The 57,671-nt window shown below is 72.5% G+C and carries 47 protein-coding genes and 3 pseudogenes (2 of these 50 cut by a window edge); 13 read left to right on the forward strand and 37 right to left on the reverse strand.

The window, feature by feature from the left end; all coding sequences use genetic code 11:
• From era to ACSMXO_RS34915, 9 genes and pseudogenes are all read right to left on the reverse strand, one after another.
• On the reverse strand, positions 1 to 247 hold the start of the coding sequence (era, locus tag ACSMXO_RS34875) for a GTPase Era (RefSeq protein WP_346260603.1). Its footprint begins 731 nt before the window's first position; only the first 247 of its 978 coding nucleotides appear in the window; its start codon is at positions 245 to 247; its stop codon lies off the left edge, out of view.
• Positions 244 to 639, reverse strand: coding sequence for a cytidine deaminase (locus ACSMXO_RS34880; protein ID WP_346260602.1), 396 nt, complete (start codon positions 637 to 639; stop codon positions 244 to 246). The genes era and ACSMXO_RS34880 overlap by 4 nt, the downstream gene beginning before the upstream one ends.
• Positions 632 to 2,059 carry a hemolysin family protein gene (locus ACSMXO_RS34885; RefSeq protein WP_455415308.1) on the reverse strand — a complete coding sequence of 476 codons (1,428 nt, stop codon included), beginning with the start codon at positions 2,057 to 2,059 and terminating at the stop codon, positions 632 to 634. Before ACSMXO_RS34885 ends, ACSMXO_RS34880 begins: the two co-directional genes overlap by 8 nt.
• Positions 2,059 to 2,526, reverse strand: a complete 468-nt coding sequence (ybeY, locus tag ACSMXO_RS34890) for an rRNA maturation RNase YbeY (protein WP_101367540.1) — start codon at positions 2,524 to 2,526, stop codon at positions 2,059 to 2,061. The genes ACSMXO_RS34885 and ybeY overlap by 1 nt, the downstream gene beginning before the upstream one ends.
• Positions 2,527 to 2,579: 53 nt before the next feature.
• Positions 2,580 to 3,056, reverse strand: a complete 477-nt coding sequence (locus tag ACSMXO_RS34895; RefSeq protein ID WP_455419380.1) for a PhoH family protein — start codon at positions 3,054 to 3,056, stop codon at positions 2,580 to 2,582.
• A 153-nt stretch (positions 3,057 to 3,209) separates the two neighbouring features.
• Positions 3,210 to 3,758 (reverse strand): annotated as a pseudogene (locus ACSMXO_RS34900) (LAGLIDADG family homing endonuclease); the annotation flags it as partial.
• A gap of 207 nt (positions 3,759 to 3,965) precedes the next feature.
• Positions 3,966 to 4,712 (reverse strand): annotated as a pseudogene (locus ACSMXO_RS34905) (PhoH family protein); the annotation flags it as partial.
• A 236-nt stretch (positions 4,713 to 4,948) separates the two neighbouring features.
• Complete coding sequence (locus tag ACSMXO_RS34910) at positions 4,949 to 6,340, reverse strand: serine hydrolase domain-containing protein (protein ID WP_346260600.1); 1,392 nt, start codon at positions 6,338 to 6,340, stop codon at positions 4,949 to 4,951.
• A 152-nt stretch (positions 6,341 to 6,492) separates the two neighbouring features.
• On the reverse strand, positions 6,493 to 6,846 hold the full coding sequence (locus ACSMXO_RS34915; RefSeq protein ID WP_346260599.1) for a histidine triad nucleotide-binding protein: 354 nt from the start codon (positions 6,844 to 6,846) through the stop codon (positions 6,493 to 6,495).
• Positions 6,847 to 6,952: 106 nt separating this feature from the next.
• On the opposite strand from ACSMXO_RS34915, the gene ACSMXO_RS34920 reads away from it, so the two are divergent.
• Positions 6,953 to 7,714, forward strand: coding sequence for an SDR family NAD(P)-dependent oxidoreductase (locus tag ACSMXO_RS34920; protein WP_455415309.1), 762 nt, complete (start codon positions 6,953 to 6,955; stop codon positions 7,712 to 7,714).
• Positions 7,715 to 7,842: 128 nt separating this feature from the next.
• Positions 7,843 to 10,320 (forward strand): glycoside hydrolase family 3 protein, encoded by a 2,478-nt coding sequence (locus ACSMXO_RS34925; RefSeq protein WP_346260597.1) that lies wholly within the window; start codon positions 7,843 to 7,845, stop codon positions 10,318 to 10,320.
• 64 nt (positions 10,321 to 10,384) lie between these two features.
• Here the strand turns inward: ACSMXO_RS34925 and ACSMXO_RS34930 are convergent, their stop codons facing one another.
• The 3 genes from ACSMXO_RS34930 to hrcA all read right to left on the reverse strand — a co-directional run bounded on the left by ACSMXO_RS34930 (position 10,385) and on the right by hrcA (position 13,413).
• Positions 10,385 to 11,128 carry a 16S rRNA (uracil(1498)-N(3))-methyltransferase gene (locus ACSMXO_RS34930; RefSeq protein ID WP_455415310.1) on the reverse strand — a complete coding sequence of 248 codons (744 nt, stop codon included), beginning with the start codon at positions 11,126 to 11,128 and terminating at the stop codon, positions 10,385 to 10,387.
• Positions 11,129 to 11,187: 59 nt separating this feature from the next.
• The gene (gene dnaJ, locus ACSMXO_RS34935) at positions 11,188 to 12,324 is read right to left on the reverse strand and encodes a molecular chaperone DnaJ (RefSeq protein WP_318398586.1); all 1,137 of its coding nucleotides are present in this window, start codon (positions 12,322 to 12,324) and stop codon (positions 11,188 to 11,190) included.
• A gap of 66 nt (positions 12,325 to 12,390) precedes the next feature.
• On the reverse strand, positions 12,391 to 13,413 hold the full coding sequence (gene hrcA, locus ACSMXO_RS34940; RefSeq protein ID WP_346260595.1) for a heat-inducible transcriptional repressor HrcA: 1,023 nt from the start codon (positions 13,411 to 13,413) through the stop codon (positions 12,391 to 12,393).
• A 280-nt stretch (positions 13,414 to 13,693) separates the two neighbouring features.
• Here hrcA and ACSMXO_RS34945 point away from each other — a divergent pair, with 280 nt between their 5' ends.
• Positions 13,694 to 14,419, forward strand: a complete 726-nt coding sequence (locus tag ACSMXO_RS34945) for a DUF4870 domain-containing protein (RefSeq protein ID WP_455415311.1) — start codon at positions 13,694 to 13,696, stop codon at positions 14,417 to 14,419.
• 64 nt (positions 14,420 to 14,483) lie between these two features.
• Here the strand turns inward: ACSMXO_RS34945 and hemW are convergent, their stop codons facing one another.
• The gene (gene hemW / locus ACSMXO_RS34950) at positions 14,484 to 15,707 is read right to left on the reverse strand and encodes a radical SAM family heme chaperone HemW (protein ID WP_346260593.1); all 1,224 of its coding nucleotides are present in this window, start codon (positions 15,705 to 15,707) and stop codon (positions 14,484 to 14,486) included.
• 17 nt (positions 15,708 to 15,724) lie between these two features.
• Between hemW and ACSMXO_RS34955 the strand changes: the two genes are divergently transcribed.
• The 3 genes from ACSMXO_RS34955 to ACSMXO_RS34965 all read left to right on the forward strand — a co-directional run bounded on the left by ACSMXO_RS34955 (position 15,725) and on the right by ACSMXO_RS34965 (position 18,640).
• Entirely contained in the window at positions 15,725 to 16,510 is a 786-nt protein-coding gene (locus ACSMXO_RS34955) for an enoyl-CoA hydratase family protein (RefSeq protein ID WP_455415312.1), read from the forward strand.
• A gap of 87 nt (positions 16,511 to 16,597) precedes the next feature.
• Positions 16,598 to 17,458: a hypothetical protein gene (locus ACSMXO_RS34960; RefSeq protein ID WP_346260591.1), complete on the forward strand. Its 861-nt coding sequence runs from the start codon at positions 16,598 to 16,600 to the stop codon at positions 17,456 to 17,458.
• Between the two features lie 279 nt (positions 17,459 to 17,737).
• The gene (locus ACSMXO_RS34965) at positions 17,738 to 18,640 is read left to right on the forward strand and encodes a phytanoyl-CoA dioxygenase family protein (protein WP_346260590.1); all 903 of its coding nucleotides are present in this window, start codon (positions 17,738 to 17,740) and stop codon (positions 18,638 to 18,640) included.
• Positions 18,641 to 19,011: 371 nt separating this feature from the next.
• Here the strand turns inward: ACSMXO_RS34965 and ACSMXO_RS34970 are convergent, their stop codons facing one another.
• The 4 genes from ACSMXO_RS34970 to lepA form a co-directional block, all read right to left on the reverse strand.
• Positions 19,012 to 19,815: a hypothetical protein gene (locus ACSMXO_RS34970; RefSeq protein WP_455415313.1), complete on the reverse strand. Its 804-nt coding sequence runs from the start codon at positions 19,813 to 19,815 to the stop codon at positions 19,012 to 19,014.
• A gap of 288 nt (positions 19,816 to 20,103) precedes the next feature.
• A complete protein-coding gene (locus tag ACSMXO_RS34975; RefSeq protein ID WP_346260588.1) occupies positions 20,104 to 20,391 on the reverse strand; it encodes a GlsB/YeaQ/YmgE family stress response membrane protein in 288 nt (95 codons plus the stop codon).
• Positions 20,392 to 20,468: 77 nt separating this feature from the next.
• Positions 20,469 to 21,077: an NUDIX domain-containing protein gene (locus ACSMXO_RS34980; RefSeq protein WP_455415314.1), complete on the reverse strand. Its 609-nt coding sequence runs from the start codon at positions 21,075 to 21,077 to the stop codon at positions 20,469 to 20,471.
• A complete protein-coding gene (lepA, locus tag ACSMXO_RS34985) occupies positions 21,074 to 22,954 on the reverse strand; it encodes a translation elongation factor 4 (protein ID WP_346260586.1) in 1,881 nt (626 codons plus the stop codon). Before lepA ends, ACSMXO_RS34980 begins: the two co-directional genes overlap by 4 nt.
• Before the next feature lie 228 nt (positions 22,955 to 23,182).
• Here lepA and ACSMXO_RS34990 point away from each other — a divergent pair, with 228 nt between their 5' ends.
• Positions 23,183 to 24,166, forward strand: a complete 984-nt coding sequence (locus ACSMXO_RS34990) for a phosphotransferase family protein (protein WP_346260585.1) — start codon at positions 23,183 to 23,185, stop codon at positions 24,164 to 24,166.
• Positions 24,167 to 24,403: 237 nt separating this feature from the next.
• Entirely contained in the window at positions 24,404 to 24,670 is a 267-nt protein-coding gene (rpsT, locus tag ACSMXO_RS34995; protein ID WP_107269985.1) for a 30S ribosomal protein S20, read from the forward strand.
• Positions 24,671 to 25,208: 538 nt separating this feature from the next.
• Here the strand turns inward: rpsT and ACSMXO_RS35000 are convergent.
• The 10 genes and pseudogenes from ACSMXO_RS35000 to pepN form a co-directional block, all read right to left on the reverse strand.
• Positions 25,209 to 25,532, reverse strand: a pseudogene (locus ACSMXO_RS35000) (hypothetical protein); the annotation flags it as partial.
• Positions 25,529 to 26,503: a DNA polymerase III subunit delta gene (gene holA, locus ACSMXO_RS35005; protein ID WP_455415315.1), complete on the reverse strand. Its 975-nt coding sequence runs from the start codon at positions 26,501 to 26,503 to the stop codon at positions 25,529 to 25,531. The gene holA and the pseudogene ACSMXO_RS35000, both read right to left, overlap by 4 nt.
• A 217-nt stretch (positions 26,504 to 26,720) precedes the next feature.
• Positions 26,721 to 29,159, reverse strand: a complete 2,439-nt coding sequence (locus ACSMXO_RS35010; protein ID WP_455419381.1) for a ComEC/Rec2 family competence protein — start codon at positions 29,157 to 29,159, stop codon at positions 26,721 to 26,723.
• Positions 29,160 to 29,296: 137 nt separating this feature from the next.
• Positions 29,297 to 30,058: a helix-hairpin-helix domain-containing protein gene (locus ACSMXO_RS35015; RefSeq protein ID WP_455415316.1), complete on the reverse strand. Its 762-nt coding sequence runs from the start codon at positions 30,056 to 30,058 to the stop codon at positions 29,297 to 29,299.
• 167 nt (positions 30,059 to 30,225) lie between these two features.
• Positions 30,226 to 31,476 (reverse strand): alginate lyase family protein, encoded by a 1,251-nt coding sequence (locus ACSMXO_RS35020; protein ID WP_455415317.1) that lies wholly within the window; start codon positions 31,474 to 31,476, stop codon positions 30,226 to 30,228.
• Positions 31,477 to 31,661: 185 nt separating this feature from the next.
• Positions 31,662 to 32,507: a DegV family protein gene (locus ACSMXO_RS35025; RefSeq protein WP_455415318.1), complete on the reverse strand. Its 846-nt coding sequence runs from the start codon at positions 32,505 to 32,507 to the stop codon at positions 31,662 to 31,664.
• A gap of 179 nt (positions 32,508 to 32,686) precedes the next feature.
• The gene (locus ACSMXO_RS35030) at positions 32,687 to 33,316 is read right to left on the reverse strand and encodes a histidine phosphatase family protein (RefSeq protein ID WP_346260581.1); all 630 of its coding nucleotides are present in this window, start codon (positions 33,314 to 33,316) and stop codon (positions 32,687 to 32,689) included.
• Positions 33,313 to 33,711: a ribosome silencing factor gene (gene rsfS / locus ACSMXO_RS35035; protein WP_101371445.1), complete on the reverse strand. Its 399-nt coding sequence runs from the start codon at positions 33,709 to 33,711 to the stop codon at positions 33,313 to 33,315. The genes ACSMXO_RS35030 and rsfS overlap by 4 nt, the downstream gene beginning before the upstream one ends.
• Before the next feature lie 99 nt (positions 33,712 to 33,810).
• Positions 33,811 to 34,407: a nicotinate-nucleotide adenylyltransferase gene (gene nadD, locus ACSMXO_RS35040; protein ID WP_346260580.1), complete on the reverse strand. Its 597-nt coding sequence runs from the start codon at positions 34,405 to 34,407 to the stop codon at positions 33,811 to 33,813.
• 103 nt (positions 34,408 to 34,510) lie between these two features.
• Entirely contained in the window at positions 34,511 to 37,027 is a 2,517-nt protein-coding gene (gene pepN, locus ACSMXO_RS35045) for an aminopeptidase N (RefSeq protein ID WP_455415319.1), read from the reverse strand.
• 70 nt (positions 37,028 to 37,097) lie between these two features.
• On the opposite strand from pepN, the gene ACSMXO_RS35050 reads away from it, so the two are divergent.
• The 4 genes from ACSMXO_RS35050 (at position 37,098) to trpS (ending at position 43,417) form a co-directional block, all read left to right on the forward strand.
• Positions 37,098 to 37,316 carry a DUF397 domain-containing protein gene (locus ACSMXO_RS35050; protein ID WP_101371446.1) on the forward strand — a complete coding sequence of 73 codons (219 nt, stop codon included), beginning with the start codon at positions 37,098 to 37,100 and terminating at the stop codon, positions 37,314 to 37,316.
• Positions 37,317 to 37,531: 215 nt separating this feature from the next.
• The gene (locus ACSMXO_RS35055) at positions 37,532 to 39,067 is read left to right on the forward strand and encodes an RtcB family protein (protein WP_346260578.1); all 1,536 of its coding nucleotides are present in this window, start codon (positions 37,532 to 37,534) and stop codon (positions 39,065 to 39,067) included.
• 337 nt (positions 39,068 to 39,404) lie between these two features.
• Positions 39,405 to 42,128: a PQQ-dependent sugar dehydrogenase gene (locus ACSMXO_RS35060; RefSeq protein ID WP_455415320.1), complete on the forward strand. Its 2,724-nt coding sequence runs from the start codon at positions 39,405 to 39,407 to the stop codon at positions 42,126 to 42,128.
• A 254-nt stretch (positions 42,129 to 42,382) separates the two neighbouring features.
• Positions 42,383 to 43,417, forward strand: a complete 1,035-nt coding sequence (gene trpS / locus ACSMXO_RS35065; protein ID WP_346260576.1) for a tryptophan--tRNA ligase — start codon at positions 42,383 to 42,385, stop codon at positions 43,415 to 43,417.
• Positions 43,418 to 43,539: 122 nt separating this feature from the next.
• Here the strand turns inward: trpS and ACSMXO_RS35070 are convergent, their stop codons facing one another.
• The 8 genes from ACSMXO_RS35070 to ACSMXO_RS35105 form a co-directional block, all read right to left on the reverse strand.
• Positions 43,540 to 44,049: a GNAT family N-acetyltransferase gene (locus ACSMXO_RS35070; RefSeq protein WP_346260575.1), complete on the reverse strand. Its 510-nt coding sequence runs from the start codon at positions 44,047 to 44,049 to the stop codon at positions 43,540 to 43,542.
• A 71-nt stretch (positions 44,050 to 44,120) separates the two neighbouring features.
• Entirely contained in the window at positions 44,121 to 45,602 is a 1,482-nt protein-coding gene (gene obgE, locus ACSMXO_RS35075; RefSeq protein WP_455415321.1) for a GTPase ObgE, read from the reverse strand.
• 156 nt (positions 45,603 to 45,758) lie between these two features.
• Positions 45,759 to 46,016, reverse strand: a complete 258-nt coding sequence (rpmA, locus tag ACSMXO_RS35080) for a 50S ribosomal protein L27 (RefSeq protein ID WP_101367567.1) — start codon at positions 46,014 to 46,016, stop codon at positions 45,759 to 45,761.
• A gap of 29 nt (positions 46,017 to 46,045) precedes the next feature.
• Positions 46,046 to 46,360, reverse strand: coding sequence for a 50S ribosomal protein L21 (gene rplU, locus ACSMXO_RS35085; protein WP_346260573.1), 315 nt, complete (start codon positions 46,358 to 46,360; stop codon positions 46,046 to 46,048).
• Positions 46,361 to 46,628: 268 nt separating this feature from the next.
• The gene (locus ACSMXO_RS35090) at positions 46,629 to 47,150 is read right to left on the reverse strand and encodes a hypothetical protein (protein ID WP_455415322.1); all 522 of its coding nucleotides are present in this window, start codon (positions 47,148 to 47,150) and stop codon (positions 46,629 to 46,631) included.
• 142 nt (positions 47,151 to 47,292) lie between these two features.
• Entirely contained in the window at positions 47,293 to 50,346 is a 3,054-nt protein-coding gene (locus ACSMXO_RS35095) for an Rne/Rng family ribonuclease (RefSeq protein WP_455415323.1), read from the reverse strand.
• Between the two features lie 109 nt (positions 50,347 to 50,455).
• Positions 50,456 to 51,202 carry a TIGR03936 family radical SAM-associated protein gene (locus ACSMXO_RS35100; protein ID WP_346260670.1) on the reverse strand — a complete coding sequence of 249 codons (747 nt, stop codon included), beginning with the start codon at positions 51,200 to 51,202 and terminating at the stop codon, positions 50,456 to 50,458.
• Positions 51,203 to 51,337: 135 nt separating this feature from the next.
• Entirely contained in the window at positions 51,338 to 53,326 is a 1,989-nt protein-coding gene (locus ACSMXO_RS35105; protein ID WP_455415324.1) for a TIGR03960 family B12-binding radical SAM protein, read from the reverse strand.
• Positions 53,327 to 53,561: 235 nt separating this feature from the next.
• On the opposite strand from ACSMXO_RS35105, the gene ACSMXO_RS35110 reads away from it, so the two are divergent.
• Complete coding sequence (locus tag ACSMXO_RS35110; protein WP_455415325.1) at positions 53,562 to 55,412, forward strand: hypothetical protein; 1,851 nt, start codon at positions 53,562 to 53,564, stop codon at positions 55,410 to 55,412.
• 51 nt (positions 55,413 to 55,463) lie between these two features.
• Here ACSMXO_RS35110 and ACSMXO_RS35115 read toward each other — a convergent pair whose 3' ends face one another.
• Positions 55,464 to 56,150: a 1-acyl-sn-glycerol-3-phosphate acyltransferase gene (locus tag ACSMXO_RS35115; protein WP_432878558.1), complete on the reverse strand. Its 687-nt coding sequence runs from the start codon at positions 56,148 to 56,150 to the stop codon at positions 55,464 to 55,466.
• A gap of 129 nt (positions 56,151 to 56,279) precedes the next feature.
• Positions 56,280 to 57,671, reverse strand: partial view of an isoleucine--tRNA ligase gene (ileS, locus tag ACSMXO_RS35120; protein WP_455415326.1) — the 3' portion only. Its footprint extends 1,782 nt past the window's final position; only the last 1,392 of its 3,174 coding nucleotides appear in the window; the start codon falls outside the window, past its right edge; its stop codon occupies positions 56,280 to 56,282.

Here is a 57,671-nt window from a genome sequence, read left to right on the forward strand (position 1 = left end):
GGTGCAGTACGGCCCGGATCACGTGCCGGGTGGTCTGCGGCTTGTTGGAGGTGATCGCGATCTTCTGCCCGACGATCGCGTTGGTCAGCGTCGACTTGCCGGCGTTCGGCCGCCCGACGAAGCAGGCGAACCCGGCCCGGTAACCGGCCGCCTCGCGGGTCGACCGCTGGCCGGCCGCCTCGCCGGTCGACCGCTGGCCGGTCGATCGCTGGCGGGTCGACCGGTTGCCGGAGTCTGCTGCGGTCACTCCAGCACCGTGCCGAGCAGGGTGCCGTCCGGGGCGGCGACGTGGATCGGGGCGTCAGCGGCGAGGTCGCGGACGGCGGCGTGCCCGGCGCCGTCCAGCGTCGACGCCTCGGTCACCACCGCACCGGCCTCCAGCCGGGTGGCCCCGGCGGCGACCGCCGAGGCGACCGCGAGCTGCAACGCGGTGATGGTCAGCGAGGGCAGCGAGACGCTGGCGGCGGCGTACGTCCGGCCGTCCTGGTCGCGTACTGCCGCGCCCTCCACCGCGCCGATCCGGCCCCGGGCACCCCGGGCCAGGACCACCAGCTTGGTGTCCTCGGCGGTCAGCTCGACCGTCGCCGACGGGGTGTGCCCGCCGACCGGGGCGGTCGGCACGGCGGACGGCTCAGGCATCAGCGGGTTGCCTCTCCTCGGCCCGGGAGTACTGCTCCCGGGTGCTCTGTCCGCCCCGGACCTCGGGGTCGGTAACGGTCTGCTCCGGCTCGTCGGCGGCGGTGAGCCGGCGGACCAGTACGGAGTCGATGTGGTTGCGCCGGCCGGTGGTGCCCTCGGCGATCAGCCGCAGCCCGCCCACGTCGGCCGAGGCGCCGGGCAGCGGCACCCGGCCGAGGGCCTGGGCGAGCAGCCCGCCGACCGTCTCCACCTCGTCGGTCGGCAGCTCGACGTCGAACAGCTCACCGAGGTCCTCCACCGGCAGCCGGGCGGTGACCCGCACCTGGCCGTCGTCGAGGTGCTCGACCGGCGGGCGCTCGACATCGTACTCGTCGGTGATCTCGCCGACGATCTCCTCCAGGATGTCCTCGATGGTGACCAGCCCGCCGGTGCCGCCGTACTCGTCGACGACGATCACCATGTGGGTACGGGCGGCCTGCATCTCGGAGAGCAGGTCGTCGACCGGCTTCGACTCGGGCACGAAGGTGGCGGTGCGCATCACCTCGGAGACCGGCCGCCCGGCGGCGGCGGGGTCGTCGCCCTGGGTCTGCCGGATCACGTCTTTGAGATAGAGCACCCCGAGCACGTCGTCCACGCTGTCCCCGATCACCGGGATCCGGGAGAAGCCGGAGCGGAGGAAGAGCACCAGCGCCTGCGGCAGCTTCTTGTGCGCCTCGATCCAGACCATCTCGGTACGCGGCACCATCACCTCGCGGACGATGGTGTCGCCGAGCGCGAAGACGGAGTGGATCATCTGCCGTTCGCCGTGCTCCACGACGCCGCGCTGCTCGGCGAGGTCGACCAGCTCACGCAGCTCGACCTGGGTGGCGAACGGGCCCTCCCGGAAGCCACGCCCCGGGGTGACCGCGTTGCCGATCAGGATCAGCAGCGAGGCGAGCGGGTTCAGCACCCGGCCCAGCCAGCGGACCAGCGGCGCGGTGACCCGGCCGACGGTGTAGGCGTGCTGCCGGCCGATGGTGCGCGGCGCCACGCCGACCACCACGAAGCTGACCACGGTCATCGCGCCCGCGGTGACCAGGGCGGCGGTCCAGCCGGCGCCGAAGGTGTCCACCGCGACCAGCGCGACCAGGACGGTCGCGGTCAGTTCGCAGAGCAGCCGGAGCAACAGCAGCAGGTTGATGTGCCGGACCGCGTCGGCGGCGACGACCTGGAGGGTACGCGCGCCGCGTACGCCGTCCCGGGCCAGCTCGCCAGCCTGGGCCGGGGAGACGGCGCCGAGCGCGGCGTCGGCCATCGCGAAGATCCCGGCGAGCACCACCAGACCGGCGGCGAAGAACAGCAACTGGAGATCGGGCAGGCCACCCGGGGTGCTGGCGGACGACGCCAGCAACGCGGGCAGCGCGGCTAAATGGTCAGGCATCACTGGGTCCGGGTCGCGCGCCAGCTATCCAGGAGCCGCGCCTGTAGCGCGAACATCTCCCGTTCCTCCTCCGGTTCGGCGTGGTCGTAGCCGAGCAGGTGCAGTACGCCGTGCACGGTCAGCAGGTGCAGCTCGTCGGCGGCCGAGTGCCCGGCGGTGGCGGCCTGCTTGGCGGCGACCTCCGGGCAGAGCACGATGTCGCCGAGGAGCGCCGGCTCACCGCCGTTGACCTCGCCGGGCCCGTGGTCGACGCTGCCCTCGTCCATCGGGAAGGCGAGTACGTCGGTCGGGCCGTCGCCACCCATCCAGCGGTGGTTCAGCTCGGTCATGTAGTCGACGTCGACGAGCAGCACCGACAGCTCGGCGAGGGAGTTCACTCCCATCTCGTCGAGGGCGTGCCGGGCCACGGCGAGCACGGCGTCGGTGTCGACGGCGCTCCCCGACTCGTTGGCGATCTCGATGGACAACTGGTTCCCCTGATGGACTGTGGAAAGCTGCGGTGACTGCACTGTCGGACGGACTAGCGGCGCCGGCTGGCCCGGCCGCCGTGCGCGGTCCGCCCCGGTACGGCGTGCACGCCCTGGCCCTGCTGCTGGGACTCCCGCTCGGCGTCCCAGCGGGCGTACGCGTCCACGATGTCACTGACCAGCCGGTGCCGCACGACGTCGGAGCTGGAGAGTTGGGAGAAGTGCACGTCCTCCACGCCCTCCAGGATGTCCCGGACGGCGCGCAGGCCGCTGGTCGTACCGCCGGGCAGGTCGACCTGGGTCACGTCACCGGTCACCACGATCTTGGAGCCGAAGCCCAGCCGGGTGAGGAACATCTTCATCTGCTCGGGCGTGGTGTTCTGTGCCTCGTCCAGGATGATGAACGCGTCGTTGAGCGTGTTGTGCGTGACCAGGAAGTGGTCGGTGACGTACAGCGAGTCCTCCGCCGCGACCTGGATGCACATCGTCTCCTGCACGCCAGCGGGGAGGATCGAGTCGATGAAGCGCATCGGCCGGCCACCTCCGTGCGCCTCGTAGAGCCGGCGCTTACGGCTCAGTCGGAAGGGAGCGATCCCCTCCGGCAGCCGAATCTCCACGACGTAGGCGTCCGCCCGGTACGGAACCGCGCGACCGTTCGCGAGGCCGGGCTTGCGCCCCTCCGCCTCCCGAACCCGCCAGGAAGCCACCCCACCGAGCGACTGGACCAGATAGATGACGTCGTCGCGCAGCCGGGCGGATGTCGTCGAGTACTGCACCCGGCAGGTGCGCCCCGCCTGGACGACCGGCCCGCCGTCCGTGTCCAGCAACCCCTGGAGCACGGCTAGGCGGATGTCGACGCCGTTGCGCTTGTACACCTCCGGCACGAACTTGGTGCCGGACGTGGTCCCGGCCAGCTCCAGCTCGCGGAGCGCGACGGTCACCGGGTTGGCGACGATCACGCCACCACGGCCACCGTTGACGTGCCGGAGGACGTAGTCGATGTCACCCTTGCGGACTAGTTGAATGTCGGGGAGCGCCGCCTCGAGTGCGACCGCCAACTCCGGGTCCGCCGTGGTGAATCCCGGCGTCGTCCGGCACGAGATGGAGCCGTCGCCGAGCAGCAGGCCGAGGGCGTACGGGTCGAGCGGAACCTCCTGCGGCTCCATCTGCACGGGTGCCACGATCGGGAGTTCGTAGCGGTGGATGTAGCCCCGCCGCTCCTTGCCGATCATCTCCTGCGTTTCGAGGGTGCGCTGGCGGCCGCGTCGCTTGTCCTCGGGTGTCGCGACCGTCCAGAGGTGCTCACCGCAGCAGAGGGTGGACGCGCCGTCCTGGGTGGTGACCCGGTAGACCTGCTTGGGCCCCTGCGGGTAGATGCCGATCACCGGCGTGGGCTCGCCGTTCGAGCCGATGACCAGGTCACCAATCTGAAGTGAACCGAACGGCTTGAATCCCTCTGGAGTCAGAACTCGCGCATCGTACGGCTGCGCACGACCCCGCATATATGCCAGCGGCGCGACCTCGATCGTCCCGGCGGCCATCAGCTTCGGGATGGAGTCCGGGTCGAGCATGTCGTGCAGCGCGTCGTAGAGCGGCCGCAGGTAGGGGTCGATCTTCTCGTGCAGGGTGCCGGGCAGGAAGCCGAGCCGCTCGCCGGCCTCGACCGCCGGCCGGGTCAGGATGATCCTGTTCACCTGCTTGGCCTGGAGCGCCTGCACGGCCTTGGCCATCGCCAGGTAGGTCTTGCCGGTACCGGCCGGGCCGATGCCGAAGACGATGGTCTTCCCGTCGATCGCGTCGACGTACCGCTTCTGGCCAAGCGTCTTGGGCCGGATGGTCCGGCCGCGCCGGGACAGGATGTTGAGCGTCAGCACCTCGGCGGGGCGCTCGGTGCCGCCCTGCTCGATCATGCCGAGGGTACGCCGCACGGCGTCGGTGGTCAGTGTCTCGCCCTTCTCGATCAACTCGAGCAGCTCGGTGAAGAGCCGTTCGGCAATGGCGTTGTCGCCAGGGGCACCGGTGAGGGTGATCTCGTTCCCCCGGACGTGCACGTCACTGGGGATCGACCGCTCGATCAGTCGCAGGATCTCGTCGCCCGCGCCGAGCAGGTTAACCATGATCTTGGGGTCAGGAACCGTGATCCTGGTCTGCACCCGGGCCTGCCCCGGGGGTGGGGTACCGGTCATGGGTCGGGCCCGAGGCCCTGTGCCACCTGCTTCCGATCTCGGTGCCGCGGTGCCACCGGGAGCTTCCCGGCTGGTCGCGCGACGTGCGGACGTTGGAGTCATCGTATCCGTTCAACGCCGACGGCACGCTGCCCATTTCCGCCGCTCTCCACCGACCTGGGCAGGTCGTCCACCCGGTGGTAGTGACCTTGCCGGACGGGTCGGTGCGGGCGAGCCCCGGAACCGGACAGAAGCCCTCAGTCCGCCCGGAAGTCGAAGCGGTCGAAGGTCTCCTGGCGCCGAGTGAAGCGGTAGGTGGCCCAGTGCATCCGGACCACCTCGCCCCGGTCGTCCCGGGTCAGCCGGAGCAGCTCGCCGACCTCCCGCCCGGAGACCGTACGCAGCACGTCCGGCCGGTCCGGCAGCGGCGCGAAGACGGCCGGCGGCTTGCCGGCCGGGTCCGCCGCGCCGTGGGCCCGCAGGGCGCCGTCCCGCCACGAGAAGACGTACTCGAAACCCTCGCCCCACCAGCGGCCGAGCAGCCCGCGGTAGGGCTCCGGAGCCGGCTCGCCCGGGGTCCACGGCACGATGTCGGCGGGATCGTCCTGCGCCGACGCGGCCAGGATCTGGTGCGCCAGCTCGTTCACCGCGACACCGGTACCGGAGGAGCCGAGCACCGCGCAGCCCATCGCCCCGGGGGTGCCGGGACCGCCCCGCCGGCCGTAGACGCTGGCCAGGAAGCCGGGCATGGCACCGTCGTGGCCGACGTGCATGATCCGCTCGGCGGCTCCCGAGGCGTCCCGCTGGGGCAGCAGAATCAGGCCCAGCCCGAAACCGGCGCTCCAGAGCGACTCGTCGGTCACCGTCAACGGCCAGCGCATCTCGTCCAGGGTGGCCGGCCGGAGCACCGCACCGGCCGGGTCCAGCCCCGCCGGGTCGGCCAGGAACGCCGCCCAGCGGGCCATGTCGGGTGCGGTACTCCAGAGCTGGGCCGCCGGCCCGACCGCGCCGAGGTCGGTGTTCGGCTCCGGCCGGGCGTGGTCGGAGTAGGCGTCGACCAGGAAGCCGGTCGCCGCGCCCGCCGGCGGGTGCGTGACGGTGTCGGCCAGCCCGAGCGGGCCGAGTACCCGGTCGGCGAGCACCTCCGCCCAGGTGCCGCCGCGCAGCCGGGCGACCGCCTGGCCGAGCAGCGCGGCCCCGAGGTTGGAGTAGTGGAATCGGCGGGCCGGCGGCAGTACCCGTTCGGCCCGGGCCAGGTCGGCGAGAAACTCGTCGAGTTCCGGGCTGTGCAGGGTGTCCCACACGTCGCCGTACGGCTCGCGCTGTACCCCGGAGGTGTGCGACAGCAGCCGGCGTACGGTCAGCTCGCCGTGTGCCGGTACGTCGAGGTGCGCTCCGATCGGGTCGTCCAGGTCGAGCAGTCCGTCGTCCCGGCACTGCAACACGAGTACGGCGGTGAAGGTCTTCGTCACCGAGCCGATCCGGAACGCCGTGCCCGGGCCCAGCGGGGCGTCGTTGCCGGTGGTGCCGACCGTGCAGGTCTGCAGCGGCCGGTCGGCCCGGTGCAGCGCGGCCGAGACCGCCGGAATCCGGGACTCGGCCTGCGCCTGCCGGACCAGCCGCTCGAACTGCCGGTTTCCCCCGGTCATGATCCCCCCTAGCCCACGATCCCCTCGCCAAGATCACGGATCTTACGCCCGCCCACCTGCGCCGGCCGCCCGCCCACCTGGGGCCCGCCGCCCGCCCAGCGGGTGGCGCGGTGTGCGGCCCGAGCCGCCGGACGGGCCGAGGGGAGGCGCGCTCAGCGGGCCAGCATCGGCCCCAGCGGCTCGCCGCCGAGCACGTGGGCGTGGGCGTGGAAGACCTCCTGCCCGCCGTACGGGCCGGTGTTGAAGATCAGCCGGAAGCCGTCGGCGGCAAGTCCCTCGGTCTCGGCCACCACCGCCGCGGTGCCGAGTACGTCGCCGGCCAGCCCGGGATCGGCCTCGGTCAGGGTCACCACGTCGGCATAGTGCTCCTTCGGGATCACCAGCACGTGCACCGGTGCCTTCGGGTCGATGTCCCGGAACGCGAGCGTGGTGTCGGTCTCCCGGACGACGGTGGCCGGGATCTCGCCCGCGACGATCCGGCAGAACAGACAGTCGGTCTTCATCATCGCCAATCGTAGGGGCTGCCGCTCCCCGGCGCGGTCCGGCCCGACCGTACCCCGTGATGGCCGGCCCGGGCGTCCGGCTCCGGGAGCCGCCCGGCATCATGATCGGATGGCTGGACGAGCGGTGCTGGTGACGGGGGCGTCCCGGGGAATCGGGCGAGCGGTGGCGACGACGTTCGCCGCCGGTGGCGATCGGGTGGCGGTGCACCACCGCGACTCGACCCCGCTGGCCGAACAACTCGTCGCCGCCCTGCCCGGCGAGGGGCACGTGGTGGTCCAGGGCGATCTCGCCGACCCGGACGAGGTACGCGCGATGGTCGACGACGCGGCCGAACGACTCGGCGGACTCGACGTACTGGTGAACAACGCCGGGGTGTTCGGCAGCGCGGACGCGGGGCACCCGATCTTCGACTCCTCCTACGAGCAGTGGCAGCAACAGTGGCGCCGGACCCTCGACGTCAACCTGCTCGGCGCGGCCAACACCATCTGGTGCGCCGCCCGGCACCTGCGGGACCGGGGCGGCCGGATCGTCAACGTCTCGTCCCGGGGCGCGTTCCGGGGCGAGCCGACCCAGCCGGCGTACGGCGCCAGCAAGGCCGGGCTGAACGCGCTCGGCCAGTCCCTCGCGGTGGCCCTGGCCCCGTACGGCATCGCGGTCGCCACCGTCGCGCCCGGTTTCGTCGAGACCGACATGACCAACGAACACCTCAAGGCGCCGCGCGGCGACGCGATCCGGGCGCAGAGCCCGTTCAACCGGGTCGCCCGGCCGGAGGAGATCGCCGCTGCCGTGCACTGGCTGGCCTCGCCCGAGGCGGAGTGGGCCTCCGGCACCATCGTGGACCTCAACGGCGCCTCCTACCTGCGCACCTGAGCCGCCGCCCGGCCGCCGACCGGCGCCGGGCGGTGCCGTCCGGGGGTCGGGGCGGTCCTCGTCGGACAGCGGAAGGCGTCTCCGACTGGCAGGATGATCGATATCCGGCCGGTGGAAGGGGCGCGACGATGACGGTGGATCGGCGGGACGCGGCGACGGTCGACGGAGATGACGCGGCGACGGTCGACGGGGACGACGCGGTGCTGGAACGGGCGCTCGCCGCGCTGGACCTGGAGACCAAGGTCCGGCTCCTCTCCGGCCAGGACTTCTGGACCCTGCCGGCCGTACCCGCGATCGGGCTCGACTCGCTGGTGATGTCGGACGGCCCGATCGGGGTACGCGGCGTCCGCTGGACCCCGGACGACCCGTCCACCGCGCTGCCCAGCCCGACCGCGCTCGCCGCCACCTGGGATCCCGAGCTGGCCCGGCAGGCCGGCCGGATGCTCGCCGCCGAGTGCCGGCGCAAGGGAATCCACCTGCTCCTCGCCCCCACCGTCAACCTGCACCGCAGCCCGCTCGGCGGCCGGCACTTCGAGTGCTACTCGGAGGATCCGCTGCTCAGCGCCGAGATCGGCGTCGGCTATGTCACCGGCGTGCAGGACCTCGGCGTGGGCGCCACGGTCAAGCACCTGGTCGCCAACGACTCGGAGACGGAACGGATGACTGTGGACGTCCGGGTCTCCGAGCGCGCGCTCCGGGAGGTCTACCTCGTCCCGTTCGAGCGGATCGTCGCCGCCGGCGTCTGGGCGGTGATGGCGGCGTACAACGGGGTCAACGGGCACACCATGACCGAGCACGCCGGGCTGCTCCGGGACCTGCTCAGGCGGGAGTGGGGCTTCGACGGGATCGTGGTCTCCGACTGGACGGCGGCGACGAGCACCGAGGCGTCCGCGAACGCCGGGCTCGACGTGGTGATGCCGGCCGTCGGCGATCCGTGGGGCGCCGCGCTGGTCGCCGCCGTGCGCGCCGGCACCGTCGCCGAGGCCGAGGTGGACGAGAAGGTACGCCGGGTGCTCCGGCTCGCCGGCCGGGTCGGGCTGCTCGACGGGGTACCCCCGGCGGTGGACCCGGCCGACCGGCCGCGCCCGCCGGACGGCACCGCCCTGGCGCACGCGGTGGCGGTCCGCTCCTTCGTGCTGGCCCGCAACGACGGCGACCTGCTGCCGCTCGACCCGGGCCGGCTGCGCCGGGTCGCGGTGCTCGGCGCCCTCGCCGACGACGCGCGGATCCAGGGCGGCGGCAGTGCCCGGGTCGCGCCGCCGCACGCGATCTCCCCGCTCGCCGGGCTGGCCGCCGCGCTCCCCGACACCGACCTCGGGTACGCGGTCGGCGCCGACCCCCGGCTCCGGCTACCGGCGGCCGGCGGCGTGGCCTGGACCCCGATCACCGCGACGCTGCGCGACGCCGACGGCCGGGAGCGCTACCGGGCGGAGCTGGACCGGGCGACGGTGCGCTGGATGGGTGACCTGCCGGACGGGCTGCCGCCGGACGAGCTGGCCACCGTCGACCTCACCGCCGTACACACGCCGCGGACCAGCGGCACCGCCCGGCTCTCGATCGAGGGCTTCGGGGTCTTCACCCTCACCGTGGACGGCAGGGAACTCTTCGACGGTCCGGTCTACCACCCGGCCGAGGAGCCCGGCACGGTCTTCCGGGCCGACGTCGAGCGCCGGTTCGAGATCTCCGTCCGGGCCGGCGAACCGGTCGAGGTACGGCTCACCCGGCGGATGGTCGACGGCGACCACCCGGGCTTCGTGTCGTTCACCCTCGGGCATGCCGAGCCCACGGTCGGCTCGGACGACGACCTGCTCGACGAGGCGGTCCGGACGGCCACCGGCGCCGACGTGGCGGTGGTGGTGGTCGGCACCACCGAGGAGGTGGAGTCGGAGGGGTTCGACCGGAGCACGCTGGCGCTGCCCGGCCGGCAGGACGAGTTGGTCTCCCGGGTCGCGGCGGCCAATCCCCGGACGGTGGTGGTGGTCAACGCCGGCTCGCCGGTGCTGATGCCCTGGGCCGACGAGGTGGCGGCGATCCTGCTCACCTGGTTTCCCGGCCAGGAGGCCGGGGCGGCGCTCGCCGACGTGTTGCTGGGTCGGGCGGAACCGGGTGGCCGGCTCCCCACCACCTGGCCACGCCGGCCGGAGGACTGCCCGGCGCTTTCCACCACCCCGGTCGACGGGGTGCTCGACTACACCGACGGGGTCTTCGTCGGCTACCGGGGCTGGCGGGCCGCACCGCTCTTCCCGTTCGGGCACGGGCTCGGCTACACCGACTGGGCGTACGAGTCGCTGACCGTCGGGGCCGGGCCGGATGGGCCGGTCGCGGTGGTCACGGTCCGGAACACCGGCGTCCGCCCGGGCCGCGAGGTGGTGCAGGTGTACGTCGCCCCGGAGGCCATCGATCCGGACCGGCCGGCCCGCTGGCTGGCCGGCTTCGCCGCCGCCGGGGCGGCTCCCGGCGAGGCGGTGACGGTACGGGTGCCGCTGCCGGAGCGGACCTTCCAGGTCTGGGAGCCGGACGGCTGGCGGACCCGGTCCGGCCGGTACCGGGTCGAGGCGGGCCGCAGCGTCGCCGACCGGCGCCTGACCGCCGCCCTCGACCGCTGACCCGGCCCCCTCCCGGACCCCGCCGGGGAAGGCCGGCCACACACTGCCCGAGCACGCCCCGGGGTCACCAGCGGCCGAGCCGGCTGGAGAGCACGGCCAGTGCCGCGACCCCGGCGGTCGAGGTCCGCAGCACCTCGGGCCCGAGCCGGACCGGTACGGCGCCGGCCGAGGCCAGCGTCTCCAGCTCGGCCGGCGACACGCCGCCCTCCGGGCCGACCACCAGCACGATGTCACCGGTCGCGGGCAGCTCGGCGGTGCCCAGCCGGGCCTCCGCCTCCTCGTGCAGCACAAAACCGGCCGCCGCCTCGGCGATCCGCCGGGCCACCGCCCGGGTCGACTCGTCCGGCGCCTGCGCCGATCCGGCGACCACCGGCAGCCAGGACCGGCGGGCCTGCTTGGTCGCCTCGCGGGCGGTCGCCACCCAGCGGTCCCGGGCCCGGGCGCCCCGGTCGCCGCGCCACTGCGCCACCGAGCGCTCGGCCGCCCAGGGCACGATCTCGTCCACCCCGACCTCGGTCATCGCCTGCACGGCCAGCTCGGCCCGGTCGCCCTTGGCGATGCCCTGCACCACCACCAGGCGTGGGTCGGGCGGGTCGGCGTACCGCCGGGAGGTGACCGAGGCGGTCAGGGTGCCCCGGCCGACGGCGGTGACCACGGCGGTCAGGGTGCCGCCGCGCCCGTCGGCGAGCAGCAGCTCCGCACCGGTACGCAGCCGCTGCACGGTCGCGGCGTGGTGCCCCTCCGGACCGTCCAGCGTGACGGAGTCGCCGGGCGGCAGCGACTCGACCAGGAACAGCGGCGCGCTCACGGCGAGCAGGGTAACCGGTCGTCCGGCCGGGGAAGCTGGCCGGCCGGACGACGCGCCCGTCAGGCGTGGCCGTTGAAGGCGTCCCGCATCCGGGAGAAGAAGCCGCCCTGCTTGGTCAGCTCGGCGACCTCCTCGCCCCGGGTCTTGGCGAACTCGCGCAGCATCCGCTCCTGCTCGGCGTCGAGCTTGGTCGGGGTACGCACGTCGAGGTGCACGTAGAGGTCGCCCCGGCCGGTACCGCGCAGGTGCGGCACCCCCCGGGCCCGCAGCCGCAGCGTCGAGCCCGGCTGGGTGCCCGGCTTGACGTCGACCGGCTCCTCGCTGTCCAGCGTCTTGATGGTCAGCCGGGTGCCGAGCGCGGCGGCGGTCATCGGCACGGTGACCCGGCAGTGCAGGTCGTCGCCCTTGCGGGAGTAGACGTCGTGCGGCCGCTCGTGGATCTCGACGTAGAGGTCGCCGGCCGTACCGCCGCCGGGGCCGACCTCGCCCTGCTGGGCCAGCCGGATCCGCATGCCGTCCTCGACGCCGGCCGGGATCTTGACGGTCAACGAGCGGCGGGTACGCACCCGGCCGTCACCGGCGCAGGTGGGGCAGGCGTGCGGGATGACCGTGCCGTACCCCTGGCAGACGGTGCACGGCCGGGACGAGACGACCTGGCCGAGGAAGGTCCGCTGCACCGACTGCACCTCGCCCCGCCCGCCGCACGCCTCACAGGTGGCGAGATGGGTGCCGGGCGCCGTGCCGGCCCCGGAGCAGGTGGTGCAGAGCACGGCGGTGTCCACCGCGATCGGCGCCTCCACCCCGAACGCCGTCTCGTGCAGGTCGAGTTCGAGCCGCAGGATCGCGTCGGCCCCGGGCCGGGTACGCGGACGCGGCCCGCGCGCGCCACCCGCCGCCCCGAAGAACGCGTCCATGATGTCCTGGAAGCCGACGAACGGCCCACCGGCACCGCCCGGGCCGGCACCGGGGCCGCCACCAGGGGCCAGCGGGTCGCCACCGAGGTCGACGATCTGCCGCTTCTGGTCGTCCGAGAGGACCTCGTACGCGGCGTTGATGTCCTTGAACTTCTCGTGTGCCTCCGGATCCGGATTCACGTCCGGGTGGTACTGCCGCGCCAACTTGCGGTAGGCGCGCTTGATGTCGTCGTCGGAGGCGTCCCGGCTGACGCCGAGAATCCCGTAGTAGTCCTTGGCCACTGCGTTCCGTGTCCTCATGTCTGTCTCGCGTTACCGTCCGCCGGTCGTCAGGGTGAGCTTTGGTGGTCAGTTCTGCGCCAGCACGTCGCCGACGTAGCGTGCCACGGCCCGCACCGTGGCGATGGTGCCCGGGTAGTCCATCCGGGTGGGACCCAACACGCCGAGTCCGCCGACGATGGTCGTACCCGGACCGTATCCCGTGCTGACCACCGAGGTGGCCCGCAGATTGTCGATCTCGTTCTCGTCGCCGATGCGTACCTGGAGGGTGTTCGGCTCCACCTCGCCGATCAGCTTGAGCAGGATGACCTCCTCCTCGAGCGCCTCGAGGATGGGCCGCAGCGACCCCTGGAAGTCGAGCAGCCCGCCCCGGGTCAGGTTGGCGGTGCCGGCCATCACGATCCGCTCCTCGTGCCGCTCGACCAGGGTCTCCAGCAGCACCGTGGCGAGCGTGGTCATCGCCGGGCGGAGCCCCGGAGGCACCTCGTCGACCAGCGCCTGGACCAGCGGCGGGGTCTCGGCCAGCTTCTCGCCGCCGAGCCGCTCGTTGACCAGCCGGCGCAGGTCGGTCACGTCGTCGGCGCTGATCGGGGTCGGCAGCTCGACCAGCCGCTGCTCCACCCGACCGGTGTCGGCGATCATGACCAGCATCAGCCGGGTGGTGGAGATCGGCACCAGCTCCAGGTGCCGGACGGAGGACCGGGCCAGGCTCGGGTACTGCACCACGGCCACCTGCCGGGTGAGCTGGGCGAGCAGCCGGACCGTACGGTGCACCACGTCGTCGAGGTCCACCGCGCCGACCAGGAAACGCTCGATCGCCCGGCGCTCGGCCGGGGTGAGCGGCTTGACCCGGGAGAGCCGGTCCACGAAGAGCCGGTAGCCACGGTCCGTGGGGACCCGGCCGGCGCTGGTGTGCGGCTGCCGGATGTAGCCCTCCTCCTCCAGCACGGCCATGTCGTTGCGGACGGTGGCCGGGGAGACCCCGAGCTGGTGCCGCTCGACCAGGGCCTTGCTGCCGACCGGTTCCTGGGTGGCGACGTAGTCCTCCACGATCGCGCGCAGCACGTCGAGCTTGCGGTCGTCGAGACCCATCCTCACCTCCCTGCGACGTCCCGGCCCCGGCTGGGCGAAACGACCGGGGCGGCCACGACGGTCGGGCCAGGTCCGCCCTGGCACTCGACTGTAGCGAGTGCCAGTCTACGACCAAGGCGTACCCGGCGCGATGATCGATTGGAAGGGCTATCCGAACCCGGACAACAGGCTTGCCAGCACACCCTACCCCGGTCGGCCTAGCAGGTACGGTCGGCCATTGTCCAGATTCAATCCGCCGGGCGGCTGGCGCCGGTTGAGCGGGAGTCCTACCGTGACCTCCATGACTGAACCGCCTCGCCCTCCCGGAGAATACGGCGGTCCGCCCCCGGACCCGACCGCCCCGATGAATCCGGGCCAATACCCGACGCCAGGCGAGGGGTACCCCCCGCCCGCCGCACCCCAGTATGGTGCGCCCGGCACGCCCCCGCCGACCTCCGGCGGCGGCACGTACCCGACCTCGGGCGGCGGGACCTACCCGACGTCAGGTGGCGGGACCTATCCGACCTCCGGTGGCGGTTATCCCCCGCCCGGGGGGTACCCGCCACCCGGCGGTTACCCACCCCCCGGCGGCGGTTACCCACCCCCCGGCGGCCAGCCACCGGGCGGCTACCCCGGTGCCGGCTACCCGCCACCGGGCGGCTACCCGGGCAACCCGTACGGCGCCCCGGCACCGTCCGGCTACGCCAACAGCGACGAGAAGACCTGGGCCCTGATCGCCCACTTCGGCGGCATCGTGGTCGGCTTCATCGCCTCGCTCGTCGCGCTGCTCGCCAAGGGCAACGAGTCGCCGACCGTACGCGCGCACGCGGTCGAGGCGCTCAACTTCCAGATCACCTGGGGCATCATCTCGATCGTCTCGCTCATCGTCGGGACCTGCACCCTCGTGCTGATCTTCCTGCCGTTTATCGCCTGGCTGGTGGTGCTGATCTTCTCGATCATCGCCGGCATGAAGGCCAACGAGGGCGTGCTGTACCGCTATCCGATGACCATCCGCATGGTCAAGTAGTACCGATAACGCTGTGCTGGCCCGTGCCGGATCCGGCGCGGGCCGACGCACTGTCGGGGCCGGGTCAGGGCAGCAGGTCCCGGACCACCGCGTCGGCCAGCAGCCGCCCGCGCAGGGTGAGCACGGCCTGCCCCGCCTCGTACGCCGCCCCGTCCAGCAGGCCGGTCTCGCGGGCCCGGGCCGCGCCGACCCGCCCCGCGTCGTCCAGCGCCGCCAGCGGCAGCCCGGTGGCGAGCCGGAGCCGGAGCAGCACCTCCTCCACCTGTCGCTCCCGCGCCGACAGCACCTCCCGGGCCTGCCCGGGGGACTGCCCCGCACCGAGTCGGGCCGCGTAGCTCGACGGGTGCTTGACGTTCCACCAGCGGACCCCGCCGACGTGGCTGTGCGCGCCGGGACCGAGGCCCCACCAGTCGCCGCCGGTCCAGTAGAGCAGGTTGTGCCGGCAGGCAGCAGCCGGCGTGCGGGCCCAGTTGGAGACCTCGTACCAGGAGAAGCCCGCCTCGGACAGCGCCGCCTCCGCGGCCAGGTAGCGGTCCGCCGCCACGTCGTCGTCCGGGTACGCCAGCTCGCCGCGCCGCATCCGGGCGGCCAGCCGGGTGCCGTCCTCGACGATCAGGGCGTACGCGCTGACGTGGTCGACCCCGGCGGCCAGCACCGCCGACAGCGATGCCGCGAAGTCCTCCGCGCGCTCCCCCGGCGTTCCGTAGATCAGGTCCAGATTGACGTGGGCGAAGCCGACCTCCCGGGCCTCCTGCGCGGCCTCGGTGGCCCGGCCGGCGGTGTGCCGGCGGTCGAGGACCGCCAGCACGGGCGGGGCGGCCGACTGCATGCCCAGGGAGATCCGGGTGTAGCCGGCGGCCCGCAGTTCCTTGAGCGACTCCCGGGTCACCGACTCCGGATTCGCCTCGGTGGTGACCTCGGCATCGGCGGCCAGCCCCCAGGTCCGGTCGATGCCGTCCAGGATCCGGGCCAGGTCGTCCGGGGGCAGCAGGGTGGGCGTACCGCCGCCGACGAAGACCGTGTCGACCCGGGCCGGCGGCCGGTCGGCCAGTACCCGGGCGGCCAGCCGCAGTTCGGCGAGCACCTGGTCGGCGTAGCCGTCCCGGCCCGCCGTCCCGCCGAGTTCGGTCGCGGTGTAGGTGTTGAAGTCGCAGTAGCCGCAGCGGCTGGCGCAGAACGGCACGTGCACGTAGACGCCGAAGCCGCGGTCGCCGACCGTGGCCAGGGCGGCGTCGGGCAGCGCCCCGTCGACGGGTACGGGCTCGCCCGCTGGGAGCAGTCCAGGCATATGACTAGTGTGCGGGCATGACCACAGCCCCTGATCCGCTCGTCCGGGTCTCTACCACGCACGGAGTGACAACTCTCACCCTGGACAGCCCGCACAACCGCAACGCACTCTCCAGCACCCTGCTCCGGCAACTGCTCGACGCGCTGGGCACGGCGGCGGCGGACGACGACGTCCGGGTGGTGGTGCTCTCGCACACCGGGCCGGTCTTCAGCTCCGGCGCCGACCTCAAGGAGACGGCGGCGGCGTACCGCGAGGGCACGGTGCCGGTGGCGATGCTCGGTGACGTGCTCGCGGCGATCTGGGAGTGCCCGAAGCCGGTGGTGGCCCGGATCGGCGGGCCGGCCCGGGCCGGTGGCCTCGGCCTGGTCGCGGCGGCCGACATCGCGATCTGCGCCCAGGAGGCGACCTTCGCGTTCACCGAGGTACGGCTCGGGGTGATCCCGGCGGTGATCTCGGCGACCGTGCTGCCCCGGCTGCAACCACGGGCCGCCGCCGAGCTGTATCTGACCGGGGACGTCTTCGACGGTCGTCGGGCGGCCGAGATCGGCCTGGTCACCACGGTGACCTCGGCCGAGGCGCTGGACGAGACCGTCGCCTCGTACTGCCTGGCGCTGGTCCGTGGTGCACCCGGGGCGCTGGCCGGGGCGAAGGAGCTGCTCCGGCGCGGCACGGCGGAGAGCTTCCGGGCCGATCTGGCGGAGCTGCGCGACCTGTCGGTGCGGTACTTCCACTCCGAGGAGGGGCGCGAGGGCGTCGCGGCGTTCGGCGAGAAACGGCCCGCCCGGTGGGTACCCGGCGGCTGACTCCGGCTCCGCCGGCCCTGACTTGGCCGTGACCGGGTCTGGATTTTGGGCAGTCGAAGTAGGCTGTGTCCGACTATCGGGCAGGGGGTGGCGGTGCAGACTCGGGCCATGGTGGCGGCGGGGGTGGCGCTCGCGGCGGTTGCCGGTTTCGGTGTCTACCTGGGCGCCCGCGAGTTCGGGCACACCCTGCCGATACCCAGCGCCGCCCCGGGCTGCGTGGTCGAGGCGGACGGCCGGGTCACGCTGAACGCCGAGCAGATGGCGAACGCCGCGACCATCGCCGCGGTGGGCGTCCGGCGGGACATGCCGGAGCGGGCCGTGGTGGTGGCGCTGGCCACGGCGTTCCAGGAGTCCCGGCTGCGCAACCTGGCCGGCGGTGACCGGGACTCGGTAGGGCTGTTCCAGCAGCGGCCGAGTCAGGGCTGGGGCAAGCCGGAGCAGATCCGGGATCCGCGCTACGCCGCGACCAAGTTCTACAACGCGCTGAAGAAGGTCCGCGGCTGGGAGCAGATGGAGGTCACGGTCGCGGCGCAGCGGGTGCAGCGGTCGGCCTACCCCCGCGCCTACCAGCAGTGGGCGGACGAGTCCGAGGTGCTGACCCGGGCGCTGCTGGGCAATGCCACCGGCGCGGTGGCCTGCACGGTGGGCCGGGAGCCGGCAATGCGCGGGACCGCGGCGGCGGCGGCGCTGACCGCCGGGCTGAAGCTGGACTGGGGCCGGCTGGAGACGTCGGTTCCGGCCGAGTTGACCGGGCTGGCCGTACCGACGACGGATCAGCAGGTGGGCTGGCGCTACGCGCACTGGCTGGTGTCGCACGCCGACGACCACGGGGTGAAGACGGTGCGCTTCGGCGACCTCCAGTGGACGGCGGACGACGGCACCTGGGCGCCGGTCAAGGGCGCGCCGCCGACCCCGCACCAGGTGGTCGCCGAGGTCTTCACCGACTGAGCCTGCTCAGGCCGCGAAGCGGCACCGATCGCCCGGCGATTTTGTTGCACGACCGGGTCACCGCTAACTGGCAGTGATTGCACAAACGGCCAGATCGGCTCGTATACCCCTATTTTCCAACGGACTTGTTGCGCCCTGTCAGGGTCCGGCTGCCCTGCGTACCTCCGGATGGCCTGCGCCGGACGTACGGCGGAGCGCCGAGATGCGGATCTTGCGGAGGGAGCTACGATCGGCAGCCTGTGTGCTCAGAAGAGTTTCACCCTATGGGGAGGGGACGCGGTGTTCGACTACGGCGGCCGCACTGGCTACGAGCCGATCAGTGACACGGATCGCAAGGAGTTCCACGAGCAGGGCTTCCTGTTGCTCCGCAACGTCCTGACCGAGGACCACCGCGCGGCCCTGGAGGCCGCGGTCGACCGGGTCTACGCCGAGGAGAAGGCGGCCGGCAACACCACCAAGGACGGCACGCTGCACCTGCTGGGCTTCCTGGAGCGGGACGAGCTCTTCGGCGAGCTGCTCACCCACCCGATCGCGTTCCCCTACATGTGGGGTCTCGCGGGGTGGAACATCTACACCCACCACAACCACCTGGACGTGACGCCGCCGGCCCTGGAGCCGGAGAAGCCGTACTGGGGCTGGCACCAGGACGGCTACCGGCAGAACTCGGACCCCGAGACGATGGATCCGAACCTGCCCCGGCCGATGTTCTCGCTCAAGGTCGCGTACGTGCTCTCCGACCTGTCGGAGAAGGGCCGCGGGGCGACCAAGGTCATCCCGGGCAGCCACCTGTGGAACTCGCTGCCGCGCCCGGCCGACCTGACGGTGCACAACCCGGACCCCGAGGGCACGGTCGAGATCACCGCCAACCCCGGCGACGCCTTCATCTTCGACCGGCGCCAGTGGCACTCCCGGTCCACCAATCTCTCCACCATCACCCGGAAGATGCTCTTCGTCGGCTACACCTACCGGTGGATCCGGCCGCTGGACGAGCTGCACCCGGACAAGGACGGCGAGTGGTACCAGAACCGGACCCCGGTGCAGCGCCAACTGCTCGGTGAGGGTACGCACACCGCCAACTACTGGGGCATCAACTGGAACGGGTACGTCGACGACGAGATCCCGCTGCGCAAGGAGCTGAAGGAGCGCGGTCTGCTCGACCGCAGCATCCCCTGGCTGCGCTGACCGTCTCCGACGTGACTGTGGCGGCGCCGCCGGTCCAGCCCGGGCCGGTGGGGCCGCCACTTCGTTTTCGGGCTGTCGAGACAAAGCCCTCGGGCGGCCTGCCGGTGATTTTCTGTCCCGTCCACGGGACCCTTTGCCTAACGACACCGGCGCATAACCGTGGGTAATTCATCGACGGTATTGGCAGTTTTACCGACGCCATCCGGAGTGGCCTGGCACACACCACGCCGGGCGGGGCCGTTGTGCCGATCCGGGCGGGCACCGACGGCAACACGGTCGGCGGGTAATCGACTACGGAAGCGCCGGCCAACGCGACGGAATCGTCAAACCATTCATGTTCGGCCGATGGCCGGACCCGCCGTTCGGTGGGGCTAGCCCAGCCGACCGGACATCCGGTAGACGTCAACGAGAAGTGCCCAGAACTCGTTATTCAACGGCTGGCCCTCGTCGTTGGTCAGCCGGTGCGCCGGGCACTTCATGGTCGGGCTGGCCAGCTCCACGCCGTGCGGCGGGACGCTGCCGAACCGGATCCTCCGCTGGCCCTCCGGGCCGACGGCGCGGAACTTGTCGGGCCCGATCCGGAAGGCACCCCGGACGATGTCCGCGACGGTGAACTTCGGGTGCTGGATCTCCGTCGGGTCGCCCGTCAACTGCCTCATCCGGGCCATCTCCTGCTGGTCGTGCAGGACCGAGAGGCTGGCCAGCATGGATGTGCTGCCCCGCAGGGTGTCCGCCAGTTCCTCCCCGGACAGGCCCAGGGTCTCCCGCGCGTACGTCAGCGCGGACTCCAGGCAGATCAACGCCTCCAGCAGGGCGAGGCTGATGTTGCGCTTGAACTTGTGCCGCAGCGAGGCCGCCAACTCCTCGGCACCGGCACCGGGGCGCGGCACCAGCTGGTCCTCCCAGACCACCGCCTCCCGATGCGCGGCCACGACCGCGACGGCACGCTCCAGCACCGGCGTCGGGTGCGCGAACATGCCGTCGACCAGGTCCCGGAAAAGCTGGTCGAGCCTTTGCAGATTGTCGACGAGGTCCCGCCCCGGTGCGGTACGGCGCAATTCTGTCAGCGCATCAGAATCCCGCAACGCCTGGAACCACTCTTCGACCAGGGGGGTGTACGCCTCAAGGTACAGCGCGACCTTGGGATGCCGATCCGAAAGCTGTAGAGGTGACACCCTAACGCTTCCCGGGAGAGAGTCCGTGGACACTTACAGAGCGTAACATGGGGAGATCATTTGAGCAAATGCGAATGAACGATCACAACTATAGGCGGTGCCGGCCAGTCGATCACGACAGTCGATCGTACGGCCGTGGTGAATTTAGCGGTCCGTGGCAGTCGGCGCCAGACCGTCCGGTCGACGTATCGGTCGGCGGCGGAGTCGGCGGGCCGACAGGCCGGGCCGAGATGCCAGCGGGGCGCCGGCCGACTCGGCCGGCGCCCCTTGCTACCGGAGAGCGGGGGCTCAGTAGCGGCTGATTCGCCGACGGCGGCCGACTCCGGCCACCAGGGCCACCGCGACGGCGGCCAGTGCGACCTGGATCAGCAGCTCCATCCAGTCGATGCCGGCCGTCACGGTCGCGATGCCGGCGGCCCGGGCGATGACCGTGCCGAGCAGCGCGGCACCGACACCGATCAGCATGGTCAGCCAGATCGGCATGTCCTGCCGGCCGGGTACGACCAGACGACCGAGGGCGCCGATGACAAGACCGACGATGAGCGCGGTGATGATACCCCAGACGGTGAGTTCCACGGCCGTCCTCCTTCGGATGCGTCACACGTTGTTGTGGTGACTGCTAGGTTCCCGAAGGCTGAAAAGCTCAAACCGACCTAGGCGCCCAGACGTCGCGCCGCGTCCCGAACCGCCGCATCCATCGTGTCGAAGGCCAGCGGCGGCGGATCCACCAGGGAAAACCAGCTCAGCTCGGCAGACTCGGCCGGATCGAGCACGATCCTCGGGGCGTCCAGGGTGGCCAGGAAAAAGTGGTCGAGGACCGGCAGAATCTCGTCCTGGAACTCGTAGCTGCCGACGTACATGCCGAGATGGTCACCAAGGGTGATCGACACCCCGAGCTCCTCCCGGGCCTCCCGTACCGCCGCCTCCACCGGGTGCTCCCAGCCGTCGCAGAACCCGCCCGGCGTCTCCCACCGGCCGATCATCGGTTCCGCTGCCCGGCGCAGGGCCAGGAAGCGCAGATCCGCGACGTCCGGCCCCGTCCCGGGACCGGCCGGCCCTGCCCCGGGACCGGCCGGCCCTGCCCCGGGACCGGCCGGCCCGAGCGACGGAGCGCGGTCCAGGATGACGAGGCCGACGGTCGGGCGGGCGTTGACGAAGAGCTGGTAGCCGCACCGGGCACAGGTGGTCGGTGCGGGGCCGGGCAGTGCCGCCGCACACCGGGGACAGAAGGACGCGCCGGGGCCGTACCCCCGGGGAATCACTTCTTGCCGCCGCCCTTGCCGTCGCCGGAGTCGCCGGTGGAGAGGGCGGCGATGAAGGCCTCCTGCGGCACCTCGACCCGGCCCACCATCTTCATCCGCTTCTTCCCCTCCTTCTGCTTCTCCAGCAGCTTGCGCTTCCGGCTGATGTCACCGCCGTAGCACTTGGCCAGCACGTCCTTGCGGATCGCCCGGATGGTCTCCCGGGCAATCACCCGGTTGCCGATCGCCGCCTGGATCGGCACCTCGAACTGCTGCCGGGGGATCAGCTTCTGCAACTTCGCCGCGATGTTGACGCCGTAGTTGTACGCCTTGTCCTTGTGCACGATCGCGCTGAACGCGTCCACCGGCTCGCCGTTGAGCAGGATGTCGACCTTGACCAGGTCGGAGTGCTGCTCGCCGGAGGGCTCGTAGTCCAGCGAGGCATAGCCCTTGGTACGGCTCTTGAGCTGGTCGAAGAAGTCGAAGATGATCTCGGCGAGCGGCAACGTGTAGCGCAGTTCGACCCGGTCGGCGGAGAGGTAGTCCATCCCCTGCAACGAGCCACGCCGCCCCTGGCAGAGTTCCATCACCGCGCCGACGTAGTCGTTCGGGGTCAGCACGGTGGCCCGGACCACCGGCTCGTACACCTCGGCGATCTTGCCGGTGGGGTACTCGCTCGGGTTGGTGACCGTGACCTCCTTGCCGTCCTCCAGGACGACCCGGTAGACCACGTTGGGTGCCGTCGAGATCAGGTCGAGGTTGAACTCGCGTTCCAGCCGCTCACCGATGATCTCCAGGTGCAGCAGGCCGAGGAAGCCGCAGCGGAAGCCGAAGCCGAGCGCGGCCGAGGTCTCCGGCTCGTAGTTGAGCGCCGCGTCGTTGAGCTTCAGCTTGTCGAGCGCGTCCCGCAGCGCCGGATAGTCCGACCCGTCGATCGGGTAGAGACCCGAGTAGACCATCGGCTTCGGGTCCTTGTAGCCACCGAGCGCCTCGCTCGCCGGCCGGGCGTTGATGGTGACGGTGTCACCGACCCGGGACTGCCGGACGTCCTTCACGCCGGTGATCAGATAGCCCACCTCGCCGACCCCGAGCGCGCCGGCCTTCTGCATCTCCGGGGAGATCACGCCGAGTTCCAGCAGCTCGTGCACCGTGCCGAGGGACATCATCTTGATCTTGTCGCGAGCCTCGATCCGGCCGTCGACCACCCGGACGTACGTCACCACGCCCCGGTACACGTCGTAGACGGAGTCGAAGATCATGGCTCGGGCCGGCGCGGTCGCGTCACCGACCGGCGGCTTGAACTGCCGGACGATCTCGTCGAGCAGGTACGGCACCCCCTCGCCGGTCTTGCCGGAGACCCGGATGCAGTCGCTCGGATCCACGCCGATCAGGTGCGCCAGCTCCTCGGCGTACTTGTCCGGCTGGGCGGCCGGCAGATCGATCTTGTTGAGCACCGGGATGATGTGGAGGTCGTTCTCCATCGCCAGATAGAGGTTGGCCAGGGTCTGCGCCTCGATCCCCTGGGCGGCGTCGACCAGCAGGATCGCCCCCTCGCAGGCGGCGAGCGACCGGGACACCTCGTAGGTGAAGTCCACGTGCCCAGGCGTGTCGATCATGTTCAGCACGGCCTCTTCGCCCTGCTGGTCGCCCTCCCGCACGGTCCACGGCATGCGGACCGCCTGGCTCTTGATCGTGATGCCGCGCTCCCGCTCGATGTCCATCCGGTCGAGATACTGTGCGCGCATCTGCCGGGGGTCGACCACGCCGGTGAGCTGCAACATCCGGTCGGCCAGCGTCGACTTGCCGTGGTCGATGTGGGCGATGATGCAGAAGTTCCTGATGCGGCCGGGGTCGGTGGCACCAGGGGAGTTCGCGCCGGAGTCGGGCGTCGGTGGCACGGCGGTCCGTTCTGGTTGGCTGACGACGATGGGCTTTCTATGTTCCCATGCCGCCCGGAGATGCCCGGCCGAGGCCGCCGGATCACCACCGCGAGTTCCGTCACCACGCCCGTCGGCGCCGCGAAAGCACCGAGCTGTCGGCCGGGGCGCGAACGGCTGCGGGCGACGCGGTGCCCCGGGGCGTGACGAAATCCCGGCAACGCGACCGGACCAGGGCAGACTTGTGACATGGCCGCCATCTCGGTACCGCCGCGACCGTACGACGCGACCGCCGTCCGGCCGGGCTGGGCCGATCTCCCCGCCGACCTGCGGGCGGCGATCACCGCCCGGCTGGGCGCCCGGGTCAACTGGGCCAGCACCGCCGGCGGCGGGTTCACCCGGGGGTTCGCCGGGGTGTTGCAGACGGTGGCCGGGGACCGGATCTTCGTCAAGGCGGCCTCCCTGGTCGACCAGCGGCACCTCAGCGACTGGTACGCCCGGGAGGCGGCGATCACCGCCGTACTGCCGGCCGGGCTCGCCGTCGCCCGCCCCCGCTGGACACTGACCGCCGCCGGGTACCACGTGATCTGCCTGGACGCCATCGACGGCCGGATGCCGGGGCTGCCCTGGACGCCGGCCGAGCTGGCGGCGACCCTCGACACATACGCGACCGTCGCGGCGGCGCTCCGGGAGCCCCCGGTCGAGTTGGTGGCGCTGGGCGTACCCCGGCTCGCCGACCTCGCCCGGGCGGACCTGGCCTGGTGGGCCGAGCTGGCCACCGGCCGGGAGACCTTGCCGGACATCCCCGTCGCCGCCCGGCACCGGCTGACCGAACTCGCCGCGCTGGAGGCCCGGCTTCCCGGGTACGCCGACGTGCCGTCGATGATCCACGGCGACCTGCGGGTGGACAACGTACTGCTGGACCCGACCGGGGCCGCCTGGCTCTGCGACTGGACATGGCTCTGCTACGGGCCGCCCTGGTTCGATCTGGCCAGCCTGCTGGTCACCGGGTACGCCAGCGGGCTGGACGCCGACGCCCTGTTCGCCACCCATCCGGCGGCGCAGGACGCCCCGGCCGACGGGCTGGACGCGGCCCTCGCCGCACTGTCCGGATACTGGCTGGTACGCGCGGCGGCCGGCACCGGCACCGGCTCGCCGCACATCCGGGCGCACCAGCGCTGGAGTGGGGAGACCGCGCTCGGCTGGCTGGCCGAACGCCAGGGATGGCATTGAACGGCGCCAGGACGGCGGTGACCCGCAGCGGGACGGCGGGAACCGCAGCGGGACGGCGGGAACCGCAGCGGGACGGCGGAGCCGCGGTGCCAACGGCCAGTGCGCTGTTTTGGCCCCGGCGGGGCGTACCTGGTAACGTGGCTCTTCGCGCGTGCCGACACGGCCGCACTCTGACGTGCGTCGTCGCCCGCGCATCAACGGCAAACGTAACCCTAGCTACCAGGACGAGGCTGTCGCGTGGCGAACATCAAGTCCCAGATCAAGCGCAACCGGCAGAACGAGAAGCGCCGGCTGCGTAACAAGTCGGTCAAGTCGTCGCTGAAGACCGCCATCCGCAAGTTCCACGAGGCGACCGAGAGCGGCGACAGCGCCAAGGCGACCGAGCTCATGCGGGACGCCTCGCGCAAGCTCGACAAGGCGGTCAGCAAGGGCGTGATCCACCAGAACCAGGCGGCGAACCGCAAGTCGGCGATCGCCAAGCGGCTCCAGTCGCTCTCTGCCTGACGGCGGAACACCACACACCTGACGTGTGGCCCCCGAGCCGGTCGGCTCGGGGGCCACACGTGCTTCTTCCCGGGGCCACACGTGCTTCTTCCCGGGGCGGTCAGCGGTAGCGGCGTCTGGCCGACTGCCGGCTGGTGTCGATCGGATCCTGCCGGGAGAGCCAGCGCCGGTCCGGTCGCCGGTCCAGGCGTTCGGCCAGACCGCTGTTGCGGGCCCGCGCGGTTGCGGCGGCGGATGGTGGCGGTGCGGCCTGCCGGGTCTGCGGCAATCCGGAGCGCGCTCGACCGGCCTCCCATCCCGGGGCGTCGGCCCCACCGCCGTCGGCCCGGTCCGGCGCGGCCGGGTCGGCGGGGGGTCGACGCCGCCCGCCGAATTCCAGCCGGGCCCGGACAACCGCCGTCATGCTGAATGGGCGGGCGACCAGGAACCGGGCCGGCAGCCGGTTACCGAGGGTCCGACGGTTCGGGGCGTCGGAGGTGCCGGATCCGGAAGTGGTCAACCGGTGGGTCTGTCCGGACTCGACCAGCGACCGCTTGGGCACGCTGGCCCGGCCGACCGCCGGCTGGATCTGCCGACGGAACCGTTCCCGTTCCTGGGCGGGCACCCGAGCCGCCGATCGGAGCACCGCCGCGGCCACCACGTCGTTGACCTTCACCATGACCGCGACGGTCGCGGGCAGGACGAGCACCCCCCACCAGCTCACCAGCTCGGCGAGCGCGAGCAGCAGGCCGAGGGACACGGTGCCCTCGAAGAAGACGAAGCAGAGCATCCCGCCCGGGTCGACCTGCCGGAGCCGCAGCACGCGGGCGTACAGCGGGCGTAGCCGCTCCTCGTCCGCCGGCACCGCCGTCGCCGCAGTCATCGCGATGCGCTTGCCCTGCGGGCGGCCGCGACCGCGACCACGGCACGTTCCAGGGCATAGCCCCGGTCGTCGGAGCCGCCCTTGACGGCGGCGTTGCACTCGGCGGCGGCGTACATGGCGTCGGCCAGCCCTTCCGGGGTCCAGCCCCGGCCGACCCGCTGTGCCTTCTCGATCTTCCACGGTGGCATGCCCAGGCTGCTCGCCAACTGGTACGCGCTGCCCCGGCCCGCCGAGCTGACCCGGGCCACCGTGCGCACCCCGTCGGCGATCGCGTCGGCGATCGGCACCGGGTCCACCCCGACGTGCAGCGCCCAGCGCAGCGCCTCCAGGGCGCCCGGCACATCACCGGCCATCGCCGCGTCGGCGACCGTGAACCCGCTGACCTCGGCCCGCCCCCGGTAGTACCGGGCCACCGTGTCGACGCCGATCCGCCCGTCGGTGTCGGCCAGCAACTGGGAGCAGGCGGAGGCGAGTTCGCGCAGGTCGTTGCCGACCGCCGCGATCAGCGCCTCGGCCGCGTCGTCGGTGCACCGGCCGCCGCCGCGCCGGATCTCGTCCCGGACGAACGCGACCCGGTCCCGGTGACCCTTCAGCTTCGCCGCCGGGACGAGCTCCGCACCCGCCGCCCGCAAGCCGTCGGCGAATGCCTTGCCCTTGGCCCCGCCGAGGTGCGCGACCACCAACTGCACCTCGGGATCGGGATTCTTCGCGTACGCCAACAGCGCCGCGACCAGGTCCTTCTTGGCGTCCTGTCCAGCCCGGACGACAAGTATCCGCCGACCGCCGAAGAGGGACGGTCCGAGCAGCTCGGCGATCTCCCCCGGCCCCAACGCGCCCGCCTCATGGTCGTGTACGTCGACGTCCGGGTCGGCGGCTCTGGCCGCGTCGACCACTCCGGCGACCGCTCTGGTGGCGAGTAGTTCTTCGTCACCGAGCACGAGTACGACCGGGGGAAGGCTAGCGGGGGTCACGAGGTCATCGTCGCACGTGGCGTGCGTCCATCGGGCCTGGTCACCCGGCTCGCTGCGGCTGACCCCGCACTTAGTGCAAATCCAGACATTTATCTTAACCCTGGCATTCTTCGCCAGTGGTTGGGGTGACCGAATCGGAGCTTACCGCCGGAACCGACGGTCACGGCGCCACCACGCGGGCCGGCCCGGCCCCATTCCCACGGGTACACCGGGGCGATCACCGGGTGGACGGATCGCCGGGATCGAGGCCCCGGACCGCCACCGACAGCCCTCCTCCACCCGGCCGCACCACCGCCACATCCCCGTGCTGGTCGGTCCGGAGCACCCGAGCGCCGGAGCGGGACAACCGGGCCAGCACTCCAGGGTTCGGATGCCCGTATCCGTTGTCGACCCCGACGGGCACCAACGCCACCGCCGGACGTACGGCGTCGAGGAACGCCGGCTCCTGGTACGCCGAGCCGTGGTGAGCGAGTTTCAACACGTCCGTCCGGAGTTGGGCGACCGGTACGACCTCCAGCAACGCCTGCTGCTCCTCGCTCTCGGCGTCCCCGGTGAGCAGGATGCTGACGCCGCGTACCTCGGCGCGCAGCACCAGCGAATTGTTGTTCGGGTCCGAACGGGTGCCCCGGATCGGGTACGGCGGCCCGAGCAGGGTCAGCGCCACCGGGCCGGCCGCGTAGGTCCAGCCGGCACCAACCGTGCCGACCGGTACGCCGTGCGCGCTGCCGGCGCGCTCCACGGTGGCCCGCCCTTCGGCCGGCTCCAGCCACTGTGGCACCACCACCGCGTCGACCCGCCGTCCCCGGAACACTCCGGCCACCCCGCCCACGTGGTCGGCGTGGAAATGGCTCACCACCAGCAGGGACACCGCCCGTACGCCGAGCCGGCGCAGGCAGCGGTCCACCGCCCCGGGGTCCGGACCGGCGTCCACCACCACCGCCCGGCCGGCACCGACCGGCAGCACGAGGCTGTCGCCTTGGCCCACCGCGCAGGCGGTGACCACCCAGCCGGTCGGTGGCCACCCGGTGGCGACCACCCGCACCGGCAGCGCACCGACCAGCACGGCAGCCGCGACCACCGCGACGAGCCGGCGCACCAGTGGCCGGCGGGTGGCGACCAGCAGGGCCACGGTCAGGGCCCCGAGCAGCAGTCCACCGGCCACCCCGTCCGGCCACGGCAACGTCCCGGCCGGCAGGCGTGCGCCGTACCGCGCCATCAGGACGAGCCACCACGCCGGCCAACTGCCGAGCCACGCCACGGCCTGTGCACCGGCTGGCCAGAGCGGGGACAGCACCGCCGCCGTCACCCCGAGCACCGTGGCGGGCGCCACCGCCGGCACCGCGAGCAGGTTGGCCGGTACGGCCACCAGACTGATCGTGCCGGAGAGTCCGGCTACCACCGGCGCGCAGGCCAGTTGTGCCGCCGCCGGAATGGCCAGCGCCTCCGCCGCACCGGCCGGTACGCCCCGGCGCCGCAGCGCGTCCCGCCACCGCGGAGCGAGCAGCAGCAGACCGCCGGTGGCCAGTACGGAGAGCGCGAACCCCGCGTCACCGGCCAGCTCCGGGTCGACGACCACCAGTACGGTGACCGCGCTGGCCAGCGCCGGCAGGGCGGCTCGCGGTCGTCCGACGGCCAGCGCCAGCAGACCGATCGCCCCCATCGTGCCGGCCCGGACGACGCTCGGCGACGGCCGGGCCAGGATGACGAAACCGACCAGTGCGACCCCACAGAAGGCGGCGGCGAGCCAGGGCCCGGCCCGGGCCCAACGGGCCAGCAGCAGCACCAGCCCGACCACGATCGCCACGTTGGACCCGGAGACCGCCGTCAGATGGGTCATGCCGGTGGTCAGGAAGTCCTCCTCGACCGCGGGTTCCAGCCGGCTGGTGTCGCCGACTACCAGCCCCGGCAGCAACCCGCCCGGTTCGGTGGGCAGCGGCGCGCAGGCCCGTTGCAGCCCGGCCCGCAACGAGCCGGCCGCCCGCTGTGCCAGGGACGGGGTCCCGCGCGGCACGGGTGGGGTGCTGACCGTCAGCACGGCGGCGGTGAGGTCGCCGCCGCGTGGCGCCGCCAGCCGCCCGGTGGTGGTCACCCGCTGGCCGGGCAGCAACCCGCGCCAGCCCGGATCGGTGGCCAGCACCAGGATCCGGGCCGGCACCCTGACCCTGCTCCCCTCCCCCTCGGCCACCCAGACCAGCCGGGTTGACAGCAGATATGTCGCCGGCCGGCCGGCGACGCCGCCGATCGACCGTGGATCGTCCCGGACCACCAGCTCGACACTGACCCTGGCCCGCGCCTCGGCCAACTGGCTGACCGGCGGGGCGTCCCGCACCCCGAGTCGGGCGGCCGTGGCCACGCTGCCGCAGACCACGCCGAGTAGTACGGTGACCACCACCCAGCCGTGCCGGTCCAGTGACCCCTTTTCCACCTCCCCCTGCACTCCGGCGAACCGCAAGGTCGGACGCGGTGCGTGAGCGCCGCGCGGTTCAGGTCGAAAAAGGTTCAGTACGGCGAGCGCCCAGCGGGCCGGTCGACACGACGGAGCTGGCCGATGTGACGGCGCCAGTCGAGCCGACAGGGCCAGCGCGGCGACGCCGGCCAGCGCCGCGACCAGCAGGGTCGGGCCCGTCCCGAGCAGGAGCCCGGCCAGCGCCGACAGCCAGGCCCCCACCGCCAGCCCGGCCAGCCGAAGATCAGGCAGCCGCCGATGGCCATCGGCGCCGCCTCCCGCACCGGGTACGGCGGCGGTCGGATCGGGCGGGCTGGCCGGAACGGGCGGCCGGTGGTGGCGGGCCGTCACACCGTCACCAGATCCTTGAGGTCCTCGTAGCGGGCGTCGCCGATGCCGGTGACCTGGCGCAGGTCGGCAACCGAACGGAATCCGCCGTGTTCCTCCCGGTGCGCCACGATGCGCTGCGCGAGCACCGGCCCGACCCCGGGCAGGGCGTCGAGTTGCGCCACGGTGGCGGTGTTGAGGTTGACCTTCCCGCCGGCCGGGCCGGCTCCGGGTGGCGGGGTCACCCCGACCAGGATCAGTTCGCCGTCGGTCACCTTGCGGGCGAGGTTGAGCAGCGCCACGTCGACGCCGGGCAGCGCGCCACCGGCGGATTCGAGGGCGTCGGCGACCCGCGCACCGGCGGGCAGGCGCACCAGACCGGGGCGGCGCACCTTGCCGGCCACCGCGACCACCACTTCGGCGCCGCCGACCGCGGACCCGGGCACCGACGGTGTCGGCACGAACGCGGGCGCCGAGGACGACACGGCCACGACCGGCTCGCTCCGGGGCCGGGACAGCCAGGCCCAACCGGCCGCGCCGAGCACCACGATCACCGCCAGCACGGCGAGGGCCTTGACGCCACGTCGTCCCGGGTCGAAGGCGCCCGGACCGGCCAGCCGAGCCGGCTCCACCGACGTGTCCGCCGACGGAGCCGGTCCGGAGCCGGCGAGAACGGAGCCGGCGGGAACGGAGCCGGCGGGCGGCTGCTCCGCCGGGGTGGCGCGGCCGCCGAGCAGCCGGGCGAGCCGTTGCCGCACCAGTGTTTCGTCATCGTCGGACACCCGGCGAAGGTAGGTGACCGACACAGCCTCGCGCCGGCCGTACACCGCCGGCTGTGGACAACCGACGCCACTGTGGACAACGCCCTGATCAAGCGACGATGTGCTAAGGGCTGTCGGTGAACCCAGGGTCGCCGGCCGACCCGCTCGCCGGCCGGCGACCCGGCGGGTCAGTTGGGGTTGCCGGCGTGGGTCAGGGTCTCCCAGGCGACGAAGAGGTAGTTCGTCCCGGCCGGACGCTGCCGCTCGGTGAGCTGCTGGGTACGGGTCATCGCGATGCCCCGGCGGTTGTTCAGGGCGTTGAAGGCCACCTCGGTGACCGGGCCGAGCCCCCGGGTCAGGCTGCCGCCGCAGAGCGTCGACGGGACGGCGTCGCCCAGTTCGTACTTGGCGTGGAAACCGAGCGCGTGCCGCAACCGGTCCTGGATCTCCGGGTAGATGTCCTGGCCCTGGTGCCGGAGCGTCTCGGCGACATGCGAGATGGCCGAGATCCCGTACCCGGTGTGGGTGAAGTCGCGGCAGGTCTCCTGGGAGAGGCCGTCGGAGAAGACCTGCTGGCCGTGCCAGTACGAGACGATCTCGGCCCGGGTGTCGATGCCGCTGCCGACCGGGCCGCGCGGGTACGCCCCGTCGCTGGTCAGATAGAGGAAGGCCGGCAACCGGTCGCGGAACTTGCCCACCGCCCGGTCGTAGACGGCCCGGTCCTCCAGGAAGACCGCGATCCCGAGCGACGCCTCCATCATGCTCAGTTCCCAGTTGCCGTTGCTGGTCGCGTTGCCGTTGATGATCTCGGGCAGGTAGACGTCGCGCAGCATGGTGCCGAACCGGCTGACGCCGGCTGCGGACCAGCCGCCGTAGGTGTACCGGATGATCTCGGCGGCCCGGGGCCAGCTCGACCCGGCCCAGGCGGTCTGCAACGGTGCGTTGCTGTTGGTGTGGTCCCGGATCGTCGCCGACCAGGCGTCCATGATCTGGATGGCCTTCTCGGCGTACCGGCTGTCCTGGGTGATGTACCAGGCCAGCGCCAGGCTGTACGCGGCCAGCGCGTCCTGCCGCTCGTCGGTGCAGCCGTTGTTGGGGTTGGAGTACGAGCCGCACTCGACGACCGCCCGGGGCTTCGGGGTACGGGTCAGCGAGGCGAAGCCGCTGGCCATCATCTGGTCGTAGGCGCCCTTCCAGGGCTGCGCTCCGGCGGTCACCCGGCCACGGACGAAGTCGAGCTGCGGCCGGCTGACCAGTACGCCGGGGTGGGTGAAGGTGGGCGGCGCCGCGATCCGCACCTCGGTGCCGGGCTGACCGGCCGACCCGGTTGCCGGTGCGGCGGCGCCGGACCCGGGGTACGGGACGATCGCGACGGTCGACAGCAGTAGCCCGGCGGCGATCATCCGGAGTGTTCTGGGGCGGGGACGGGATCTGGACACGATGCTCCTCCTGCTCGCGGGGCCGGCGGGTTGACGGCAGCCACAACTCTTAGGAAGGTTTACTGTCCAATAGGATCATCCAGATCGATCCCAGTCAACGCCTATCGACGAAAGGTCACCCTTTTCCACAAGGCGGAAAGATCCGACGCGGAAAGATCCACCAACGCGGGCGGCGGGGACGTCACCTACCGGCGGTGCACCACGACGCAGACCAGTCCCGGCCCGGCATGCGTGGCGATCACCGCTCCGGCCTCCGTAACGTACATGGCCCGGAGCCGGTCACCCAGGCGGGCGCCCAACTTCTCGGCCAGGTCGGCCGCCCGACCAGGTACGGCGAGATGGTGCAGCGCCACCTCGACCTCACCCGGGCCGGCCGCCTCCACGGCGAGGTCGACCAGCCGGGCCAGCCCCCGTCCGGCGGTGCGGACCCGGTCCCGCAACGCGATGCCGCCGTCCGCCACGTGCAGGATCGGCTTCACCGACAGGGCGGTGCCGAGCAACGCCTCGGCCGCGTTGATCCGGCCGCCCCGCCGGAGGAACTCCAGGGTGTCGACGTAGAAGAAGGTGCTGGTCCGGGCGATGGCGTCCAGCGCCGCCCGGCGTACCTCGGTCAGGCCCGCACCCCGGGCGGCCGCCTCGGCGGCGGCGAGCGCCGGGAAACCGAGACCCATCCCGGTCGACCGGGCGTCGACCACACCGACCCGGGGACCCAGCTCGGCGGCGGCCAGCCGGGCCGCCTCCACCGTGCCGGAGAGTTCCGCCGACAGGTGTACCGAGACGACGGCGTCGGCCCCCTCGGCCAGCAACCGGCGGTACGTCTCGACGAACTCCTCCGGCGCCGGCCGGGACGTGCTCATCGCGAACCGCCGGGCGCTCAGCGCCTGGGCCGCGTCCGCCGGCCCGACGTCGATGCCCTCCCGGCCCTGCGTCCCGTCCAGCACGACGATCAGCGGCACCACGGTGAGCGGGTGCCGCTCGGCCAGCTCGGCCGGCAGGTAGGCAGTGGAGTCGGTGACAACCGCGACAGGCATTCCGGCACGTTAGCCGATCACCGGCGGCAGGACGACCGACCGGCCACCGAATGGCAGCCCGGAGAGCGAACCCAGACGGCAGGCGGCAGGGCACCGCCAGGCGGCAGCCAGCCTCGGATGACGGAGACCGCCGGACGGCGGGCAGAGCGCGCCGCAGCGGGCGGCCAAGCGGAACCGGCTCAGACGGCTGCCGGTGCCGGGCCCTGGGCGACCAGGCCGACGTTGTGCCCGCGCAACTGCCAGCCGCGTACCTCGTCGTGCCGCAACTCGGTCCAGTGGCAGTTGTTCAGCGAGCCGACCGACCGCAGTACGGTCGAATCCCAGCCGAGCAGGTAGCCGCAGCCCTGCCGGGCGCCGCCGCCGTGCGTGGCGATCACGATCGTGCCGCCCGGTACCACATCTGCGGCCTCCTGCAACGCCGTGCCGACCCGCTTGCCGAGGTCGTCGAGGCTCTCCACCTCGCTGCCCGGATCCGGGTCACCGGTCCGCCAGCGGGCGTACTCGGCGGGGAACCGCTGCGCCACCTCGGTCATCAGCAGCCCCTGCCACTGCCCGTAGAACCGCTCCCGGAGCCGGGCGTCGGTGCGGACCGGCAGCCCGGTCAGCGCCGCCAGCGCGGCGGCGGTGTCGGCCGCCCGGCGCAGGTCGCTGGCGACGATCGCGTCCGGACGCAGCGCGGAGAGCAGCGGCGCGGCCTCCGCGGCCTGCTCACGGCCGAGGTCGTTCAGTGGTACGTCGAGCTGTCCCTGCACCCGGTTGGCGGCGTTCCAGTCGGTGTTGCCGTGCCGCCAGACGATCAGCCGGGTCATTCGGCGATGCCCGCCTCGGCCTCCACCAGGTCCCGATCGACGAACGGGATCGTCGGGCAGTCCTTCCACAGCCGGTCGAGCGCGTAGAACTCGCGCTCCTCGGTGTGCTGGACGTGCACCACCAGGTCGACGTAGTCGAGCAGTACCCAGCGGCCCGCCCGCTCGCCCTCGCGACGGACCGGCTTGGCCTTCTCGGGCAGACCGACCAGTGCCTCCTCGATCGCGTCCACGATCGCGGTCACCTGCCGCTCGTTGGGCGCGGAGGCGAGCAGGAACGCGTCGGTGATCACGAGCTGGTCCGCCACGTCGATGATGACGATGTCCTGCGCCTTCTTGTCGGCTGCGGCCTGTGCGGCAGCCGTTGCCAGCTCACGGGCGCGGTCGGAAGCTGTCACCATTCTCCTTCGATCAACCGTCGGACCCTCCTAGCCTCTCACACGGTGGCACCGTACGGCCCGGCGGTTAACGAACGATGAGCATGAAACCGGGCGGAATCACCCCCGGTATAGCCCCCGTTTGGCGATGTACTGCACCACACCGTCGGGAACGAGATACCAGAGTGGCCCACCGGCGGCCACCCGGGCGCGGCAGTCGGTCGAGGAGATGGCCATCGCGGGCACCTCGACCAGGCTGACCGTGTCGGCCGGCAGGTGCGCGTCGGAGAGGACGAAGCCGGGCCGGGTGACCCCGATGAAGTGGGCCAACTCGAACATCTGGTCGAGATCCTTCCAGGAGAGGATCTTCTCCAGCGCGTCGGCGCCGGTGATGAAGAAGAGCTGCACCTTCGGGCCGTACTCGGCGTGCAGGTCGCGCAGGGTGTCGACGGTGTAGGTCGGGCCGCCGCGGTCGATGTCGGCCCGGCTGACCTGGAACCGCGGGTTCGAGGCGGTCGCGATCACGGTCATCAGATAGCGGTCCTCGGCCGAGCTGACCGGCTCGTCGGCCTTCTGCCACGGCTGGCCGGTGGGCACGAAGACCACCTCGTCCAGCTCGAACCGGTCGGCCACCTCACTCGCGGCCACCAGGTGCCCCTGGTGGATCGGGTCGAAAGTGCCCCCCATGATCCCTATCCGCCGGATGTCTGCCTCCACGACTTGATCGTAGGCCCGGACCCGCCGCCCGTTCCGGGGAGCATGAGCCAGATCGCACTTTCCGGCCGATCTCCGAGCGGTGGAGGCGGCGGCGGGCCGATGCTCACCGCCGCGCGGCGAGCGCCCGGCGCAGGTCGTCGTCCTCGTCGACGACCACCCGGCGCAGGCCGGGCGACAGGTCGTCCCGGGCGAGCAGCGCCGCCGCCAGTTCCCGGGTCCGCGCCGAGACGGCGTACCGCGGATAACCCAGCCCGGCCACCCGGTCGGCCACCCAGGGGGTACGCTGCCGCGCCGCCGCCGGCATCTCGGCGAAGTACCGCTCCACATAGGAGTCGGTCAGGCCGGCCTGCTCCGGCTGCCAGAACCCGCGCGCGGTCGCCTCCAGCAGCCGGTTCGACAGACTCGTCTCCCCGACGAGCAGCCGCCAGGCGTGCTCCTTGGCCGCCGGGTCCGGCAGCGCTGCCCGACAGGTCGCGGCCCACTCCGCCCCGCTGGCGCTGCGGTCCGCGGCCTGCTCGGCAGCGATCTCCGGCTCGCCCGCCGCGCCGAGTACGGCCAGCCGGCGCAGTACCGCCCAGCGCAGCTCGGCGTCGACCGCGAGCCCGTCGGGTACGTCCTTGCCGGCCAGCCAGCCGGTCAGCCGGGCGGTGTCGACGGTCGCGGAGATCCACCCGCGCGCCGCCGCGAGCTGGCCCGAGCCGCCGGACGGCGCCACCGCGAGCAACCGGGCACAGGCCCCGGCGAGCTGCTCCAGGGCGGCCGGCCGGACCTCCGGGTCGAGATAACGGTCGAGCAGGTTGCGGGCCCGGGCCAGCACGTCCTGCACCACGGCCACCTCGGTCTCGGCCGGCAGGGCGGCCACCACCAGCGCCACCAGGTCGGCGACCGGCCGTTCCCCGTCGGTCACCGCGTCCAGCGCCTCCGCCCAGAGCAGCGCCCGGGCCAGCGGATCGGCCAGCTCGGGCAGGGCCGCCGGCACGGCGGCGACCGAGCCGGCGTCCAGGCGTACCTTGGCGAAGGTCAGGTCGCCGTCGTTGGGCAGCAGCAGCCGGGCCGCCGGCTGACCGGTCAGCCCGTCGAGCACGGTACGGCCGCCGTCCACCGCCGGGTCGAGGTCCACCTCTATCCGGTCCCGCAACCGCAGCCCGGTCCCGGCCGGATCGGAATCGTAGAGCCCGACGCCGATGCGGTGCGGGCGCAGCACCGGATGCTCCGGCGGGGCGCTCTGCACCAGGGCCACCTCGGCGTAGTGCCCGTCGTCGCGCAGCCGTACCTCGGTGCGCACCGTGTTGAGCCGCGGCTGGCGCAGCCACACCTGCGCCCAGCCGGTCAGGTCGCGACCACTGCTGGTGGCGAGCGCCGCGAGCAGGTCGGCGAGGGTGGCGTTGCCGAACCGGTGCGCGGCGAAGTATTCCCGCAGCCCGGCCAGGAACGCGTCGTCGCTGAGCCAGGCGACGAGTTGGCGGAGCACCGAGGCGCCCTTGGCGTACGAGATGCCGTCGAGGTTGGCCAGCGCCTCGGCGGCGTCGACCACCTCGGCCGGCGCGACCGGATGGGTGGAGGGCCGCTGGTCGGCGGCGTACCCCCAGGCCTTGCGGTGCAGCGCGAAGGTGGTCCACGCCCGGTCGAAGCGGGTCGCCTCGGCGGTGACCCGGGTGCCGAAGTACTCGGCGAAGGACTCGTTCAGCCACAGGTCGTCCCACCAGCGCAGGGTGACCAGGTCACCGAACCACATGTGCGACATCTCGTGCGCGATGACGTTCGCCCGGCGCTCCCGCTCGGCGTCGGTCACCGCCGACCGGGGCAGGAACTCGTCCCGGAAGGTGACCAGGCCCGGGTTCTCCATCGCACCCATGTTGAACTCCGGCACGAACGCCTGGTCGTACTTGTCGAACGGGTAGCGCACCCCGAAGAGCCGGTGCAGCTGGTCCAGGCACTGCCGGGTCACGGTGAGGATCTCCTCGGCGTCCCGGTCGAGATGGTCGGCGAGCGAGCGCCGGCAGTAGAGGCCGAGCGGGATGCCGTCGTGCTCGGCCCGGCGCACCGCGTACGGCCCGGCGACCAGCGTCACGACGTAGGTGGCCAGCGGCGGGGTCGGGGCGAACACCCACCGTCCGGAGTGCGGAGCGGTGCCGTGCCGCCCGTTGCCGGCCACGGTCCACTCCGGCGGCGCGACGACGGTCAGGGTCACCGGCGCCTTCAGGTCCGGCTGGTCGAAACAGGCGAAGATCCGCTGGGCGTTGTCCATTCCCGACATCGCGTAGAGATAGGTCTCACCGTCGGCCGGGTCGACGAACCGGTGCAGCCCCTCACCGCTGTTCGAGTACGCCATCTCCGCATCGACCACCAGCGTGTTCTCGGCGGCCAGCCCGGTCAGCGGGTACTGGTTGTCGTCCAGCGCGGCCGGATCCAGGTCGGCGCCGTTGAGTCGTACCCCGAGCAGTCGGGCCGGCCTGACCTCGACGAACGTGCCGGCCCCCGGGGTGGCCGCGCGGAACCGGACCGTGCTGGTCGACCGGAACCGCTCCGCCGGCCCGGTGAGATCCAGTTCGATGTCGTACGACTCCACGGTGAGCAGGGCGGCGCGTTCCGCCGCCGCTACCCGGGTCAGGCTCGGCATCCGCTTATCCTGCACGATGGGTCCGTGGACGGTCCGGTCCCGGGCAGATTCACTCATGGAGGAACCGACGATGGCGCAGCACCCCAAGGGCGATTTCGACCTGTCGCGCGCCGTGTGGCAGCGTGCCGAGGGCGACGACTCCGAGGGCGCGGTCGAGATCGCGTTCGTCGACGATCTGATCGGCATGCGCAACTCCGCCGAACCGGACGGTCCGGTGCTGGTCTTCACCCAGGCCGAGTGGGACGCCTTCGTGGCCGGCGCCCAGGACGGCGAATTCGACCTCGACTAGGTACGCACCGGCGGCGGACCCGTCGTCGGACGCGGTGGCAATTCGATTGCCGCCCGACCGGCCGGGTCCTAGCCTGATCCTGACCTCGCGGCTGCTGAACCGTCGAGCACCACAACCGGAGAACGCGGGACCATCCCGCCCAGCTCGCACGCGTACGACCGCGTGCCGATGGCGCGCACCCACTCCTCGAAGCAGCCTGCGAAAGGTCTCTGCACGTGCCGATATCAGCCGCGAACCGACATGATCCACGCCTGGTCAGGGTCGACGACTCCTGGCTGCGCCTGCCCAACCCGTACGACGTCCCGGTCGAGATCTGCGCCGGGCCGGACGTACCCGTCGAACCGGTGGCGGTCGACGAACTGCTCACCGTGCTGGAAACCGCCGACACCCTGGGTACGCTGGCCCGGGCCGTGCCGGGGCTGGACCCCGAGCCCCGGGTCGAGCGGGTCGTCTGCACCCCGGACTTCCACAAGGGTGCCGGCATCCCGATCGGCACCGTCCTGCGCACGGTCGGCGCGCTGATCCCGCAGGCGGTCGGGAACGACGTCAACTGCGGGATGCGGGTGGAGGCGACCTCGCTCACCGTCGACCAGCTCCGCCCGCACCTCGACCGGCTCGAACGCCGGCTGCGGCACCTGTTCTTCGCCGGTGGCCGCCGGATCGGACTGACCCCTGGGCAGCGCGAGGGGCTGCTCCGCGAGGGGCTGCCCGGGCTGCTCGCCGACGGCGTACCGGCCGACCCGGTCGGCGCCTGGCGGCAGGTCGGGCCGGACGATCTCGCCGGCCTCGACGGTCGGCTGCACGCCGCCGGCTTCCCGGTCGACTCCGCCGACGATTTCCGGGACTGGATCACCAGCGGCGGCGGGACCAGCTACGACAGCATCATCGGCAGCGTCGGCGGCGGCAACCACTTCGCCGAGTTGCAGTACGTCTCGGAGGTGCGGGACGGCGCCACCGCGTACGCCTGGGGGCTGGCCCCGGGCCAGGTGGTGCTGATGGTGCACAGTGGCTCGCTCTCGCTCGGCCACCAGGCCAACGCCACCGGGCGGGACCTGGCCCGGGCCGCCTGGCCCCGCGCGGTGCCGCTGCCCCGGAACCGGATCCTGCCGATCTCGCTGGACGAGCGCACCGCACCGGCCCGGCAGCGCTATCTGACCGCCTTCGGCAACGCGGCGAACTTCGCGCTCGGCAACCGGTTCTTCCTGGCCCTGATGCTCCGGGCCGGGCTGGCCGAGGTCGCCGGTGAGCTGCGGTCCCGGCTGGTCTACGACGCACCGCACAACCTGCTGTGGCCGGAGCCGGACGGCACGGTACTGCACCGCAAGGGCGCCACCCCGGCCGCCGGAGCGGGCGGTGCCGGCCAGCGCCCGACCGACCTGTACGGCGAGCCGGTGATCGTGCCGGGCTCGATGGGTGCGCCGAGCTACCTGCTGCGGGGGCTGGGCAGTGCCCGGGCGCTGGCCAGTGCCTGCCACGGTGCCGGTCGGAGCATCCCGCGGGGCGCGGCGTCCCGGGGCGGGGACGCCGAACTGGACGCCTTCCTGCGGGAGTTCCGGGTGGTCACCCCGGTCGACCACCGGGATCCGGCGGTCGCCGCGCGGCGGGACATCGTCGACGCCTGGCGCCGGGACCTCAAGCAGGAGGCGCCGTGGGCGTACAAGGAGGTGGGCCCGGTGGTGCGGAGCCTGCGCCGGGCCGGGGTGGCCGAGCCGGTGGCGGAGCTGCGGCCCCTGCTGACCGTCAAGGGCTGACCCGGCCAACCGCAGCCTGCCCCGGCGGGGACGGTGTGGACCGGCGGGATCGGTGTGGACGGTGTTGGCGGGCCGGTCGGGCGGACTCTCCTCGCCCGACCGGCCGGACACTCTCCGATGATCCGCCGAGGCGATGCGTCGTGATCCGGACGGCATCATCCCCAAACATCAGGTGACGTACGGTTAGCCCGTAATCACGAATTGCTCACTCCGGGCGGGACCGGGCTGCCGGGCTCCGCCCCTCCCCCTAGCGTGACAGGTCCTTTGTGCACCGGTCTCGGGCCGGGCGAAGGTCGCACCGTGCACTACTTGGAGCTGCGCCAAGTTAGGGGAACGAATGCCATCTTCCGCACGACCGTCACCGGTCGCCCGCCTGCTGCGGACAGGAGTCGCGGTCGCGCTGGTCGCCGCGCTGGCCGCGCCCATCTCCGGTACGGCACCCGCCGCCGCGGTGGTGCTGCCGACCGGCTTCCAGGAGCAGGTCGTCTTCACCGGTCTGAACCAGCCGACCAACATCGAGTTCGCCCCGGACGGACGGATCTTCGTCGCCGAGAAGGGCGGCCGGATCAAGGTGTACGACGACCTCGCCGACACCACCGCGACCGTCTTCGCCGACCTCTCGGCGAACGTGCACAACCAGCACGACCGAGGACTGCTCGGGTTGGCCCTGCACCCGGACTTCCCCACCCAGCCGTACGTCTACGTGCTCTACGCCTACGACGCCCCGCCGGGACAGACCGCGCCGTACTGGAACGACAACTGCGCCTCGGTCGGCGGTACCAACGGCGGGCGGTGCATCGTCACCGGCCGGCTCTCCCGGCTGACCGCCGCCGGCAACACGATGACCGGCACCGAGCAGGTGTTCATCGACGACTGGTGCCAGCAGTACGCCAGCCACGCCACCGGTGACCTGCGGTTCGGCGCCGACGGCACCCTCTACGCCACCGCCGGGGACGGGGCCAGCTACGACCTGGTCGACTACGGACAGCTCGGCAGCCCGCCGAACCCCTGCGCCGACCCGCCCGGCGGCACGATGTCCGCGCCGACCGCCGAGGGCGGCGCGCTGCGCTCCCAGGACTCCCGGACCACCGCCGACCCGACCAGCCTGGACGGCACGGTACTGCGGCTCGACCCGCTGACCGGCGCCGCCGCGTCCGGCAACCCGTCGGCGGCCAGCCCCGACCCGAACATCCGGCGGATCGTCGCGCAGGGGCTGCGCAACCCGTTCCGGTTCACCATCCGGCCCGGCACCAACGAGGTGTGGCTCGGCGACGTGGGCTGGACCCGGTGGGAGGAGGTCAACCGGGTGGTCGAGCCGACCGCCGGGGTAGCCAACTTCGGCTGGCCGTGCTTCGAGGGCGCCGGGCGGCAAAGCGGCTACGACAGCGCCAACCTCGACATCTGCGAGAGCCTCTACAGCGGGGCCGGGCAGACGGCGCCGTTCTACACGTACGACCACGCGGCCCGGGTGGTGGCCGGGGAGGCCTGCCCGACCGGCGGTTCCTCGGTCTCCGGTGCCGCCTTCTATCCGGCTGCCGGCGGCAGCTACCCGGCCGAGTACGCGGGCGCGCTCTTCTTCTCCGACTACTCCCGGGACTGCATCTGGGCCATGTTGCCCGCCGCACCCGGCGGGCTGCCGGTGGCGACCAACCGGCGTACCTTCGGCAGCGCCGCCGCGAACCCGGTCGACCTGGCCATGGGGCCGGGCGGCGACCTCTACTACGTCGACCACGCCGGTTCGGTGCGCCGGATCCGCTACTTCCCCGGCAACCAGCCACCGGTCGCGTCGATCGCCGCCGCACCCACCTCCGGGACCGCACCGCTGACGGTGAACTTCGACGGCACCGGATCCTCCGACGCCGACCCGGCCGATGCGGGCCGGCTGCGCTACGAGTGGGACTTCACCGACGACGGCACCATCGACGCCACCACGCCGACGGCCTCGCACACCTACCCGGCCGGCGGCCCGTACACCGCCCGGCTCACCGTCTACGACACGCTGAACGCCTCCGGCACCCAGACGGTGCCGATCCAGACCGGCAACAGCATGCCGATCGCGGTGATCGACACCCCGGGCAGCGCCTTCACCTGGGCGGTCAACGACCAGATCAGCTTCACCGGGCACGCGACCGACCCCGACCAGGGCACCCTGCCGGCCAGCGCGCTGCACTGGCGGATGCTGCTGCACCACTGCTACACGCTGGACAACTGCCACACCCACACGTTGCAGGACTTCACCGGCACCAGCGGCAGCATGCTCGGGCCGGACCACGAATATCCGTCCTACCTGGAGCTGGTGCTGACCGCCACGGACAGCGGCGGGCTGTCGCACAGCACCAGCGTGCGGCTCGACCCGAGGACCGTCGACCTGACCTTCGACTCCAGCCCGGCCGGCCTGCAACTGGTGTTCGGCGCGACCGCACAGGCGGCACCGTTCACCCGTACCGTCATCCAGGGGTCGAGCAACACCGTCAGCGCGGTCACCCCGCAGACCCTCGGCGGCGTGCCGTACGTCTTCGGCTCCTGGTCCGACGGTGGGGCGCAGACCCATGTGATCACCGCGCCGACCAGCCCGACCAACTACACCGCCAGCTACAACCCGCAGTCCGGCAGCGTCCGGCTCCCGCAGTCGGCGTGGACCGTGGCCGGGGCGGACAGCCAGGAGACGCTGCTGGTCAACGGCCGGGCGACCAACGTACGGGACGGCAACACGTCGTCGATCTGGCACACCCAGCGACTGCTGTCGGCCTCGTCCCACCCGCACTGGATCGACCTCGACCTGGGCAGTGCCCGGACGGTGAACCGGCTGTACTACCTGCCCCGGCAGGGCTCGAACACCGCCGGCCGGATCACCGGCTACGAGGTGTACGTCTCCAACAGCCGGAGCAGTTGGGGTACACCGGTGGCCACCGGCACCTTCCCGAACAGCGCGGCGGAACAGACGGTGACGATCCCGCCGACCAGCGGCCGGTACATCCGGCTCCGCGCCCTCGGTGAGGTCAGCGGCAACCGGTGGACCTCGGTCGCCGAACTCAACGTCGGCGTGGTGCCGACCGGCTGACCCGGACGATCACGGTCCCGGCGACCGGTCGAAGGCGGCGGACGACGGCCGCCCCGACCGGTCGCCGGGAGCCGCCGGGCGGTCCCGGTCCCTGCTACCGTGGAGGGGTGCGGATGACCTCGAACGGTTGGTGGCTGCCCTGACGGGCGGCCCACGCATCCGCGTACCCGAACAACAGCCAACGGCCGCCCTCCGGGCGGCCGTTTCGCATGTGCTCACCCGGGGGCGGCGGCCAAACCGGTAAGGAGCACCCCATGGCCCCGACCTCATCGCTTCCGGCAGCCACCGCGCTCGCCCCGAACACCCCGGCGGTACGCCGGATCACCGGCCTCAAGCCAACCGGTCACCTGCACCTGGGCAACCTGGTCGGTGCGATCCGGCCGATCGTCGCCGGCCAGTACCGGGCGGAGACGATCGTCTTCCTCGCCGACCTGCACGCGCTCACCGTCACCCACCAGCCGGCGCAGATCCGGGCACTCACCCTGGAACAGGCCACCGTGCTGCTCGCCGCCGGCCTCGACCCGGACCGGGCGTTGCTCTACGTGCAGTCACAGGTGCCGCAGCACACCGAACTGCACTACCTGCTGGAGTGCGCCACCGGCTACGGCGAGGCGCAGCGGATGATCCAGTTCCGGGAGAAGTCGACGCAGCACCGGCAGGTCCGGCTGAGCCTGCTCAGCTATCCGGTGCTGATGGCCGCCGACATCCTGCTGCACGACGTGCAGGAGGTGCCGGTCGGCGACGACCAGAGCCAGCACCTCGAACTCACCCGGACCGTGGCGACCCGGTTCAACGCCCGGTACGGCGACACCTTCACCGTGCCCCGGGCCGTCCATCCGGCGGTGTCGGCCCGGGTGATGGACCTGGCCGACCCGACCGGGAAGATGGGCAAGACCAGTGCCAGCGGGGCGGGCACGATCTTCCTGCTCGATCCGCCCGAGGTGATCCGTCGCAAGGTGCTGCGCGCGGTGACCGACCCGAGCCGGACCGTCGGGTACGACCCGCGGCACCGGCCCGGCGTGGCGAACCTGCTGGAGATCCTGGCATCCTGCCTGGGCGGCTCACCCGCGGCTCTGGCCGCCGACTACCGGTCGTACGCCCAGCTCAAGAACGCGGTCGCCGAGGCGATCGAGGCGATGCTCCGGCCGATCCGGCTCCGCTACGCGGAACTGGCCCGCGACCCGGGCTACGTCCGGCGGGTACTCGCCGACGGCGCCGAACGGGCCCGGGACAATGCCGCCGACACGGTGCACCGGGCAAAACGCGCCATCGGCCTACTCAGCCATTGAACTTTCACGCTGAACCGCGCGGCGAGTACGCCCCGACTTCCACCTGCGGCCACCACGGACCGCAAGGGGCGGGTTGAGGGGTTCGTTGCAAGAGCCGGCCGACCGCGTCGGGAAAGATCGCGCTACCTCAGGGAGGCGGTGGCCTCGGCCCGCCCGGCGAGCCACTGCATCCCTGAAGTGGCCGATCCCGCACCCGGCAGGCGCTTCTCGAAGCAGACGCTGTAGGGGTTGTCGACGTACTCGCCGTAGACCGGGATCTCGACGTAGCCCGACGAGAGATAGAGCTGGATCGCGCCGGGGAGGTAGCTGCCGGTCTCCAGCCGCAGTACGGTGTGCCCGGCCCGCAGGGCAAGCTCTTCGAGCGCGCCGAGCAACTGCCGGGCGAAGCCCTGGCCCCGCTGCGCCGGCCGCACATACATCCTCTTGACCTCGGCGGTGTCCCGGTCCAGCGGCTGGATCGCGCCGCAGGCGACCGCCCGGCCGGCGACCACGCCCACCAGGTAGCGGGCGTCGTCGTGCGGCATGAACACCTGCCCGTCCAGACCGCCGTCGGCCTCCCGAAGCTCACGCTGCTGGGCCACCACCAGGGCGGCCAGCTCGGGATCCGACGACGCACGCGACTCGATCAGCACACCATCGACGCTAACCAGCGGGCATTTCAACAAGGTTTCGGCCAAGTGGCCCCGGTACGGAGCGTAGAGAACTAATCCGCGCCCGCTGCCGTACCACCGTCCGGCCGGTCCACGGTGCCGTCCGGCGCCGACTCCTCGGCAACCTCCTCCGGTCGCTGCCGGCGGGCCTTGCGGGCGGCGAGCCGCTCGGCCGCGGTCGGCCGGGTCACCTTCTCGGCCAGCCGGCTGTCGGTGCCCCGCGCGCTCGGCACGTACTCGGCACCGGCGTAGAGCGTCGGCTGCCAGTCGAACTCCCGCTCGCCGATCCGGACCAGGCTGCCCGGCTCGGCACCGGCCCTGGCGAGCTGCTCCTCGACGCCCAGCCGGGCCAGCCGGTCGGCCAGGTAGCCGACCGCCTCCTCGTTGTCGAAGTTGGTCTGCTTGACCCAGCGCTCCGGCCGCTGCCCGCGCACCACGTACGCGCCGTCCGGCGCCGCCTCGATCGTGAAGCCGGCGTCGTCGACCGCGACCGGCCGGATCACGATCCGGGTCGGCTCCAGGTCGGGCGCCACCGCCCGGGACTGCTCGACCAGCTCCGCCAGTGCGAAGGTCAACTCGCGCAGCCCCTCCCGGGTCACCGCCGAGACCTCGAAGACCCGCAGGCCACGGGCCTCGATGTCGGGCCGGACGATCTCGGCGAGATCCCGCCCGTCCGGTATGTCGATCTTATTGAGTACGACCAGCCGGGGCCGGTCGGCCAACCCGCCGTACTCGGAGAGTTCGGCCTCGATGGCGTCGATGTCGGCCAGCGGATCGCGCCCCGGCTCCGGGTTGGCCGCGTCCACCACGTGCACCAGCACCGCGCAGCGCTCGATGTGCCGCAGGAACTCCAGCCCGAGCCCCTTGCCGGTGGCTGCCCCGGGGATCAGGCCCGGCACGTCGGCGACGGTGAAGGTGTGCTCGTCGACCCGGACCACGCCGAGGTTCGGCACCAGCGTGGTGAACGGGTAGTCCGCGATCTTCGGCTTGGCCGCCGAGAGCACCGAGATCAGCGAGGACTTGCCGGCCGACGGGAAGCCCACCAGGCCGACGTCGGCCACGCTCTTGAGTTCGAGTACGACGTCCAGCCGGTCCCCCGGCTCGCCCAGCTCGGCGAAGCCGGGCGCCTTGCGCCGGGCGTTGGCCAGCGAGGCGTTGCCCCGGCCACCCCGGCCACCCCGGGCCACCTCGAAGGTGGTGCCGGCACCGACCAGATCGGCCAGCACCGAACCGTCCATGGCGTGCACAACCGTCCCGTCCGGGACCTTGAGCACCAGGTCCTGCCCGTTGGCACCGTCACGGTTGGAGCCGGCGCCGCCCTTGCCGTTATCGGCCTTGACGTGTGGCCGGAAGTGGAAGTCGAGCAGGGTGTGCACCTGGGGGTCGACCACCAGCGACACGCTGCCGCCGTGCCCGCCGTTGCCACCGTCCGGCCCGCCGAACGGCTTGAACTTCTCCCGATGGATCGAGACGCAACCGTGCCCGCCGTCACCGGCCTGCAGGTGCAGTACGACCCGGTCAACGAACGTCGTCACGCTGCCAATCCTTTCATCGGCGCCGACCGGCGGCGCCGGATACCGCACAGGTCGTCCGCCCGGCCGGAGGGCCGGGCACGGGTCGACCGGTGCCCGAGAAACGGCGGAGCGGGCCCGGACACCAGGTCCGCGGCCCGCTCCGCCGGAAAGCTGACGTTACCGCTCGGACGGCACGATGCTGACGACCTTGCGGCCGCGCTTGGTGCCGAACTGGACCGCACCGGCGGCCAGCGCGAACAGCGTGTCGTCGCCGCCGCGACCGACCAGGTCACCGGGGTGGAACTTGGTGCCCCGCTGCCGGATCAGGATCTCGCCGGCGCTGACGACCTGCCCACCGAACCGCTTGACGCCGAGTCGCTGCGCCGCGGAGTCGCGACCGTTCCGCGAGCTGGACGCACCCTTTTTGTGAGCCATCTGAGGACGACCTGTCTTTCCGCTGGGGCTTACTTGCCGTTGGTGATGCCGGTCACCTTGACCTGGGTCAGCGGCTGGCGGTGACCCTGGCGCTTGTGGTAGCCGGTCTTGTTCTTGAACTTGTGGATCCGGATCTTCGGACCCTTGGTGTGTGCGGCGATCTCGCCGGACACCGCGACCTTGGCCAACTGCGCGGCGTCGGTCACCAGGGTGTCCCCGTCGACGAGGAGGACGGCGGCGAGCTTGATCGCGTCGCCGGGCTGGCCAACCAGCTTCTCGACCTCGATCACGTCGCCCTCGGCGACCTTGTACTGCTTGCCGCCGGTCTTGACGATCGCGTACATCGGACGCGGACTCCCTGTCGTTGAGGCTGCGGGTGGGTGTTCGCGACGGCCAACTCGACCGCACTGGGGTGCGGGGCGGGCACGCGAGAACGTGGCACGTAATCAGCGCCGCAGGCTAGCGTACGCCATGCCGGGCCGCTCACCCAAACCGGGCCCGCTCCCGGGGCCGGTCGGCGCGCCCGCGACCAGGCTCGCCGCCCTCCCCATGCCGGATGAGACCGCGCCGGGCGAGAGCCGGAGTGGCCAGCCCTGCCCCGGGCCGGTCGGGTCAGCTCGGGCAGAGCGCGTCCAGCCGCTGCTGCAACTCCTGGAGCTTGTTCTCGTCGACCGACTCGACGGTGGCCTTCATCGTGCCGATCTCGGTCGCGATCTCGGCCAGTACCGTCTTGAGCCGTTCGTCGGTGGCCCGGGCGGACTGCTCCCGCATCGCGTTGCCCCAGGTCTGCAACGCCGTCTCCGCCTTGCGCTGCGCCGCCTGCGCCCCGGCGGAGTCGCCGGTGCTCGTTGCCTGGAGCGACTTGCCCAGTTCGGAGACGAAGGTCTGCACGGAGGAGGTGGCGGCCTCGGTGGCGGCCGCGCAGACCTCCCTGCCGTTGCCCCCGGCCGGACGGGTGTCCACCGCCGGTGACCCACCCGGGCTGGTGCCCGGCGTCGCGGCACCCGACGACGGTGCTCCGGCCGACGGGCCGCCGGACGGGCCGGGTGCGGCGGCGCCGTCCCGCTCACCCGAGCAGCCGACCGCCGCGAACAGCGCGGCGGCGATAGCGGCGGTCACCAGCAGGCGTCGCATGGTCTTCTCCTCCGGGGGTGCGGCTGGCCCCGCGCGACCGGCGCCGACGGTGGTCGGCGACCGGTCGGGGGACCGCGAGGGAGTGACCAGCGTAGCCACCGCCGGCATCAGCGGACCAAACCCGTCTTCCCGGGCAGCCCGGTCAGGGACGGGTACGGCGGCGGGTGCCGCCGCGTCGGGCCCGGCGACGACCGCCGCCGATCTCCGCAGCCTCGGCCTCCGCGTCCAGGTCAACGGTGTCCTCGATACCGTCCGGGTCGCCGGCACCGGCCAGCCGCATCGACTCGGCCGGCGCGGCCTCGGCGATGTCGTCGGCCCCGGGGGTCTCCGCCTCGTAGCGGGACAGGTCGTATCCCATGGTGTCGTCGTAGTTCTCCGAGACCTCGACGACCACCCGCTCCGGGGCGGCCGCCTTGCGGCCCCGGCGCCGACCGCCGGCCGGCGCCTCGGAGACCGGGGTCGAGGCCGGTGCCGGGGTACCGGTGGCCGAGGCGACCGCCTTGACCTTGTCCCCCGCGCCCGAGCGGGACTTCTCCGACACCGGCTCGGTGTGAATGATCACGCCCCGGCCCTTGCAGCAGTCGCAGGTCTCGCTGAACGCCTCCAGCAGCCCGGCACCGATCCGCTTCCGAGTCATCTGGACCAGGCCGAGCGAGGTGATCTCGGTCACCTGGTGCTTCGTCCGGTCCCGGCCCAGGCACTCGGTGAGCCGGCGCAACACCAGCTCCCGGTTCGACTCCAGCACCATGTCGATGAAGTCGATCACGACGATGCCGCCCAGGTCGCGGAGCCGGAGCTGCCGGACGATCTCCTCGGCCGCCTCCAGGTTGTTCCGGGTGACCGTCTCCTCCAGGTTGCCGCCGGCACCGGTGTACTTGCCGGTGTTGACGTCGATCACCGTCATCGCCTCGGTACGGTCGATCACCAGGTGGCCGCCGGAGGGCAGGAAGACCTTCCGGTCCAGCCCCTTGAGGATCTGTTCGTCGATCCGCCGCTCGGCGAAGACGTCCGCCGTACCGGTGTGCCGGCGCAGCCGAGGCACCAGGTCGGGCGAGACGTGCGAGAGGTACGACTCGACCATGTCGTACGACTCGTCGCCCTGCACGACCAGCTCGCGGAAGTCCTCGTTGAACAGGTCCCGGACGACCCGGATCACCAGGTCGGGCTCCTCGTAGAGCAGCACCGGGGCGCCGCCCTCGGCCGCCTTGGCCTGGATGTCCTCCCACTGCGCCTGGAGTCGCTTCACGTCCCGGGCCAGCTCGTCCTCGCTGGCACCCTCGGCGGCGGTCCGGACGATCACACCGGCGCCGTCCGGCACCAGCTTCTTCAGGATGTCGCGCAGCCGCTTGCGCTCGGTGTCCGGCAGCTTGCGGCTGATCCCGGAGGCGTTGCCGTGCGGCACGTAGACCAGGTGCCGCCCGGAGAGCGCGATGTGGCTGGTCAGCCGGGCGCCCTTGTGCCCGATCGGGTCCTTGGTGACCTGCACCAGCACCGAATCGCCGGAGCGCAGCGCCTGCTCGATCGAGCGGGCCCGCCCCTCCAGGCCGGTGGTGTCCCAGTTGACCTCGCCGGCGTAGAGCACCGCGTTGCGGCCGCGCCCGACGTCGACGAAGGCCGCCTCCATGCTGGGCAGCACGTTCTGCACCTTGCCCAGATAGACGTTGCCGGCCATGGTGCCGGCGGAGGCGCGGGTGACGTAGTGCTCCACCAGCACCCCGTCCTCCAGTACGGCGATCTGGGTCCGGTCGCCGCGCTGGCGTACCGCCATCACCCGGTCGACCGCCTCCCGGCGGGCCAGGAACTCCGACTCGCTCAGGATCGGCGGCCGGGTACGCCGCTGCTCACGGCCGTCCCGGCGGCGCTGGCGCTTGGCCTCCAGCCGGGTCGAGCCGGAGACGCCCTGCACCTCGTCCACGGTCTTCCGGGGCTCGCGGATCTTGATAACGGTGTGTACGCCGTCGTCGGCCGCACCGTCGGTGTCTCCGGCGCCCTTGCGCCGGCGCCGGCGGCGGCGCCGGGTCACCCCGTCACCGGCCTCGCCGTCCTCGTCCTCGTCCTCGTCGGCCCCGGCCTCGACCCCCGCCTCGGCCGCCGACTCGTCGCCCTCCTCGGCATCGTCCGCGGTGCCCTTGCCCCGACCCCGACCCCGGCGACCACGCCGCCGACGACGCCGGGCCGCCGCGGTCTCCTCGTCCTCGTCCTCCTCGGAGTCGATGACGTCCAGGGCCTCCTCGTCGGCGACGCCCTCGGCCTCGGCCTCCGGCTCGGCTTCCAGCACGGCCGGCTCGCCGGCACGCCGGCCCCGGCGGCGCCGCCGGACGCCCTCGACCGGCTCGACTGGCTCACCCTCGGCCTCGGCCTCGGTCGGCCGGGTCGACGGAGCGGGCTCGACCACGCCGGCCCGGGCCGGCGGAGTCTCCGGCTCCGGGGCCATGAACAGCACGGTGGGCGCGGAGAGCGCGGCGCGGCGCCGGCGTCCCCGGGGCGACTCCTCGGCCGCCGGCTCGGCCTCGGCCGGGCCGCCGGCCACCGGGCGACCGGCGCCGCCGGTCGACTCCGGCGTGGCGGGAGCGCCGACATCGGAGCCGGTCACCGGGACCTCGCCGGCCGCCGGGGCGCTCTCGGCGGCCACGGGTGGGGTGACGGACGTCTCGGTCGGCTCGGCGAGAGGTGCCGCCGCCTTCTTCCGGCGGGTACGGGTCACCTTCACCGGCGGTACGGGTTCGACCGCCGCGTCGTCAGGGCCGGCCGCAGGCGTACCCGGGTCGGCGGCCGCGGTCGTCTCGCCGGCCGGAAGTCCGGTGTCGTCCTTCTTGTCCGCCGTGGTGGCCTTGCGGCGCCGACGGGTCGCCTTCGGTGCGGACTCGATCTCTGCGGCCACCGGTGCCAGCACCTCGGCGTCGGACGCCTCTCCGCTGGTCGTCCGGGCCGTGCTGGGCGCCTCGGCCGGTACGCCGGTCGGCGCCGACTCACTCGTCGTGCTGGACGTACGGCGCCGGGTGGTACGCCGCCGCGTGGGCCCTTCGGCGCTGCCGCCCTGCGCGGCCGTGGTCTCCGCACTGCCGCCCTGCGCGGTCGCGGTCTCTCCGGTGGCGCTCTGCGGGCTCGTGCTCTCGGTGCTGCCGTTTGCGATGGTGGCGTCGACGGCCGGCTCCGCGCCGGTCCGTTCTCCGCCCTCTGGCTCGTTCTCGAGCATGGACGTTCTCCAGTTCTGGCTTCCCCGGGCGCGGGTGAGCGCTGCCACGCAGGGTTGCCGCAAAGTATTTCCGGTGACGCGTCGAGGTGACCGGGTCGCCGAAGTCTGCCTACCTGACCGCCGGCCGGACGTCCGGCTGGCGTTCGCCGATGGCGTTCCCGTCGCGATCCGCCTCCAACGGATCGACGATCTCCCCCTGCGCGGTCAGCGTGCCCTGCGCCAGCCGGGTCGCCCTCGGCGGCACCGGCGGCTCCAGGTCGGCCACCACGCGGAGGCCGGAAAGGACGTCATCGGGTCGTACGGACGGGGTGACCTGCCGCACGACCACTTCGAGTATCGCACACGGTACGCCCGCGACCCCGGAAGGTGCCTCGGTCCTCTCGATCACATCGATGGTCGTGACAGCGGCCCGGGTGTCGAAGACGCGTCGGCCCTGCTTGGTCATCCGCTCGACGAGCACCTCGGACGCGGCCAGAAAGGTCGACACGGCGGCACGGACGACATCCGGCGCGACACCGGGCAGTTCGATCCGCCAGCGCGAGGCGTCGATCCGGTCGGCCAGGCTGCCGCTGCCGGCCACCACCGCGTCCAGTACGTCGAGTCCGGGCGAGAGCACCGCGTCCAGAGCGGCCCGGAGATCGGCCGGATCCACCGGCCGCTGGAGCCCGATCTCCAGGTACTCCGCCTCGCTGGCCACCCCGGTCGGGGCCGCGCTGGCGTAGGAGATTTTCGGGTGCGGGGTGAAGCCCTGGGAGAACGCCACCGGTACGCCGGCCCGACGCAACGCGCGCTCGAAGGCCCGAGCGAAGTCCCGGTGCGAGGTGAACCGCAGCGGCCCACGCTTGGCGTACCTGATCCGGACCCGCTGTACGACCGGCGCCTGGCCGCCCTCCGGCTGTGGTTTCCTGCTGATCGTGCCGCTCCTCGGATCCGGATGGTCTCGGGTGGGCCGCTCCCCCGGGAGTGGACTGCTCCGGGGGAACGGTCGGGGTCAGTGTCCGGCGCCGGCCGGCGTCCGCAGGCCGGTGTTCACCGGCGTCAGCGGCAGCAACTTCTTGCCGGTCGGGCCGATCTGGATCTCGGTGTCCATGGACGGGCAGACGCCGCAGTCGAAGCACGGGGTCCACCGGCAGTCGTCCTGCTCGTACTCGGTGAGGGCGTCCTGCCAGTCCTGCCAGAGCCAGTCCTTGTCCAGCCCGGAGTCGAGGTGGTCCCAGGGCAGCACCTCGGCCTGCTCCCGCTCCCGGACGGTGTACCAGTCGAGGTCCACCCCGAAGGCCGGCAGCACCTCGGCGGCGGCGTCCACCCAACGCTGGTAGGAGAAGTGCTCGCTCCAGCCGTCGAACCGGCCGCCGTTCTCCCAGACCCGCCGGATCACCGCACCGACCCGGCGGTCACCCCGGCTGAGCAGCCCCTCGATCAGCGACGGCTCGCCGTCGTGATAGCGGTAACCGATCGCCCGGCCGAGCGACCGGTCCGAGTTGATCGCCTGCTTGAGCAGCTTGAGCCGGTTGTCGATCACCTCGGGCCGCTCCATCCGGGCCCACTGGAACGGCGTGTGCGGCTTGGGTACGAACCCGCCGATCGACACCGTGCAGCGGATGTCCTTGGAGCCGGTGGCCGCCCGACCGGCCTTGATCACCTCGTGCGCGAGCCGGGCGATCTGCAGGACGTCCTCGTCTTCCTCGGTCGGCAGCCCGCACATGAAGTAGAGCTTCACCTGCCGCCACCCGTTGGTGTAGGCGGTGACCACGGTGCGGATGAGGTCCTCCTCCGACACCATCTTGTTGATCACCTTGCGGATCCGCTCCGAGCCGCCCTCCGGGGCGAAGGTGAGCCCGGTACGCCGGCCGTTGCGGGACAGTTCCTGGGCCAGCTCGATGTTGAAGGCGTCGACCCGGGTCGACGGCAGCGAGAGCGAGACGTTGGTGCCCTCGTACTGCTGGGCCAGGCCGGAGCACATGTCGCCGATCTCCGAATGGTCGGCCGACGACAGCGACAGCAGCCCCACCTCGGAGAAGCCCGAGTATTCGAGGCCGTCCCGCACCATCTGGCCCACCGTGGTGATGGAGCGTTCCCGGACCGGCCGGGTGATCATGCCCGCCTGGCAGAACCGGCATCCCCGGGTGCAACCCCGGAAGATCTCCACCGCGTACCGCTCGTGCACCGTCTCGGCGAGCGGCACGATCGGCTTCTTCGGGTACGGCCAGGCGTCCAGGTCCATCGTCGTCCGCTTGTGTACCCGGAACGGCACGTCCGCCCGGTTCGGCACGACCCGCTGGATCCGGCCGTCGGGCAGGTAGTCGACGTCGTAGAAGCGCGGCACGTAGACGCTCTCGGTCCGGGCCAGCCGGAGCAGCAGTTCGTCCCGCCCGCCGGGGCTGCCCTCCGCCTTCCAGGCCCGGACGATCTCGGTGATCTCCAGAACCGCTTCCTCGCCGTCGCCGAGCACCGCCGCGTCGAGGAAGTCGGCGATCGGCTCCGGGTTGAACGCGGCGTGCCCGCCGGCCACCACCACCGGGTGTTCGTCGGTGCGGTCGGCGGAGAGCAGCGGGATGCCGGCCAGGTCGATCGCGGTGAGCAGGTTGGTGTAGCCGAGTTCGGTGGCGAACGAGATCCCGAACAGGTCGAACGCGCCGACCGGCCGGTGCGCCTCGACGGTGAACTGCGGCACGCCGTGCGACCGCATCAGCCGCTCCAGGTCCGGCCAGACCGCGTACGTCCGCTCGGCCAGCACGTCCGGCAGCTCGTTGAGCACCTCGTAGAGGATCTGCACCCCCTGGTTCGGCAGGCCCACCTCGTACGCGTCCGGATACATCAGCGCCCACCGGACGACCGCCGACTCCCAGTCCTTCACCACCGCGCCCAGTTCGCCGCCGACGTACTGGATCGGCTTGCTGACCTGGGGCAGCAACTGCTCGAGCTGCGGCCAGACCGTCATCGCCGCTGACCTTTCCGCGGCGGACGACGCGGCGCTCATGGAACCTCCCGGGACACTCCGCTGGAACACCAACCATCCAGAGTACGCGTCACACCCGCGACCCGGTCCGGTGGTCCCCGCGCCCGCCGGGCGCGGCGTTTCCGCCGGAAAGCTCTCCGCGTGCCGGCTCGTCGCGATTTCCCCCACCGTCGGCGACACTCGTACGATCCGGCGCGGAACGACCGGTTGGTCGGGCGGTACTAACCTCGAACGGGCGCGAGAGGAGACCCGCACAATGTCCCAACCGCAGCCGGAGGAGACCGTACCGGCGGGCCGAGCCACGCCGGCCGGGCCGCCCCCGGCCGAGGGATCGGCGACCGTGGCATCCGGCGACCCGCAGGCTCGGGCCGCTGACCAGCAGGACGGCCGAACCGGTGACCAGCAGGACAGTCGAGCCGGTGACCAGCAGCACCGTCAGGCCGGCGACGAGCACGGTCACGCCGGTGAGCCGGACGACACGGCCGTCGACGTCCCGGTGGAACCGGACGGGTCCGGCAACGCCGACCTCGACCAACCGACCCTGCCCACGCCGCCACCCGAGACCGCTGGCGCCGCGCCCACGCCGCCACCCGAGACCGCTGGTACCGCGCACCCCACCCCACCGGCCGACTCCGTGCACGCCGCGCCAGCACCGGCCGCCGTCGACGAAGGGTCCCCAGCCGAAGAACCACAGCCGGCGGCCGCCACCGAACGTGCCGAGCCCGAAGACGCGCCACGCACAGTCAGCACCGAGCATGCGGCGGCGGACGGACCGCCGGCAGCCGACGACGACGCACCCACTCGCCGTACCCCGCCGCCCGACGCCACCCGGATCGACCGGCCCGCCGACGACGATGGCGGCTCGGGTCCGGCCGAGGGCGGTGTGCCGGCGTCGCCGTCCGAGGACGACGGACCGGCCCCGACCAGGGTGGCAGCGCCGCGCTGGACCGGCTCTGCGGCCGTACCACCGCCCCGGCCCCGCAAGCGTCGCTGGTTCCGGGGCGAGGCCGAGGACGCGGATGTTCCGGCGGCACCGACGGTTCGTACCCGACCGGCCGATCCGACCCTGCGGATGCCGGGGGTCGAGGCGGACGAGGACGAGATCCCCACCCCGGTCGACCCCTGGGCCGGTGCCGCCGACGACCCGTGGGAGGCGTACCCGCCGGTCGGTGGCCACCAGGCAGCGGCGAGTCATCCACCGGTCGGCTACGACCCACCGGTCAGCCCGCCCCCGGCCCGGCAGTTGCCGGTGACCCGGCGTTTCCCCGCGCCGACCGGTCCACCGCCACCACCGCGCGCGGTGCCGCCACCACACCCGTCACCACCACCACCGCCGCCACCGCCACCGCCGGCGCGGGCCGCCCGACCGCCGGCCCCGCCCGCACCACGAAAGCAGCCACCGCCACCGGTCGCGCCGCCCCGACCGCCGAAACAGCGGCGCCGGCCGGAGGCGCCGTCGGTCCGGAAGGCGCCGCCCGCCCCGGCCCCCCTTCCTCCGGTACGCCGCCGCCGGCGCTGGCCCAGGGTGATGTTCACGCTCACCCTGCTCACCATCGCCTGCTGCTGCGGCGTTCCGGCGTACTACGCCAAGCCGATCTGGGACCAGTACCCGGCCTCGCCACTGGATCCGCTGCCGAGCGAGGTACTGGACCTGCGACTGGTGGACAACGCGACCGGCCGGGAGACCGCCGAGCAGTTGAAGCAGGAGGTCCAGGGGCGGAACTGGTTCACCGGCGGCGAGGCGTTCGCCGGGGTCTACCGCGCCTCGAACGGCAAGCAGGTGGTCATCTTCGGCAGCACCGGCTTCCGGCTCAGCCCCGAGTCGGCGGTGCAGGAGGAGGTCACCCGGCTCCAGAACGAGTACGCGGTCACCTCGGTCGAGTCGGTGCCGACCGGCGTACGCGGCGAGTACCGCAGTTGCGGCACGGGTGAGGCCGACGGCGAGGATGTGGTGGTCTGCACGTGGGCGGACCATGGCAGCTCGGCCACCGCACTGTTCACCCGGCTGTCGATAGCGGACAGCTCCGAACTGCTCAGCACGCTGCGCGACAGCATCATCGTGCGCGACCCGGTCGGCTCGGGCAGCGGCAGCGCCAGTACCGGATGATCCGGCTGCCATGGACAGCGAGCGGTCGCGGACGGCACGGCGGCCGGCTGCCTACGAACCGCCGTTCTCGGCCCCGTTGCGGGCCGGCGCGTACCGGGGCACGTACTCCTGCCCGGTCAGCTTCTGGATCTCCGTCATGATCTCGTCGGTGATCTGCCGCAGCGAGGTCCGGTCCGTCGGGCGGCCGACGAAGTCCATCGGCTTGCCGAACCGGACGATCACCTTGCCGGTGCCGAGCCGGGGCAGCCGGGCCCCGATCGGCTGCACCCGCTCGGTGCCGATCATCCCGACCGGGATCACAGGCACCTCGGCGGCCAGCGCCAGCCGAGCCACCCCGGTACGCCCCCGGTAGAGCCGCCCGTCCGGTGACCGGGTGCCCTCCGGATAGATTGCCACCAGGTCACCGGCGCGCAGCACCGGGATCGCCCCGTCGAACGCGGAGAGCGCCGCCCGGCCGCCGGCCCGTTCCACCCGGATCGCGCCGAGTCCGCTGATCACGGAGCGGGTGACCCAGCCCCGCAGCCCGGTGCCGGTGAAGTATTCGGACTTGGCCCAGAAGGCGAGGTGCCGGGGCACCACCGAGCCGAGGAACAGCTCGTCGGCGACCGAGAGGTGGTTGCCCGCGAAGATCGCGCCGCCGGTCGCGGGGACGTTCTCCAGGCCCTCCACGGTCGGACGCCAGGCAACCCGCATCGCGGTGCCGACGGTGTACTGGCCGATGGTGTAGAGCAGCGGCACGGGACCTCCGGCGGTCAGGGTAGTCGGGCGCTGTCACGTTAACCGACGCCCGACCGGTCCGCGTAGGTGACCGTCGCGATCACCCACCCGGACCGGGTCGGGCGGCACCCGGCGACGCACCGGGAATCCTCAGCGGCGGCGTACCGCCACCGTCACCCGGCCGCCCTCGCCGACCTCACCGGCGAAGCCGTCGACCTGATCGGCGAAGTCGACGGAGTCAGCCTGGTCGGCAAAGCCGATCGAGTCGGCCAGCACCTCCCGGGCCACGAAGTCCCGGTACGCCTCGACCGCCGCGGCCACCTCCGCCGGAGCGGCGAGCAGCACGTCGATCCGGTCCGACACGTCCAGCCCCGCGTCCCGGCGGGCCTGCTGCACCACCCGTACGACGTCCCGGGCCAGCCCCTCCGCGGCGAGTTCCGGGGTGACGGCGGTGTCCAGCACCACCACGCCCTCCCCACCGGGCAGCGGTGCGGAGTGCTCGGCGTCGGCGGGGACCAGCTTCAGCTCGTACTCGCCCGGCTCCAGCCGCACCCCGGCCGCTTCCGGTACCCCGTCCACCAGCGCCCAGTCGCCGGACTTCACCGCCTTGATCACGGTCTGCACCTGCTTGCCGACCCGGGGGCCGAGCGCCCGGGGCACCACCGTGAGCACCTGCTCGCAGTAGCTGGCCAGCTCGTCGCTGAAGGTGACCGCCTTGACGTTCACCTCGTCCGCCACCAGGTCGGCGAAGGGCCGCAGGGCGGCTGCCGCCGGGGTGGCCACGGTCAGCGACGGCAGCGGCAGCCGGACCCGCAGGCCCTTCGCCTTGCGCAGCGACAGCGCCGCCGAGGCGACGTTCCGGATGGCGTCCATCGCGGCGACCAGCTCGTGGTCGGCCGGGAACTCGGCGGCGTCCGGCCAGTCGGTCAGGTGCACCGACCGCTCCCCGGTCAGCCCCCGCCAGACCTCCTCGGCGGTCAGCGGGGCCAGCGGGGCCAGCACCCGGCTCACCGTCTCCAGCACCGTGTAGAGGGTGTCGAAGGCGTCCCGGTCACCGGACCAGAACCGGTCCCGGGACCGCCGGACGTACCAGTTGGTCAGCGCGTCCAGGAAGGACCGGACCGTGCCGCAGGCGCCGGAGATGTCGTAGACGTCGAGCTGCCCCTGCACCGCCTCGACCAGTTCCCGGGTCTTGGCCAGCACGTAGCGGTCGAGCAGGTGCGTCGAGTCGGTACGCCGGACCGCCGAGTATCCCTCCGCGTTCGCGTAGAGCGAGAAGAAGTACCAGACGTTCCAGTACGGCAGCAGCACCTGGCGTACCGAGTCCCGGATCGTCGTCTCGCTGACCACCACGTCGCCGCCGCGCAGCACCGGCGAGGACATCAGCGTCCAGCGCATCGCGTCCGAGCCGTAGCTGTCGAACATCTCGTAGACGTCCGGATAGTTGCGCAGGCTCTTGGACATCTTGCGCCCGTCCGAGCCGAGCACGATGCCGTGTACCACGGCGTTGCGGAACGCCGGCCGGTCGAAGAGCGCGGTCGC

It is taken from the genome of Plantactinospora sp. DSM 117369, assembly GCF_053764795.1.

Excerpts from the sequence above, each read along its gene's own strand:
- ACSMXO_RS34880 (WP_346260602.1), bottom strand. The coding sequence starts at position 639 with ATGCCTGAGCCGTCCGCCGTGCCGACCGCCCCGGTCGGCGGGCACACC.
- ACSMXO_RS35110 (WP_455415325.1), top strand. The coding sequence starts at position 53,562 with ATGTCCCAACCGCAGCCGGAGGAGACCGTACCGGCGGGCCGAGCCACG.
- trpS (WP_346260576.1), top strand. The coding sequence starts at position 42,383 with ATGGCCCCGACCTCATCGCTTCCGGCAGCCACCGCGCTCGCCCCGAAC.
- ACSMXO_RS35050 (WP_101371446.1), top strand. The coding sequence starts at position 37,098 with ATGGCGCAGCACCCCAAGGGCGATTTCGACCTGTCGCGCGCCGTGTGG.
- ACSMXO_RS34895 (WP_455419380.1), bottom strand. The coding sequence starts at position 3,056 with ATGCGCTTCATCGACTCGATCCTCCCCGCTGGCGTGCAGGAGACGATG.
- ACSMXO_RS35025 (WP_455415318.1), bottom strand. The coding sequence starts at position 32,507 with ATGCCTGTCGCGGTTGTCACCGACTCCACTGCCTACCTGCCGGCCGAG.
- rpmA (WP_101367567.1), bottom strand. The coding sequence starts at position 46,016 with ATGGCTCACAAAAAGGGTGCGTCCAGCTCGCGGAACGGTCGCGACTCC.
- ACSMXO_RS34955 (WP_455415312.1), top strand. The coding sequence starts at position 15,725 with ATGACCACAGCCCCTGATCCGCTCGTCCGGGTCTCTACCACGCACGGA.
- ACSMXO_RS34920 (WP_455415309.1), top strand. The coding sequence starts at position 6,953 with ATGGCTGGACGAGCGGTGCTGGTGACGGGGGCGTCCCGGGGAATCGGG.
- ACSMXO_RS34925 (WP_346260597.1), top strand. The coding sequence starts at position 7,843 with ATGACGGTGGATCGGCGGGACGCGGCGACGGTCGACGGAGATGACGCG.
- ACSMXO_RS34885 (WP_455415308.1), bottom strand. The coding sequence starts at position 2,059 with ATGCCTGACCATTTAGCCGCGCTGCCCGCGTTGCTGGCGTCGTCCGCC.
- ACSMXO_RS34990 (WP_346260585.1), top strand. The coding sequence starts at position 23,183 with ATGGCCGCCATCTCGGTACCGCCGCGACCGTACGACGCGACCGCCGTC.
- ACSMXO_RS34910 (WP_346260600.1), bottom strand. The coding sequence starts at position 6,340 with ATGACCGGGGGAAACCGGCAGTTCGAGCGGCTGGTCCGGCAGGCGCAG.
- ACSMXO_RS34945 (WP_455415311.1), top strand. The coding sequence starts at position 13,694 with ATGACTGAACCGCCTCGCCCTCCCGGAGAATACGGCGGTCCGCCCCCG.
- ACSMXO_RS34915 (WP_346260599.1), bottom strand. The coding sequence starts at position 6,846 with ATGATGAAGACCGACTGTCTGTTCTGCCGGATCGTCGCGGGCGAGATC.
- ACSMXO_RS35030 (WP_346260581.1), bottom strand. The coding sequence starts at position 33,316 with ATGACCCGGCTGATCGTCTGGCGGCACGGCAACACCGACTGGAACGCC.
- hemW (WP_346260593.1), bottom strand. The coding sequence starts at position 15,707 with ATGCCTGGACTGCTCCCAGCGGGCGAGCCCGTACCCGTCGACGGGGCG.
- ACSMXO_RS35095 (WP_455415323.1), bottom strand. The coding sequence starts at position 50,346 with ATGCTCGAGAACGAGCCAGAGGGCGGAGAACGGACCGGCGCGGAGCCG.
- hrcA (WP_346260595.1), bottom strand. The coding sequence starts at position 13,413 with ATGGGTCTCGACGACCGCAAGCTCGACGTGCTGCGCGCGATCGTGGAG.
- rplU (WP_346260573.1), bottom strand. The coding sequence starts at position 46,360 with ATGTACGCGATCGTCAAGACCGGCGGCAAGCAGTACAAGGTCGCCGAG.
- ACSMXO_RS35060 (WP_455415320.1), top strand. The coding sequence starts at position 39,405 with ATGCCATCTTCCGCACGACCGTCACCGGTCGCCCGCCTGCTGCGGACA.
- ACSMXO_RS35090 (WP_455415322.1), bottom strand. The coding sequence starts at position 47,150 with ATGCGACGCCTGCTGGTGACCGCCGCTATCGCCGCCGCGCTGTTCGCG.
- ACSMXO_RS35105 (WP_455415324.1), bottom strand. The coding sequence starts at position 53,326 with ATGAGCGCCGCGTCGTCCGCCGCGGAAAGGTCAGCGGCGATGACGGTC.
- pepN (WP_455415319.1), bottom strand. The coding sequence starts at position 37,027 with ATGCCGAGCCTGACCCGGGTAGCGGCGGCGGAACGCGCCGCCCTGCTC.